The organism is Stenotrophomonas sp. 05N423 (genome assembly GCF_056397145.1).
In genome coordinates, this window is record NZ_JBFTMV010000009.1 from 112,665 (window position 1) to 157,773 (window position 45,109).

Sequence of the window (45,109 nt, forward strand, 5' to 3'; positions counted from 1 at the left end):
CCGATCGATGATTCCTGCGGCGGGCTGCCGGAGCCGGCAACTGATGCCGGCCCTGCGCTGCATTCAGGGAGTAGCGGGTGCGCGCAGCGCCAGGAACATGTCCACGCAGTCGTGCATCACCCGCTGCTGCGCGACGGTGTCCAGTGGTGCGGCGCCCATCGCGATCTGCGGCCAGAACGCGAAGGCCTTGACCATGCCCTGCAGCTGATGGGCGGCTTCGGCCGGGGCGATATCGTCGCGCAGGCGGCCATCGGCCTGTGCCGCGCGGATCCAGGTGGTCAGGCCCTCTTCCTTTTCGGCCAGTCTGTCCATCATCACCCGCGCACGCTCCGGGGCATGCACCAGTTCGGCCATGGCCACCCGCGACAAGTCGATGAAGCTGGCGTCGCTGAGCAGGCGCAGCTTCTGCGCGATGAAGCCCAGCAGCTGCTCACGCAGCGGCCGGGCCGGGTCGTAGCCGGGTGCGTCCAGTGATTGGCTGGCCTCCCATAGCTGCCAGAGGATGGCGGCGAACAGTTCGTCCTTGCTGCTGAAATGGTTGTAGACCGTGCGCTTGGAGACTTCGGCGGTGGCGGCGATGCGGTCCATGCTGGTGCCGGCGAAGCCGAACTCGCGGAACTCGGCGACCGCCGCGCGGAGGATGGCCTCGCGCTTGCGGTCGGTCAGTCGGGTGGGACGGCCGGATGCGTTCATGGAGTTATTTTACACCGTTCAGTTTACTTTTCTGGAAATGGAAGTAGACTCGCCGGTGTACTTTCCAGGGCAAGCCCCGATGAAGCGTCGCCTGCCCCGCATCCTTCTCCTCCTGACGGTATTGATCGCCATGTCCATCGGACTGCTGACCTGCGGGGCCCATCCGGCCGCCGCCTATGACCAGTCGCCGCAATACGGCGAGGGGCGTTTCCACAACCCCGATGCCGCGGCCCAGGTGTCGCTGGGCTTTTCGGGCACGGTCCGCGCGCTGTGGCGGTTCCTGTTCGACAAGCCGGCCGATGCCAGTCCGGTGGCGCCGATCCCGGTGCAGCGGCTGACCCGGCAGATGCTGCTGGAGGCGCCGGACGACAGCCTGTGGCGTCTCGGCCATTCGACCATGCTGCTCAAGCTGGACGGCCATTTCTGGCTGACCGACCCGGTGTTTTCCGAGCGCGCCTCGCCAATATCGTTCATGGGCCCCAGGCGTTTCCATGCGCCGCCGCTGTCCATCGATGAACTGCCGGAGATCACCGGCGTGATCATTTCCCATGACCATTACGATCATCTCGACCATGCCGCGGTGCTGGCGCTGGCGCCGAAGGTGCGGCACTTCGTGACCGCGCTGGGCGTGGGCGACCGCCTGGCCGCCTGGGGTGTGCCGGCGGCGAAGATCGAGCAGTTGGACTGGTGGCAGGAAACGCGGGTGGAAGGCCTGAGGATCGTCGCCACCCCGGCACAGCACTTCTCCGGGCGCGGCCTGTCCGATGGCAACCGCACGCTGTGGGCGTCATGGGTGCTCGATACCGGCCGCACGCGGATCTTTTTCAGCGGCGACAGTGGTTACTTCGATGGCTTTGCCCGCATCGGCGAACGCCATGGTCCCTTCGACCTGGCGATGGTCGAGACCGGCGCTTACGACGCCGGCTGGCCCGGCGTGCACATGCAGCCGGAACAGAGCCTGCAGGCCCACCTGGACGTGCGCGGCAAGGTGATGATGCCGATCCACAACGGCACCTTCGATCTGGCCCTGCATCCATGGACCGAACCGTTCGAGCGGATCGTCGCGCTGGCGCGGCAGCGCGACGTGGCGCTGACCACGCCGCGGATGGGCGAACGCCTGGACCTGCGCGCGCCGTCGCCAGCGACGCCGTGGTGGCGCGAAGGGCAACCCGCGGCACCGTGAAGAAGCGGGCGGCTGCGGGAATGACGGATCGCCACGCGGATGTTTAAAGTGGATGCCGTCGCGCGGCATCGCCGCGCCCCGTCCATGCGGAGTTGCCCGATGAAACCGTTGATCCTTGGCGCCTTGTGCGTCGTCGCCCTGGCCGCCTGCGGCAATCCGGAGGCCGAGCGCCAGCAGCGCGAGGCCGCCGCCGCGCAGGAGCGCGCCAGGCGCGAGGCCGATGCCGAGGGCATCGCCAGGCTCTACGACGCGGCGGTGACCGCCACCGAATGGGAGAAGGCGCGCGTCCATGGCGCCGCGCTGCTCGACCAGTTCCCCGAGTCGGACGCCGCCCGGCGCATCGAACCCGGCTTCGCCGAAGTGAAGGAAAAGGCCGAGGCCGCGCGCGAGCTGCGCCGCATGCAGGGCCTGTGGAGCTACAACCAGGTGACGGTCGGCAGCAAGGGCGTGCAGCGCTCGGCGATGATCCAGGGCAAGGAGCGGGTCGATGTCGACGGCAGCGGCCCGAAGGTGGTGCAGCTGGTGTTCCGCGACCATCCCGAATGGAAGCGACACGCCTACCTGGTGCTGCAGGCCGGCGATTTCGCCAAGGCCTGCTATGGCAGCTGCCAGGTCACGGTGACGGTGGACGACCAGGCGCCGCGGCGGATGGCCGCCTACCGCCCGGACACCGACGAGGCCATCGCCATGTTCATCACCGACAACCGCGGCCTGTGGCGGCTGGCGCGCAAGGCCAGGACGATCCGCATCGAGTTCCCGGTGAAGGCCGGCGGCACCCGCACCGCGGTGTTCGAGACCGGCGGCCTGGACGGCAGCCAGATGCCCGCGGGCTGGGATTGACCCTGGTGGCGATGGGCGGCGGCTCCGTGCAGCCGCGCCGCGGTACGTCCCGCGCGGCCTGGCTGTGTGCGCTGGTTGCCCTGTTTTCGTGGCCGCTGCCGCCAGCGGCCGCATGCGGCAGCCTGCCCGCGGACATGCACCGCCGGCGCGTGGCCGAGGACCTGCAACGGCAACAGGCCCTGACCGCCGCACTGGCCGCCAAGGCCGATGGCATCGTGATCGCCGACGTCCTGGCGGTGGCGCCGGATGGCGCGCGGGTGCGCGTGCGCGAGCAGATCAAGGGGGCAGGGGAGGCGGAACGGCAGGTCGCTCCGACGAACCGGCTCGACGCCCTCGGCTGCCTGCCCTCGGCGGATTTTGGAAACGTCGCGCTGCAGCCCGGAGAGCACTACCTGTTCTACCTGGCCGGCGGCACGGTATTGCGTGCCGGCAACCTGCGGCGCGGGCCGGAGGAACTCACCATGGAGCAGGAGCTGGTGCAGGTACGCGCGTCGATGGCGGCGCCGGTGACGACGGAGGTGCGGTGATGGACCTGGCGATCGTGCTCGTGGTCAGCCTGTTGGCCATCGCCCTGCACGTGGTGCTGTACCTGGTGTTCCGGCGCTGGATGGACCGCGACCTGGCGCTGTCCCTGGCCGGCGACGACGCGGACAAGCAGCGCTACATGCTCGACTGCCTGCAGCGGGCCAGGGCCGAAGGCGTCCGCAAACGAGAGCTGCAGGCCTGGCTGGAGCGCGAGGCGGTGCGTTACGGCCCGCAGGGATGACCCGTAGCTGCGGCGCTTGCCCCGTATGGAGCGCTTTACCGGTATGGCCCCGTGCCGGGCAAGCCCGGCGCCTACGGAGCTTTCAACGAAAAACGGCGCCTTCCGGCGCCGTTTCCGCAGGTGGCCGGGCCCGTGCGATCAGAGCGCGTAGCCGAACTGCTGCTTGAACTGCTCGTTGAACTCGTCGAAGTCGAAGCGCTGGTTCTGCGTGCCCGGGTGTTCCACCTTCAGCGCGCCCATCAGGTTGCCCATGCGGCCGATGGTCAGCCAGTCGTAGCCCTTCTGGATGCCGTAGATCAGGCCGGCGCGGAACGCGTCGCCGCAGCCGGTCGGATCGACCACGCGGCGCTCGTGCGCCGGCGGGATGTCATAGCTCTTTTCCGGCGTGTGGATCACCGCGCCCTTCGGGCCGCGGGTGGTGATGTAGGCCTTCACCCGGTTGACGATTTCCTTCTCGTTCCAGCCGGTGCGTTCCTGCAGCAGGTTGGACTCGTAGTCATTGACCACCACGTAGTCGGCCTGCTCGATGAAGGTACGCAGTTCCGGGCCGTTGAACAGCGGCATGGCCTGGCCCGGGTCGAAGATGAATGGAACGCCCATCTCCTTGAATTCGATGGCGTTCTGGATCATGCCCTCACGGCCGTCCGGGCCGACCAGGCCCAGGGTCACGCCCGGCACGTCCTTCACGTGGTTCTCGTAGGACCGCATCATCGCGCCCGGGTGGAAGGCGGTGATCTGGTTGTTGTCGTGGTCGGTAGTGATGAACGCCTGCGGGGTGAACAGCTCGTCGATCACGCGCACGCGGCTCAGGTCGATGCCCAGCGCGTCGAAGTGCTCGCGGTACGGGCCGAAGTCCGAGCCCACCGTGCCCATCGGGATCGGTGCGCCGCCCAGCAGGTGCAGGTTGTAGGCGATGTTGCCGGCGCAGCCGCCGAACTCGCGGCGCATGCGCGGCACCAGGAAGGACACGTTCAGGATGTGCACCTTGTCCGGCAGGATGTGGTTCTTGAACTGGTCCGGGAACACCATGATGGTGTCGAAGGCAAGGGAACCACAGATCAGAGCGGACATCGCGGACAGGCCTATACGGGTAAAGGGAAACCGCCACCATGCGGGCGCAGGCGGGGCGGCGCGGACGCGCGCCAAAGTGCATAAGGGTACCGGCTGCGGCGGCGCGCGACCAGAACGACGTATCGCCGCCGGTGCTCCGCCACGCCTCTCAAACCCGTTGCGGGCAAGGATTTTCCTTGCCCGTGCCGGGGTGGGTTGATAGGCTAGCCAACCCCCGATTTCTGCCCATTTTTTCGCCAACCGGCGTGGGCGGACGCCCTCAGGATCACTCCCCAGATGTTCAAGAAACTCCGCGGCATGTTCTCCAACGACCTGTCCATCGACCTGGGCACGGCCAACACTCTGATCTATGTGCGTGGGCAGGGGATCGTGCTGAACGAACCGTCGGTCGTGGCCGTGCGCCAGGACCGCGCCATCGGCGGTACCCGCTCGGTCGCCGCGGTCGGCGCCGAGGCCAAGCAGATGCTCGGCCGTACCCCGGGCCACATCACCACCATCCGCCCGATGAAGGACGGCGTCATCGCCGACTTCACCTACACCGAGGCGATGCTCAAGCACTTCATCAAGAAGGTGCACAAGTCGCGCGTGCTGCGCCCGAGCCCGCGCGTGCTGGTCTGCGTGCCGGCCGGCTCGACCCAGGTCGAGCGCCGCGCCATCAAGGAGTCGGCCGAGGAAGCCGGCGCCCGCGACGTGTTCCTGATCGAGGAGCCGATGGCCGCGGCGATCGGCGCCGGCATGCCGGTCACCGAGGCGCGCGGCTCGATGGTCATCGACATCGGCGGCGGCACCACCGAGGTGGCGGTGATCTCGCTCAACGGCATCGTCTACTCGGCCTCGGTGCGCATCGGCGGCGACCGTTTCGACGAGTCGATCACCAATTACGTGCGCCGCAACCACGGCATGCTGATCGGCGAAGCCACCGCCGAGCGCATCAAGGTCGAGCTGGGCTGCGCCTACCCGCAGGCGGAAGTGATCGAGATGGAAATCTCCGGCCGCAACCTCGCCGAGGGCGTGCCGAAGATGATCAAGATCAGTTCCAACGAGGTGCTCGAAGCCCTGCACGAGCCGCTGTCGGGGATTGTTTCGGCGGTGAAGCTGGCGCTGGAGCAGACCCCGCCGGAACTGTGCGCCGACGTCGCCGAGCGCGGCATCGTGCTGACCGGCGGCGGCGCCCTGCTGCGCGACCTGGACCGTCTGATCTCCGAGGAAACCGGCCTGCACGTGCAGGTGGCCGACGATCCGCTGACCTGCGTGGCCCGCGGTGGCGGCCGTGCGCTGGAGCTGGTGGACATGCACGGCAACGAGTTCTTTGCGCCGGAATAAGTCGCACCGGCTCCGTACCGCGCCCGCGCCTCTGCGGCGTGGTGCCCGTGGCGCGCAGGCGCCGGGCATCGCACCGCCGGGGCGTCGTCGCATCCTTCCTCCGTATTTCTCCTGCCGAAGTCCGTCGTGCCGCCCTATGCCGGTCCACCCGTAGCCTCCCGCCAGGGCGACGCCAGCAGCACGCTGCGGCTGTTGGCCTATCTGGCATTGGCGATCACCCTGATCGTGCTGGACGACCAGGGCGGCTGGCTGTCGCGCCTGCGTACGCAGGCCGGTCTGGCGGTGCAGCCGGTGTGGGCGCTGGCCGGCCTGCCCGGGCGCGTGGGCGCCTCGGTGCGCGACAACGCCGCCAGCCATAACCAGCTGGTCGCCGAGAACCGCGAACTGCGCAACCAGCTGCTGCTCGCCAACGCGCGCCTGACCCGCCTGCAGACCGCCGCACTGGACAACGCCCAGCTGCGCGAGCTGCTGAACGTGGCCGAGCGCAGCGGCCTGGACGTGCAGCTGGCGCCGATCCTGGACATCGACCTGGACCCGGTGAAGCAGCGCCTGGTGCTGGACGCCGGCAGCCGCGAAGGCGTGCACATCGGCCAGGCGGTGATCGACGCCGGTGGCCTGATGGGGCAGGTGATCGCGGTGACCCCGTTGCATTCGACCGTGCTGCTGCTGACCGACCCGGACCACGCGGTGCCGGTAACGGTGGCGCGCAACGGCGTGCGCCTGATCGCCTATGGCCGTGGCGACCGGCTGGAACTGCGCGACATCCCGCTCAGCGCCGGCGTGGAAGTGGGCGACGAGATCGTCACCTCCGGGCTGGGCGGGCGTTTCCCGGCCGGCTTCCCGGTGGGAAAGATCCTGGAACTGCGGCCGGACGACACCCACGCCTTCCTGGTCGGCGAGCTGGCGCCGGCGGCCAAGCTGGACCGCGGCCGCGACGTGCTGCTGCTGCGCTCGGTGCCCGCGATTCCGCGCATGCCGGTGACCAGCGGCCTGGAGCCACCGGCCGGCGGCGACACCGCACCCGGTCCGCGTCCGGCGCCGAACAACCCGGCGCCCAGGGCCGTCGCGCCCACCGCGCCGACGGATACCCCGGCGGCGCCCGCACCGGCCGCAAACCCGCCACCCGCCACCGATGCGCCGGCGCCTCCGGCAGGAGACCGCCGATGAGCCGCCTGCGCAGCCGTGGCTGGGTATTGCCGGCCAGCCTCGCGCTGGCCCTGCTGCTGGGCCTGGTGCCGTTGCCGGAACTGCTGCAGCCGATCCGCCCATACTGGCTGGCGCTGGTGCTGGGCTACTGGGTGATCGAGACCCCCGAGCGGGTCGGGCTGGGTTTTGCCTTCTGCATCGGCCTGCTGGCCGACCTGCTGTACGGCGGCATCCTCGGCGAGCAGGCGCTGCGGCTGGTGGTGTTCGCCTTCATCCTGCAGCGCTTCCGCGCCCGTATCCGCTTCTTCCCGCTGTCGCAGCAGGCGCTGGCGATCGGCGGCCTGCTGCTCAACGACCGCATCATCAGCGCCGCCGTGCACCTGTTCACCGCCGAGCCGCTGCTGCCGTGGAGCTACTGGTGGGCGCCGCTGCCGGGCATGCTGCTGTGGCTGCCGATCTATGTGCTGCTCGACGCCGCGCGGCTGGGCAAGCGCGGGCACTGAGCCATGTACGGGCGGCGCCAGCACAAGAACCCGCAGGCCGAGGTCGAGCAGTTCCGGCGTCGTGCGGCGATCGGTTTCCTCGGCGTGCTGCTCGGGCTTGGCGTGCTGGGCGGCTGGTACTTCAAGCTGCAGGTGCTGGACCACGATGTCTACGTCACCCGCTCGGAGGCCAACCGCATCAAGGCGCGGCCGGTGGTGCCCGGGCGCGGGCTGATCTACGACCGCAAGGGCCGCCTGCTGGCCGAGAACGTGCCGGCGTTCCGCCTGGACGTGACCCCCAACAAGGTCGAGGACATGGCCGCCACGCTGGACGGGCTGCGGGTGATCTTCTCGCTGGGCGACGAGGACATCGAGCGCTTCAACCAGTCGCGCAAGGCGCGGCGCAGCTTCATCCCGGTGACGCTGAAGCTGCGCGTCAGCGACGAGGAGATGGCGCGCTTCGCGGTGGACCGCTGGCGCTACCCGGGCGTTGAGCTGGAGCCCTATCTGACCCGTCGTTACCCATATGGCGATCTGCTCGCGCACGTCATCGGCTACGTCGGCCGGGTCGACGACAAGGACCTGCAGGAACTGGGCGAGGGCAATGCGGCGCTGACCCATATCGGCAAGTCCGGGCTGGAGCGGTATTACGAGAACCAGCTGCGCGGCAGGATTGGCTACGAGCGCGTCGAGACCAATGTGCAGGGGCGGGCGATCCGCACCCTTGGACGGGTGCCGGCGCAGTCGGGTACGGACCTGCGCCTGTCCATCGACGTCGACCTGCAGCAGGCGATGGTGACCGCGTTCGGCGAGCAGGAAGGTTCGGCGGTGGCGATCGACCCGCGCACCGGCGAGATCCTGGCCATGGTCAGCCTGCCGTCCTACGACCCGAACCTGTTCGTCAACGGCATTTCCCACGCCGACTTCAAGCGGCTCAACGAGAACCCCTCGCGGCCGCAGTTCAACCGGCTGGTGCTCGGTGGCGTCGCCCCGGGTTCCACGGTCAAGCCGTTCCTCGGCCTGGCCGGGCTGGACAGCGGCCTGCGCCGGCCCGAGGACAAGATCCTCTCGCGCGGCATGTTCTACCTGCCGGGCGTGAGCCGCGGCTGGGGCGACGCCAATCGCGGCGGCCATGGCTGGACCGACCTGCGCAAGTCGATCTCGCAGTCGGTGAACACCTACTACTACCAGCTCGGCACCGACATGGGCGTGGAGCGCTACGACCAGTACATGGGCGGCCGCTACGGCTTCGGCCAGCCCACCGGCATCGACCTGGCCGGCGAGATCGGCGGCATCCTGCCGTCGCCGGCGGCCAAGGCCCGGCTGCGCAAGGAGCGCTGGTATCCCGGCGACATGGTCAACGCCAGCATCGGCCAGGGCCTGTGGAAGGTGACCCCGCTGCAGCTGGTGCGCGGCGTCGGCGGCCTGGCGTCCGGGCAGCTTCGCACGCCGCACCTGGTGGTCGAGCAGAAGGTGGCCTTCGACCACGACTGGGCGCCGCTGCCGCAGCCCGCGTCCAGGCCGATCAGCCCCAACCCCTCGAATCTGCAGGCGGTGCGCGAAGGCATGATGGGCACCATGCAGCCGGGCGGCAGCGGTTGGCGCGTGGCCGCTGGCGCCGCGTACCGGATGGCCGGCAAGACCGGTACCGCGCAGGTGGTCAGCCGCAAGGGCACCGCCGCGATGGACCCCAGGAGCCTGCCGATGCACCTGCGCCACCGTGCGCTGTTCATCGGTTTCGCTCCGGCCGAGGACCCGCAGATCGCCATTGCGGTCGCGGTCGAAGGCGGCGGCTATGGCGGTTCGGCGGCGGCGCCGATCGCACGCAAGGTGTTCGATGCCTGGTTGCTGGGCGTGATGCCCGATGCCCAGGAGGGAGCGGGTGCGGCCGGCGCCGTTGAAGGTGCCGCCAGCACCGCCGCCCCGGCGGTCGGCACCGTGCCGGCGGCGACCGGTACGGGCGAAGCGCCGCCGACACCCGCGCCGTCCCCGGTGCCGCCGGCATCGGTGCCGGAACCGGCGCAGGAGGAGCGGCGATGAGTGATTTCCTGCGCTGGCTGCTGGAAATGGCGCAGCGGCTCACCCGCGGCCTGGACTGGCCGCTGCTGCTCGCGCTGTGCGCGCTGATGGGCATGGGGCTGGCGGTGCTGGACAGCGCCGGCGGCAGTGGCCTGGTGATGGCCCAGGGTGCGCGCTTCGCGGTGGGCCTGCTGGCGATGTGGGCGATCGCGCGGGTGCCGGTGCTGCGCATCCGCGCCTGGACGCCGCTGATCTACGCGTTGTCGATGCTGCCGTTGCTGGCGGTGTTCGTGCTCGGTACCGGCAAGTACGGGCGGCAGTGGCTGGACCTGAAGCTGTTCTACCTGCAGCCGGCCGAACTGCTCAAGGTGAGCATGCCTATGATGGTCGCCTGGTACCTGCACCGCATGCCGCTGCCGCCGCGGATACCGGTGGTGCTGGTGGCCGGTGTGATCATCGGCGTGCCGACCGCGCTGGTGATGCTGCAGCCGGATTTCGGCACCGCGATGCTGATCGCCGCCAGCGGCGCCTTCGTGCTGCTGCTGGCGGGTTTGCCGTGGTGGTGGGTGGGCCTGGGCGTGGGCGGTGTCGCGGCGGCCGCGCCCGTCGCCTGGTTCTGGTTCCTGATGCCCTACCAGAAAGACCGCATCATGATGTTCCTCGACCCCGAGAGCGACGCGCTGGGAGCGGGCTGGAACATCATCCAGTCCAAGATCGCCATCGGTTCGGGTGGCCTGGCCGGCAAGGGCTGGGGGCTGGGCTCGCAGTCGCACCTGAACTTCATTCCCGAGCAGACCACCGACTTCGCCTTCTCGGTACTGAGCGAGGAGTTCGGCTGGATCGGCGTGGCGACCGTGCTTGCGCTCTATCTGTTCGTGGTCGGGCGCTGCCTGTGGATCGCGGTGCAGTCGCGCGATGGGTATTCGCGGCTGGTCGCAGGCGCCACCGGCCTGTCGTTCTTCGTCTACGCGCTGGTCAACGGCGGCATGATCTCCGGCCTGCTGCCGGTGGTGGGCGTGCCGATGCCGCTGATCAGCTACGGCGGCACCGCCGCGGTATCGCTGCTGGCCGGATTCGGCCTGGTGATGGCGGCGCGCAGCTACAACCCAGTGCACGGCGGCCACGGCTGACGCAGCCGCGCGACAGATTCGCGAAAGTGGCCGGCGTCAGGATGTCCCGGCACCGTCGCGGACGGTGCGCGCGCATGTATCGCCGCCCCTGATGCCCGCGCGCGGTGCATCCGGGGCGCAGGAGCGTACATGCCGATCTTCCCGTGGATGGGGCGCAGTTGCCGCGAGGCCGTCCGTACCCTCGACCTTCCGTTGCTGTGTGTCCTGTTGGCGGTGATGGCGGCCGGGCTGGCCGTGCTGCACAGCGTGGGCGGGCCGGTGCGCAGCCAGGCGATGCACTTCGCCGCCGGGCTGGGCGCGATGTGGCTGCTGTCGCGGGTGAGCATGCCGCGGCTGCGCGCGTGGACGCCATGGTTGTACGCCGTATCGATGCTGCCGCTGCTGGCGGTCTACGTGATCGGTACCGGCAAATACGGCCGGCGCTGGCTCAACCTCGGCCTGTTCTACCTGCAGCCCTCGGAACTGCTCAAGCTGGGTGTGCCGTTGATGATCGCCTGGTATCTGCACCGGCAGCCGTTGCCGCCGTCGCCGCGCACGGTGGCGGTGTCGGCATTGCTGATTGGGGTGCCAGCCGTGTTGATCCTGCTGCAGCCCAACCTGGGGACCGCGACCCTGGTCACCGCCAGCGGCGTGTTCGCGCTGCTGCTGGCCGGACTGCACTGGGGCTGGGTCGGCGCCGGCCTGGGCGCCTTGGCGGTGGCCGCGCCGATGGCGTGGTTCGGGCTGCTGCGCCAGTACCAGAAGGACCGCGTGCTGACCTTCCTCGACCCGGCGGCGGATGCGCTGGGTACTGGCTGGAACATCCTGCAGTCGCGCATCGCCATCGGCTCGGGTGGCTGGCAGGGGCGTGGCTGGGGGCAGGGCACCCAGGCTTCGCTGGATTTCCTGCCCGAGTACACCACCGATTTCGCTTTTTCCGTACTGGCCGAGGAATTCGGCTGGTTGGGTGTGCTGGTCCTGCTGCTGGCCTACCTGTTCCTGGTCGGGCGCTGCCTGTGGATCGCCGCACAGGCGCGCGATGCCCATGCGCGATTGCTGGCGGGCAGCCTGGGGCTGGCGTTCTTCGTCTACGTGATGGTCAACGGCGGCATGATTTCCGGCCTGCTGCCGGTGGTGGGCGTGCCCATGCCGTTGATCAGCTATGGCGGCACCGCCGCGGTGTCGGTACTGGCGGGCTTCGGGCTGGTGATGGCGGTACGCGCCCATCGCCCGGTCCATGCCGGCTGAAAATGCGACCTTGGTCCGGGTCGGGTTGATCAGGATCAAACACGGCGTTTAACAAAAGCCTCACAATAGCGCCCGCCACAGGACGCATCGCGCCGTGGCGGCCGGCTTGCAATCATGCTGGACGGCAAGGCCGGGATCCGCTGGCCGGGCGTGGGGAGACGCCCGGCCAGCGCCGGAATCCGGTCCGGGCACCGGCCGCACCCACTGGGATGGGGGGTGTGGCCGGTGCCCAGATTTTTCATGGGGATCCTTCCCCGCTTGTGGTGCCACGGTGTGTGATGCCTGCCACTGTCGTCTGCCGGATCGTGCGCTGTGTCGCGGCCCCTGCTGCCTATGTCTTCGTGCAGGCGATGTCGGATTCTTCCGTCATGCCTACAGGCGTTGCCTGACATAGGGCGAGGGAGCTTTCCGACAATCTGCGCATTCAGTTTTTCAGGTGGCCGCAACGATGGGCGGGCTTGCCCTGCGGGACGAGCCCAGATACTTCAATCTCGTTGCGATTCATGGTGTTAGTGATGGAAATTCATCCATGACCTGTTAACCTCGCCCGATGATTCGACGCGTCCTGGTCTGCTGTCTCACCCTGGGCATGGTCGCCTGCGCGACCCAGCCACAGGCCCCTGCTCCCGCTCCGCAACCGGCGGAGAAACCGATCGGCACGGGCGGTGCGCCGGCCGAAGCCGCGCCGGAGCGCAAGTCCGACCTGCCGCCGGTGGACCTGACCCCGGTACCGTTCGAGACCGCGCGCGCCAACTTCGTGCGCGATACCGCCGCCCGCTACAAACTGGATCCGGCCTCCATCGAATCGGTGCTGGCGCAGGCGCAGATCCGCGAACCGATCATCGCCGCCATGTCGCGGCCGGCCGAGCGGGTCAAGCCGTGGAACGAATACCGGCCGATGTTCATCAGCCAGGCGCGCATCGACGGCGGCAGGAAGTTCCTGGCCGCGCACCGCGACGCGCTGCAGCGCGTGCAGGACCGTACCGGCGTGCCGGCCGAGGTGATCGTGGCGATCATCGGCGTGGAGACCAGCTACGGCGCCAACGCCGGCAACCACCGCGTGCTCGACGCGCTGTACACGCTGGCGTTCAAGTACCCGCGCAGCGGCGACCCGGAAAAACTCGAGCGCGAAGTGCGTCGCGAGCTGTTCTTCCGCGACGAACTGGCCAAGCTGTTCGAACTGGCCGCGCTGGAGAAGCTGGACATCACCGCGCTCAAGGGCAGCTATGCCGGTGCGATGGGCATGGGCCAGTTCATGCCGTCCAGCTATCTGGACTACGCCGTGGACGGAGACGGTGATGGCCGCCGTGATCTGTTCAACAGCTTTGATGACGTGTTCGCCTCCATCGCCAACTACTTCGTGAAGAAGGGCGGCTGGGTACGCGGCGGCACGGTCGCGGTGCCGGCCACGCTCGACGCCGGCCGCGAGGAACTCAATCCCGTCGACTGGACGCCGAATCTGGGCATCGACGCTCTGGCGGCGCGCGGTTACCACCCGGTCGTGCCGGTGCGCGCGGCCGGAGCCACCGCCACGCCGATCACGCTGGAAGGCAGCGACGGCAAGCAGTACTGGCTGGGCTTCCAGAACTACTACGCGATCACCCGCTACAACCTTTCCAAGATGTATGCGATGGCCGTGTTCCAGCTGTCCCAGGCCATCGCCGGACGGGAGCTGCCGCCGGCATGAACATCAAGTGGCTGGTCCCTGCGTTGATCGTGCTCGGGCTGGCCGCCTGCAGCAGCGCGCCATCGAGGTCGAAGTCCGCCGGCCATGGCCACGGCCACGGCCAGCCGGCCGGCAGCGTGGTGCAGGGCCGTGGCGGGCGCCCGCCGCATTGCCCGGAAGGGTCGCCCTACGCCAAGGCGCAGGAAGATCCCACCACGCGCGGCAACTACAGTGCCGGCGGCCTGTACCGGCCGGGGGTCAAGGACACCACGCCCGACCATGTGCCTGACGTGGCCTGCATTCCCGAGCCGGTGGTCAGCAACGAGCCGCGTTCGGCCATCGGCAACAAGTCGCCGTACGTGGTGCTGGGCAAGGAATACCGGGTGATGGACCGGGTCGACGAGTACGTCGAGCAGGGCACCGCGTCCTATTACGGCGCCAAGTTCCATGGCCGGCTGACCTCCAACCGCGAGGTCTACGACATGTACCAGTTCACTGCCGCGCACAAGACGCTGCCGCTGCCCAGCTTCGCCCGCGTCACCAACCTGGACAACGGCGAGTCGGTGATCGTGCGGGTCAACGACCGCGGTCCGTTCCACGATGGCCGCGTGATCGACCTGAGCTACGCCGCCGCGGTACGGCTGGGCATCACCCAGCGCGGTACCGGCCGGGTGGAAGTGCGCGGACTGGCGCCGGGCAGCGACAACCTGCTGGCCTCGAACGAAGCGCGCCGCCCGGCCCGCGGCCGCGCGCCGGCCCCGGCGGTGACCACCGCCATCGCCGCCGCGCCGCCGCCCAGCCGCATGGACCAGCTGGTCGAAACACTGCCGGCTACGCCCGCCGCCGCGCCGCGTCCGGTTGAAGTCGGCACCGCAGGCCCGGCGCCGCAGGCGGTGGCCGTGCAGGCCTTGCCCGCCTCCACCGGCACGGCACCATCGACGCTGGCCAGCGCCGTCGCATCGGTGGCGGCAACGCCGGCGCCCGACGCCGCGGCGCGCGCGCTGGGGGCGATCCTGCTGCAGGTCGCCAGTTTCTCCAGCCGCGACAATGCCGCCCGTGCGCTGGGCCAGCTGAGCGCGGCCGGGATCGCCGGCGCCACGCTCAGCGATGTCGTCAGCGGCGGACGCACGCTGTGGCGCCTGCGCGTGCCCGCTGACGACGTGGCCAAGGCGGCGGAACTTGCCGGCCGCATCGCCGGTCTGGGATTCGGCAGGCCGCAGATCGTCCGCGATTGAACGCGATGCCGGCGGGCGCGCGCCGGCGATGCCGGTGCGATGGCGCTTCCACGCCCTACAATGACCGCCAGTTTTCCATTCCTTGTCCCGACAGGAACCGCTTTCCGATGAAATTCCGTTTTGCCGCCGCCGCCATGGCCACCACCTTCGCCATCGGCCTGGCCTCCGCCCAGACGCCTATCCCGGCACCGGCCCCCGCTGCCGCACCCGCCCAGGTGGCGATCCCGCCAGCGCCGGCGCCGTCCACGTCCAGCGCGTGGGTACTGATGGACTACGCCTCCGGGCAGGTGCTGGCCGGCGAGAACATCCACATGCCGCTGCCGCCGGCCAGCATCACCAAGGTGATGACCTCCTACGTGCTGGCCGCCGAAACCAGGAACGGCAAGATCAAGCCCGACGACCAGGTGATGATGAGCGAGCGCGCCTGGCGCGAGGGCGGCGCCGGTACCGACGGCAGCTACAGCGGGTTCCCGGTCAACCAGACCGCGCGCCTGGAAGACATGGAAAAGGGCATGGCGATCCAGTCGGGCAACGACGCCGCCATCGCCCTGGCCGAGCACGCCGCCGGCAGCCAGGAAGTGTTCGCCGAGCTGATGAACAGCTATGCCGCCAAGCTCGGCATGAAGGACTCGCATTTCGTCAACGCGCACGGCCTGAACGCCGACGGCCACCAGTCCAGCGCCTACGACCTGGCGCTGCTGGGCCGCGCCTTCGTGCGCGATTACCCGGAAACCTATGCCTACAACAAGATCAAGGAATTCACCGTAGGCAACATCACCCAGCCCAACCGCAACCTGCTGCTGTGGCGCGACCCGAGCGTGGACGGCATCAAGACCGGCCACACCTCGGCGGCCGGCTACTGCCTGCTGAGCTCGGCCCAGCGCGGCGACCAGCGCCTGATCGCGGTGCTGATGGGCGGTGCCTCGGAGAAGCAGCGCGCCGACGACAGCCTGGCGCTGCTGAACTGGGGCTTCCGTTTCTTCGAGACGCACCGCCTTTACGAGACCGGCAAGGCCGTGACCACGCAGCATGTGTGGAAGGGTGCCGCCGACGAAGTGCAGCTGGGCGTGGCGCAGCCGCTGCTGGTCAGCGTGCCGCGCGGCCGTTATGCGGAGCTCAAGCCCAGCATGGACGTGCCCAAGCAGCTGATCGCACCGATCGCCGCGGGCCAGCAGGTCGGCACGGTCAAGGTGGCGCTGGACGGCAAGATCATTGCCGAGGCGCCGCTGGTGGCGGTGCAGGCAGTGGAGGAGGGCGGCTTCTTCAAGCGCCTGTGGGACGCCTTCATGATGTGGTGGAAGTCCTGACCGGACGCATGAAAAAGCCGGCGCAAGCCGGCTTTTTCGTATGCGCCGCGCTTACAGCGTGCGGCTGATGGTGAAGCTGCCGAACACCGGCCGCTCCTTCTGTCCCTCGAACTCGCGGCTGCGGTGGTAGCGGGCCAGCGCGAACTTCCACTTGCCGCGCATCAGCGCCACGCCATAGCCGATGTCGCCGACGAGCGCGCGCTCGTCCACATGGTGGCTGCCGCGGAAGGTGTTGCCGTCCAGGGTGATGTCGCGCAGTACCCAGCGCGCATCGGCGGTCGCGAACAGATGTCCGGACCAGCCGGACAGGCGGCCGCCGCGGGTCGGCGCGGTGTTCTCGCCGGCCGGGCGCATCGGTGAACTGCCGAAGTCGTCCGGCAGCTGCCAGCCGAAGCGGACTTCGCCGCCGCCGTTTCCGTAGGTCGCCAGATTGCCGATGGCGCCGCCCCAATGGCTGATGGCGTCCCAGCCCCAGCCCGCCGCGTTGTTCGCCGGCCAGCGCCGCATCCGTTCCTGCAGCAGGCGGAACACCGGCTCGTCGTGCAGTTGGTTCTTCCAGCCCATGAACTTTTCGTCGTGCAGCACGCCGTGCACGGCGTCCTGCACCTGTTTCCCCTGCGCGGACGGGCCGACCACGCCCACCGCCAGCTGGGTGGTGAGCAGGCGGTCGCCGGTGCGCGCGTTGTAGCCGAAGTTGACCAGCAGCACGCCGGCGTAGGGGCGGTCGTCCTCGATCAGGTCGGCCCGGGTGCTGTCGTTCGGCGTGAACAGCCCCTGGCCGATGCTGAAGATCATGTTCTGCTGGTCGAATCCGCCCGGGTGCAGCCGTTCCAGGTGGCGGTTGATCCAGCGCGCCGGCGCCGGCAGGCAGGGGTCGTCGGTGTAGTCGGCCAGATTGGGCGAGACGAAGGTCAGCAGCGCGCCGTTGGTATAGCCCTGGTCCTGGTGGGCGCCGCCGAACAGGTCGTTGTCCACGCGGAAATTGACCGCGGGCGGATGGTCGCGCAGGGCGCTTCCGCTGCAGGTGTCCGGCTGCCTGGTCGCGGCGTGCGTGGGGTTGCAGGCGAGCGCCAATGCCAGCGCCAGGGGCAGCCAGGGGCGGATGTCCATCCACTAGGGTCCGGGTCGTGGGGGTGCGCGCAGCTTACCGGCGGGGCCCGTGCGGGCGCAGCGCGGACCGGCGGATCACATCGTTGCAGCATCATGGGCGACGCCGGAAACCGTGACGGATGCAGGTTGGAAACGGTCATGACCCTGCGGTAGCATCGCCGCCGACCACTCCGCGCTTGCCAGACTGGCTGCCTGCAAGGACCAGAACCCTGTCGCCGGGTTTTCAGACCAAAGGAACGCGCCCCCGAGCGGCGCAGGTTAATGGGGAATACAAATCTATGCGTAATGTCTTTTCGCCGTTGATGGCGGCCGCGCTGACCGTCGGCGTCGCCGCGGTCGTTTCCAGCCAGCCGGCGCAGGCCGCGTTCAAGAACACCGGTACCCAGGCGCAGGAACAGCGCAAGCAGGCCGCCGCCCAGATCCCGGTGTGCCAGCGCCCGATCGGCACCATCTCGGTGATCGAGCCGGAAGACGCCACCAACTGGTGGACCGGCCAGCAGCTGCCGGCGCCGTCGCGGCTGATCAAGGTATTCGTCAACCGCTCGCGCTGCTTCACCCTGGTGGACCGCGGCGCCGGCATGGCGGCCGGCCAGTTCGAGCGTGAGCTGGCCGCCAGCGGCGACCTGCGCGGCCGTTCCAACGTCGGCAAGGGCCAGATCAAGGCGGCCGACTACGTGATGATCCCGGACCTGGTCTCGCAGAACAGCGATGCCGGCGGCAGCGCCATCGGTGGCCTGCTGGGTGGTCTGATCGGCGGCAAGGCCGGCGCGATCGTCGGTGGCCTGAACTTCCGCAGCAAGACTGCCGACGTGGTGCTGACCGTGACCGACGTGCGCTCCTCCGAGCAGGTCGCGATCTCCGAAGGCTCGGCGCGCAAGAGCGACGTCGGCTTCGGCGCCAGCGGCGGCCTGTTCGGCGGCAGCGGCTTCGGCGCCGCCGGCGTCGGCGGCTATGCCAATACCGAGATCGGCCAGGTCATCACCATGGCCTACCTGCAGGCCTATACCGACATCGTCGCCCAGCTCGGCGGCCTGCCGGAGAATGCTTCGGCGGCCAACGCCCAGCAGGCGGTGACGGTGACCCGCGCCGGTCGCCTGCTGGCCAACGCCAAGGGCACCGGCGCGCCGGTGCGTTCGCTGGATCCGGGCATGATGCTGTACCCGACCGGCAACAAGGAAGGCGTGATGTGGGAAGTCGAGGATGAACTGGGCAACAAGGGCTGGGTGTCCTCCACCCTGCTGGAACTGTCCAAGTAAGCGCCCTGTACCGGCCTCGGCCGGTACGCCCCGGCCGCTGGCCGGCACCGGGCGCGACAACGCAGCTTTCCACGGAAGGGCCGCCCGCAGCGGCCCTTCCGTCATTCCGGACCTTGGGTTTGCCGGCCCCCGCCCCGATAATGGCGGGCATGGAAATCAAGTCCGACAATCCCGAACACGGCTTCCAGTTTCCCGGCACCTTCGAGTTGAGCGCCATGGGCGCGGCTAACATCGGGCTGGAGAGCGAACTGCCGCGGCTGCTGCAGCAGGCTGGCGTGGATGTGCTCGACGAGCGCATCAGCTGGAAGCATTCGTCCAACGGCAAGTACGTATCCGTGCGTATCGCCTTCAAGGCCGACAACCGCGAACAGTACGACGCCGCGCACGAAGCCCTGCGCAACCATCCGGAAGTGAAGTGGACGCTGTAGGCGCCTGCCCGGCCGACGCCGTGCGCGGCAAGGCCCGCCCGGCGATGCTGCGCGACCTCGGCCGCCAGGCCTACGAGCCGGTCTGGCATGCGATGCAGCGCTTCACCGATGCCCGCGACGACGCCACCACCGACGAGGTGTGGGTGGTCGAGCACGATCCGGTGTTCACCCTGGGCCAGGCTGGCAAGGACGAACATGTGCTGGCGCCGGGCGACATCCCCGTGCTGCACGTGGACCGCGGCGGCCAGGTGACCTACCACGGCCCCGGCCAGATCGTGGTCTACCCGCTGCTGGAACTGCGCCGGCTCGGCATCGGCGTGCGCGACTACGTGTGCCGCATCGAGCAGGCCATCATCGACACGCTGGACGAGTGGAACATCGTCGCCGAGCGCCTGGAGGGCGCGCCGGGCGTCTATGTCGGCGGCGCCAAGATCGCCGCGCTCGGCATCCGCGTGCGCCGCGGCTGCACCTTCCATGGGCTGGCCTTCAACGTCGGCCTCGACCTTGAGCCGTTCCACCGCATCAATCCCTGCGGTTATGCCGGGATGCAGGTGACCTCGGTGCTAGACTTGGGCGGTCCTTCGGGCATCGAGGCGGTCAAGCCGGTGCTGCTGTCCCACCTGGCCCGGCAGTTCGGCCTGGACCTGCGCGACGATCCCGGATTGCCCGACCTGACCATGCGGCCCTGACGCCGCCGGAACGCCATGACTGAATCCACCAGCCGCTCCATTCCCCTGCAGGTACTGCAGGGCGACACCCCGTCCGCGCCGCTGCAGGCCGGCGCCAAACAGCTCGGTGGCGACAAGATCAACCGCTCGCCGGTGCAGTTCGCCGACGCGCCGGTGCTGCGCAAGCCGTCGTGGATCCGCGTGCGCATCCCCTCCGGCAATGCCGTGCAGCAGCTCAAGGCCAAGCTGCGCGAGAACCGCCTGGTGACGGTCTGCGAGGAAGCCAGCTGCCCGAACATCCACGAATGCTTCGGCCATGGCACCGCGACGTTCATGATCCTGGGCGAGGTCTGCACCCGCCGCTGCTCGTTCTGCGACGTCGCCCACGGCCGGCCCAGGCCGCCGGACGCCGCCGAACCGCTGCACCTGGCGCAGACGGTCAAGGACATGGGACTGAAGTACGTGGTGGTCACCAGCGTCGACCGCGACGACCTGCGCGACGGCGGTGCCGGCCATTTCGTCGACTGCATCAGCGCCATCCGCGAGTTCAGTCCCGGCACCAAGATCGAAATCCTGACCCCGGATTTCCGCGGCAAGGGCCGCATGGAACGCGCGCTGGAAATCCTCGCGGTCAGCCCGCCGGACGTGTTCAACCACAACATCGAGACCGTGCCGGACCTGTACCGCAACGTGCGTCCGGGCGCGGACTACCAGTGGTCGCTGACCCTGCTGAAGAACTTCAAAGCGCAGCACCCGACGATCCCGACCAAGAGCGGCATCATGCTCGGCCTCGGCGAAACCCTGGAGCAGGTGCAGGCCACCCTGCGCGACCTGCGCGCGCACGATGTGGAAATGGTCACCATCGGCCAGTACCTGCAGCCCACGCCGCACCACCACCCGGTGCTGCGCTACTGGACGCCCGAGGAATACAAGGCGCTGGAGGACTACGGCTACGAACTGGGCTTCCACCACGTGGCCTCGGGCCCGATGGTGCGCTCGTCCTATCACGCCGACCGGCAGGCCGCCGGCGCCGGTGTCGGCTGAGGCGACGCCGTAGCTGCGCGCAGCCACCCCGCGGTTTGCGTTGCCTGACGGGTGCCGCAGAGGAACGCGCCAGCAGTGGGCGCATGGCGGTGCGGCGACCACGGCCGGTACCCGGATGTCATGCGGCGCGGAGGGCTGTCTTGCGCTGCCCACATTCCGCGCCTCAAGGGCTTTCCTCCAGCCGTCGTTTCCACGAGTTCGGGGGTGAGGCAGTGCGTCCACGAGGCACCGGCCAGTCATCGGGCGCCACGGTTCCCGTGCCATGCGGCGAGCTGCACGTCGGCGCGGAATCCTGCTTTCCACGGGCCCCTGGGCGGTTCACGTCCCGCTACGGTTGGGCGGCTAGGCTGTGGGCCGCCCGGATGACAAGTACCGCAACTTCCGGCACTGTCCCGTTGTCCAAGCCATCCGCAGTCTCACTCCATCGCCTGGTGCCACGAGTACTTTGATGAACTACCGAGTTCCCGCTTTCCTGCTGGCTTTCGCGCTGACCGCGCCGGCCGCGCTGCTGGCGCGCGCCGACACCCCGGCGCTGCCGTCCACCGCGACGGTCGACCAGGCGACCACTTCCAAGCTCGTCTACGGGCTGCTGTCCGACAGCCGCTATGCCTACCGCCCGCGGCCGTTGGACGCGGCGACCTCGCAGGACGTGTTCAAGCGCTACCTGGAGTCGCTGGACAGCGGCAAGCAGTTCTTCACCCGCGAGGACGTGGACCGCTTCGCACCGCTGGCCGAGCAGACCGGTACCGCGATCCGCACTGGCGAACTGGACCCGGCGTTCCAGGTGTTCGCGGTCTACCGCCAGCGCGTGACCGAGCGCGTGGCCTACGCGCGGCGCCTGCTGAAGCAGGAACCGGATTTCACCGCCAGCGAGCGTTTCGACTACGACCGCAAGGACGTGCCATGGGCGACCAGCGCGGAGCTGGATGAGCTGTGGCGCAAGTCGGTGAAGAACGACTGGTTGCGGCTGCGGCTGGCCGGCAAGCCGGCAGCAGACATCCGCAAGACCCTGGACAAGCGTTATGCCACCCTGCTCAAGTCGGTGAGCGAAGTGAAGGGCGAGGATGTGTTCTCGTTCTTCATGAACGCCTATACCCGCGCGGTCGATCCGCACACCGATTACTTCACCCCGCGCACGGCCGAGAACTTCAACCAGGCCATGTCGCTGTCGCTGGAAGGCATCGGCGCGCAGCTGCAGCGCCAGGACGACGTGGTGGTGATCCGCGAGATCATCGCCGGCGGCCCGGCCTCGGTGGACGGCACGCTCAAGCCGGGCGACCGCATCGTCGGCGTCGGCCAGGGGCGCTCCGGCCAGGTCGAGGACGTGATCGGCTGGCGCATCGACGACGTGGTGGCCAAGATCCGCGGCGCCAAGGACACCCAGGTGCGGCTGGAATTCATCCCCGCCGCCGAAGGCCTGGACGGCAAGCACCGCATGGTGACGCTGACCCGGCAGAAGGTGCGCCTGGCCGAGCAGGCCGCCAAGGGCGAGACCATGACCATCCCGGGCGCCGCCGGCGAACCCCAGCGCCGCATCGGCATCGTCAAGCTGCCGACCTTCTACCAGGATTTCGAGGGCCGCCGCCGCAACGCTGCCGACTACGCCTCGGCTACCCGCGACGTGGCGCGCCTGCTGGCCGGCTTCAAGGCCGACAAGCTTGATGGCGTGGTGCTGGACCTGCGCAACAACGGCGGCGGCTCGCTGGACGAGGCCATCGAACTGACCGGTCTGTTCATCGAGCAGGGCCCGGTGGTGCAGGTGCGCGAATCCGGCGGCCGCGTCACCGTCAACAGCGACCGCAATCCGGCGGTGGCCTGGGACGGCCCGCTGGCGGTGCTGATCAACCGCGGTTCGGCCTCGGCCTCGGAGATCTTCGCCGGCGCCATCCAGGACTATGGCCGCGGCCTGGTGATCGGCGAGACCACCTTCGGCAAGGGCACCGTGCAGAACGTGGTGCCGCTGGACCGCTGGCCGGCCAGCGAGAAAGAGCGCTTCGGCCAGGTCAAGCTGACCATCGCCCAGTTCTTCCGCGTCAGCGGTTCTTCCACCCAGCACAAGGGCGTGGTGCCGGACCTGGCGTTCCCCGCCAGCGTCGATGCCAGCGAGTTCGGCGAAAGCACCTACGACAATGCGCTGCCGTGGACCCGCATCGCCGCGGTGCCGCACACCCAGTACGGAAATTTCGTGCCGATCCTGCCGAAGCTGGAATCGCGCCATGCCGCGCGCATCCAGGGCGACCGCGAATTCAAGTGGTGGGAAGAGGACGTGCAGCAGTTCCGCACCGAAGCGGCGAAGAAGTACATCTCGCTCAACGAGGCCGAGCGCCGCGCCGAGCGCGACAAGCAGGATGCGCAGCGCAAGCAGCGCCAGGAAATCCGCAAGGAGCTGGGCCTGCCGCTGGACCCGCTGGCCGACGACGGCAGCGACGACGGCCTGACCGGCAACGAGCGCGACATCGTCAAGGACGCCGCGCGCGAGAAGGCCGCCGAGAAGCGCCCCGACCCGCTGCTGAAGGAATCGGCTTCGATCCTGTCCGACGCGGTGAACCTGCTGGAGAAGGACCGCCCGCTGTCGGCGCAGGTGCTGCCACAGTCCACCGGCCCCGGTCGCTGGGCTGACTGAGAACCGGTGCTGAGCGCCGGGGAAACGGCGTTCCTGCACGACATGACGCCGTCAACGTGGCTCCACGTTGGCGGCGTTATGCTGTCGGCCTTCCCGATCGTGGAGGTGCCATGCACAGGCATGCTTACCGTGTATTGCTGGCCCTGGCCTGCGCCATCGTGGCCGGTTGCGCCAGCCACGCCGTCGACAATCCGCTGGTGCGCGAGTCGTTCGATTCCGGCGACACCTATACGCGCGATGTCGAGGCCACTCCGGCGCAGGCCTGCGAGGCCGCGCGCCGCGCGCTGCTGGGACAGGGCTATGCGATTGCCCGTGCCAGTGCGGACAGCGTCGAGGCCAACAAGAATTTCCAGCCGAAGGAAGAACTGCACGAGCAGCTGGTGCTGCGCATCTCCTGCGCGGCGCGCGACAACGGCGGCGCGCAGGTGTTCGCCAGCGCGGTGCAGGACCGCTATGCACTGAAGAAATCGCCGACCTCGGCCAGTGTCGGCGTCGGCGCGCTGGGTTCGGTATCGCTGCCGTTCGGCAGCAACGACGATTCACTGGTGCGCGTGGCCAGCAGCACGGTGCAGGACCCGGTGTTCTACCGGCACTTCTTCGAACGCCTGCAGCAGTACCTGGCCCCGGCGGCGGCCGCTCCCGGAGATGCCGCGCGGTGACGCGCGCGCGTCGTGTCCCGGCCTGGCTGAAGGGATGCGCGTTGGCGCTGCTGGGCGTTGCAGCGCCGGCACCCGCGGCGGACAACGCGTCATGCGTGCTGCCGCTGTTGCAGCGGCTGGGCTGGCAACTGCATGACGCCGGGATTGCCGCGCCGGTGATCCACGGTGGCGAGCCCTGCCGGCGTGCGTCGCTGGACGATGCGCGGCAGCAGGGCGATCTGCGTGCGCAGCTGCCGCGCAGCTACGACAACGCGCAGCGCGAACGCTTCTATCGCGACCTGCTCGACGACCCGGCGACGCTGTGCGCCTATGCGTTCGAGCTGGGCGATGCCGCCCGCCGCGCCGCCACGCGCCTGCAGGACAACCGCGGCTACCGTTTCTCCGCGTTGCAAATGGGTTGGGTCGGCTTCGGCCTGCGTGGCGCGCAGGCGCAGGGCTGGCAGCGCTTCCGCAGCTTCGGCCGCGGCTACGCGCCGGTCGCGTCCAACGCCGCCGCGCTGGAGGCGTTCTACAGTGGCCGCGTGCGTTCGGAATGCGGCGTTGGCCGCCAGGTCGCGCAGCTGGCCACGCAGCGCGAGCTGTACGGCGATGCCGGCTTCGACCGTGAGTTCGCCCCGGGCGAACTGTCGATCGGCACCTTCCTCACCCTGCACGACACGCCCAGCGTCCTGCTCGGCGCGAATGCGGGCGAGTTCTTCGCCGACGGCAAGGCGGTGCGCACTTCGCGCCTTGGCCGGCAGGCCTTCATGGGCGTGCCCGGCTTCATCGAGCATGTGTTCGACAAGCGGCATCTGGACGACATCAACAACCAGGCCGAGAACTTCGTCATCACCGACGTGAGCGCGGAGGCCGCCGGGGCGCTGGCGCGGCACGGCGGCTTCGCCTACTACGACGATCTCAACCGGCGCCTGTGGGAGCTGTCGCAGCAGATGCCCGGCAACGGCGGGCGCTATTTCGAGCGGCTGCTGCACGAACGCGACCCGGGGCTGCGTGACGCCATGCCCGAAGCGCAGCGGCCGGTGCTGGCGCAGATGGATGCGCTGCTCGCCGACCCCGTCTATCGCGGGCTGATGCTCTACGTGCATCCCAAGGGCATCCGCCCGCTGGGCTACCACATCGCGCGCCTGCTCGATCGCAATCCGCGCACGCCGTACAGCATCGACCTGGCCCTGCACAATCTGCACACCACGCTGTTCCGGCGCTGGCTGCAGGCGCAGCTGCGCGACTGTGCGGCGCGAACCGCTTACATCGACCAACGAGGTGGAACATGGAACTGGGCATGATCGGGCTGGGGCGCATGGGCGCCAACATGGCGCAGCGCCTGCATCGCGGCGGTATCGCCGTGACCGGCTTCGACCCCGGGCCGGAGGCGCGCGAGCGGCTGGCCGCCACCGGCGTGGCCACGGCCGCGACGCTGGAGGCGCTGGTGCAGGCGCTGCCGGCGCCGCGCGCAGTGTGGCTGATGGTGCCGGCCGGCGTGGTCGATCCGTTGCTGGAACAGCTGCTGCCGCTGCTGTCGCCCGGCGACCTGGTCGTGGATGGCGGCAATTCCTGGTACCGCGATTCGCTGCGGCGCGCGCAGCGCTGCCGGCAGGCGCGGGTGGCGTTCATCGACTGTGGCACCAGCGGCGGCGTGTGGGGCCTGCAGGAAGGCTATTGCCTGATGCTGGGCGGCGAGGACGAGGCGATGGCGCGGCTGCGGCCGGCGCTGGAGGCGCTGGCGCCGGCGGCCGATCGCGGTTGGGCGCACGTCGGACCGGTCGGCGCCGGGCATTTCTGCAAGATGGTCCACAACGGCATCGAGTACGGAATGATGCAGGCCTACGCGGAAGGCTTCGCGCTGATGCAGAAGAAGCAGGAGTTCGCGCTGGACCTGGCGCAGGTGGCCGAGGTGTGGCGCCACGGCAGCGTGGTGCGTTCGTGGCTGCTCGACCTCAGTGCCGATGCGTTGCAGCGCAACCCGCAGCTGGAAGGCATCGCGCCCTATGTGCAGGATTCCGGCGAGGGCCGCTGGACGGTCAGCGAGGCGATCGAGCTGGACGTGTCGGCGCCGGTGATCACGCTGTCGCTGCTGGAGCGCCTGCGTTCGCGCGAATCCAATTCCTTCGCCGACCGGATGCTGGCGCAGATGCGCAGCGGTTTCGGCGGACACGCGGTGAAGGCGGCCAACGATGGCCAATGACGGCGACGGGAGCGGGATGATGAAGATCGGGCGATCGTGGGTGCTGTGCGGCGGATGGCTGTGGGGCCTGTCGGCGGCGGCGTCGCCGCTGCAGGTACAGGAACCACATGCGCCGCCGCAGGCGGCGGTTCCGGGGCAGATGGACGATGCGTGGATCACCACCCGGATCCGTGCGGCGCTGGTGCCGTTGCAGCGCGACGGCAATGCCGATGTGCGCGTGAGCACCCTGGAAGGCATCGTCACCCTGGAAGGAGTCGTCGACAACCGGATCACGCACGACCAGGTGGTGGAGCTGGCGGGTCGGGTCAAGGGCGTGCGCGGCGTGGACGCGCAGGCCCTGCAGACCGGCGGGATCGCGCCGCATCCGTGATGGCGGCAGCCGTGCGCCTCGTTCACTCCGGCGGCGAATCATGCAATGCTTGCGGACCGGTTCGCATGCACTCGGCCGGCTCCAGTCCCAGGGGAGCCGAGCCCGCGGCAATGCGCGCGGACTGCCTCGTGTCCCTGGGAACCTGTTCACGTTCATCCCGGTCTTCGTACCGGTCCTAGGCAAGGAATGAGGATGGCCTATCGATTCACCGACGAGGGCTGGGACCGCTGGCGTTTCGCCGGCCTGGGACTGGCCGCCCTGCTGATCGTCGTGGTGCCTTCGCTGCTGCTGCTGCAGATTTCGCGCGACAGCGTCAATGCCGCCAACTGGGTGGCGCATACCCAGGCGGTGAGCGCGCGGCTGTACATCCTGCAGGCCGATATCCGCGACGTGGAGTCGGCCGCGCTGACCCTGTCCAAGGGCGTGGAATCGGATGCGCTGCGGCAGCGCCTGCGGCGCGCCGACCATGTCGGCCGCACGCTCGAAGAGCTGTCCAGCCTGGTCAGCGACAGCCCCGAACAACTGGTGCGGATCGGGCGCATGTCCTCCATGCTGGAGCGGCGCATGGCGCTGGCCAAGGAGATCGCCGCCAGCACCGAATCGCAGCGACAGCGCGAGCTGATCGAGGAGATGACGTTCAGCTATCCGGTGCGGGAAACCGCGGTCGAGCTGCAGAAGCACGAGAACGAACTGCTGACCCGGCGCATCGCCGCCGCGCACCAGCAGCAGCGCCTGTCGACGATCGTGACCTGGAGCACCCTGGCGGCGCAGCTGCTGCTGCTGGGCCTGGTGCTGTGGCTGCTGAAGCGGCAGATCGGCCGTCGCACGCGCGCGGAGCAGCGCATGCTGCAGGCCAGCGCCCGCGCCAGTTCGGTGCTGCAGACCGTGCGCGAGCCGATCGTGCTGCTCGACGGCGGGCAGCGCATCGTCCTGCACAACGCCGCCTTCGCCGAGCTCTATGGCGTCGAGAGCGGCGATGCCAACGGCCAGCCGCTGCAATCCATCGGCGACGGCGCCTGGGCCGATGCCATCATCCACCAGCGCCTGGCCGATGTGCTGCTGCGCGGCCGCGAACTGTGGGACTACGAGCACGAACAGCGCGGCGTCGACGGCCTGGTACGCATCATGCTGGTCAATGCCCGGCGCATGCCGCTGCCCGACAGCGACGACGAAGTGGTGCTGATGACGGTCAGCGATGTCACCCTGCAGCGCGCCGTGCAGCTGCGCGTGGAAGAACTGAACCGGCAGCTGGAGGGCAAGGTCGAACAGATGGCCGAGGTGAACCGCGAGCTGGAGGCGTTCAGCTATTCGGTCTCGCACGACCTGCGCGCGCCGCTGCGGCACGTGGCCGGGTTCTCCGACAAGTTGTCCCGGCATCTGGGCGAGGCTGCCGACGAGAAGTCGCGCCACTACCTGCAGGTGATCGGCGATTCGGCGCGGCGTATGGCCGCGCTGATCGACGACCTGCTGGTCTATTCCCGCCTGGGGCGCGGCGCGATGCGGCTGCAGGCGGTGGACATGCAATCGCTGGTGGCCGATACGCGTGCGTTGCTGGATTCCAACCTGCATGCCGAAGCGGGTGCGGATGGCGTGGTGCGCGATGTCCAGTGGAACATCGGGCCGCTGCCGATACTGGTGGCCGACGAAAACATGATGCGCCAGGTGTGGCTGAACCTGCTCGGCAACGCGGTGAAGTACACCGCCGGGCGCGGGCATGCCGTCATCGATGTGTCCGCGCAGCAGCTGCCCGACGGCAGCCAGCAGTTCACCGTGCGCGACAACGGTACCGGTTTCGACATGCAGTACGCCGGCAAGCTGTTCGGCGTGTTCCAGCGGCTGCACAAGGCCAGCGACTATCCCGGCACGGGCATCGGCCTGGCCAGCGTGCGCCGCGTGCTCACCCGCCATGGCGGCCGCATCTGGGCCGAGGCCCAGGTCGACCAGGGCGCAACCTTCCATTTCATCCTTCCACCCCCTGCGCCCGAGGCGCACAGCTGAGGTCCAACCGCATGAGTCCGCTCCGTACCATCCTCATCGCCGAAGACAGCCCCGCCGATGCCGAAATGGCGATCGACGCGCTGCGCGACGCGCGCCTGGCCAATCCCATCGTGCACGTGGAGGACGGCGTGGAAGCGCTGGATTTCCTGATGCGCCGCGGTGCGTACGCCAATCGCGAAGAGGGCCTGCCGGCGGTGCTGCTGCTGGACATCAAGATGCCGCGCATGGACGGGCTGGAAGTGCTGCAGCGCATCCGCGCCGTGGATGAGCTCAAGCGCCTGCCGGTGGTGATCCTGTCCTCCTCGCGCGAGGAAAGCGACCTGGCGCGCAGCTGGGACCTGGGCGTCAACGCCTACGTGGTCAAGCCGGTGGACGTCGACCAGTTCTTCAACGCGGTCAAGACGCTCGGCACCTTCTGGGCCGTCATCAACCAGGCCCCGGAGCTGGAGTAAGGCGCCATGCCCAACAAAGGGACACCGTTGGGGCCGCTGCGCATCCTGCTGGTCGAGGACTCGGCCGAAGATGCGGAACTGCTGTGCGACCAGATGCTCGAAGCCGGGCTGGAAGGCAGCTTCGAGCGGGTCGACAGCGAGGCGGAGATGCGCGCGCTGCTGGCGCGGTGGACGCCGGACATCGTGCTTTCCGACCTGAGCATGCCGGGCTTTTCCGGCTACCAGGCGCTGCGCATCCTGCGCGAACTTCACCCGCAGGTGCCTTTCATCTTCGTCTCCGGGACGATGGGCGAGGAGACCGCGGTGCAGGCGCTGCATGAGGGCGCCAACGACTACATCATCAAGCACCTGCCGGCGCGCCTGCCTTCGGCGGTGGCGCGCGCCATCCGCGAGGCGCGGCGCGAGATGGAACGGCTGCGGGTCGAGGACGAACTGATGCGCGCGCAGCGGCTGGAAAGCCTGGCCCTGCTGGCCGCCGGCCTCAGCCACGACCTGCGCAACATCCTGCAGCCGCTGCTGATCGTGCCGGACCTGATCCGCGACCGCAGCGACGATCCCAAGGTCGTGCGGCTGGCCGACGTGATCGCCGAATGCGGGCGGCGCGGCCATGAGATGGTCGAATCGATGCTGTCTTTCGTGCGCGGTTCGCGCCTGCCCAGCGAGCGCATCGTCCTGCAGCGCCTGTTCCAGGCAGTGGGGATGCTGCTCAAGAGCAGCCTGCCGGGCAACGTCGACCTGCACCTGGAGGTGCGCGACGACCGCATGGCGGTGGAAGGCAACTACACCGAGCTGCAGCAGGTCCTGCTCAACCTCGCGCTCAACGCGATCCAGGCCATGCCCGATGGCGGACGCCTGGGCCTGCTGGCCGAGCGCGTGGCCACCACCGACGACGAACGCCTGTGCATCCGCGTGCAGGACGAAGGCATCGGCATGGACAAGGCGACGCTGGCGCGGCTGTTCAGCCCGTTCTTCACCACCAAGGCCAGCGGTACCGGCCTGGGGCTGGTGTCGTGCAAGCGCATCGTGGAAAGCCTGGGCGGAACCATTTCGGTTTCCAGCCGTCCGGGCGAGGGCACCTGCTTCGACCTGCTGCTGCCGCTGCATGCCGCGGCGGTGGAGCACGGGGACGGCGCGGTACCGGCGGTGCCGGCGGGCCGCGGCCAGCGGATACTGGTGGTGGACGATGAAGCCACGCGCCTGTCGCTGCTGGGCAACGCGCTGGCCAGCCAGGGCTACCGGCTGAGGCTGGCGGCCGATGGCGCCGCGGCGATGCGCCACCTGCAGGAAGCGGGCATGCCGGACGTGGTGCTGGTGGACAGCGGCATTCCGCTGCTGTCCGCCGGCCAGCTGCTGACCGAGATGCGGGACATGGGCTATCGCGGCCCGGCGATCGTGCTGGAGGAGAACGGCAACGAGGCGTTCGCCGACGGCCTGGCCCCCCCCGGCATCAGCGTGCACGTGCTGCCGCGCCCGCTGGAGATGCAGCGCGTGTTCCGCGCCGTGGCCAGCGCGCTCGGCATGGGGTGAGAAGCGCAGGAACGAGCAGGGGAGCCAGGAGCGCAGGGAGAGCAGGGGGAGCAGGGGGAGCAGGGGGAGCAGGGGGAGCAGGAGCCCGGCGGGCGCTGCGTTTATCTGTTGCCGGCTCCTCATCGCTGGTTCCTCGCTCCATGCCGCAGGTCCTATCATGTGCATCCCGATTCCGCGGCACGCCGCGACCCATACAACCCGATGACGACCGTCCTACTGAGCCTGGGCAGCAACCTGCGCCCGCAACACCATCTGCAGGCGGCGGTACGGGTGCTGCGCGAGCGCTTCGGGCAGATTGCCGTGTCCCCCGCCTACCGCACGCCGGCGGTGGGCTTCGACGGTCCGGATTTCCTCAACAACGCGGTGATGCTGGATACCGACCTGCCGCTGTCGGAGCTGGACGACTGGCTGCACGCGGTCGAGGACGCACATGGCCGCGACCGCAGCGGGCCGCGCTTCAGCGACCGTACCCTGGATATCGACGTGGTGTACTACGGCGAGCTGGTGGTGGAAGGCCCGGGCCACCTGCGCATTCCGCGGCCTGAACTGAAGCACGCCTTCGTGCTCAAGCCGCTGGCCGACATTGCCCCGGATTTCATCGACCCGGTCCGCGGCCTCAGCCTGCGGCAGATGTGGCAGGCGCACCCGCAGCATGGCGACGTGTTCGATACCGTGGACCTGTAGATGCGAACTCGGTAGGAGCGCACTTCAGTGCGCGAAAGGGCTTGCAGGTAGATCCTTCTGCGGCAGCCCGCGAATGTGGGGTTCACGGGCAAGCTCCTTCGCGCACTGAAGTGCGCTCCTACGGTGGCTCCTACGTCAGCGTGCGCCCGCCATCCAGCCGCAGCGTCTGCCCGGTGATGTAACCGGCGTCGTCGAGCAGCCAGCGCACCGCCGCGGCGATCTCGTGCGGCGTGCCGGTGCGCGCCATCGGCGTGCGCTCCATCAGCGCCTGCTTGGCCGCCTCGCTCTTGCCCTGCTCCGGCCACAGGATCGCGCCGGGTGCCACCGCGTTCACGCGCACATGCGGCGCCAGTTCCAGGGCCAGCGAGCGGGTGGTCATCTCCAGCGCGGCCTTGGCCGCCGAATAGGCCGGGTGGTCGCGCAGCGGCTGGGTGGCGTGCAGGTCGGTCAGGTTGACGATGGCGCCGCGCTGCCGGCGCAGGTGCGGGGCGGCGGCCTGCGCCAGGAAGAACGGCGCGCGCGCGTTGACCGCGAACAGTTCGTCCCACTGCTCCACCTGCACCTGGCCGAATGGCGTTGGGAAGAAATTGGAGGCGTTGTTGACCAGCGCGTCGAGCCGGCCGAAATGCGCCACCACGTCCTCGACCAGCTCCGGCAGCGCCTGCGCATCGCGCAGGTCGGCCTGCACCGCCAGCACGCTGCCCGGGCGTTCGCTCTCCAGGTCGAAGGCCAGCGCCTGCAGTTCCTCGCCCGACTGGTGCGCATGCAGGGCCAGCCGGTAGCCATGGCCGTGCAGGTGGCGGGCGATGACCGCGCCGATGCGGCGCGCGCTGCCAGTCACCAGGGCCACCCGTTGCGGATCGGTCATCTGCGTTTTCCTCGCTCGGCTATCCTGTGCATTGTCCCCGCAAACCGCCGTCCCATGCATTCCGACCTGCCCCTGCCCGAATCCGACGCGCTGGCCCATAGCGGGCAGCTGGCCGCGCACCTGCGCGCGGAGATCCTCGCCCAGGGCGGCGCGATGCCGTTCTCGCGGTTCATGGAGCTGGTGCTGTACGCGCCGGGCTGGGGCTATTACAGCGCCGGCGCCAGCAAGTTCGGCGCGGCCGGCGACTTCGTCACCGCTCCGGAAATGGGCTCGCTGTTCGCCGCGGCCACCGCCAATGCGCTGGCGCCGGCATTGCGCGAACTCGGACCACAGGCGCGCATGCTGGAGCTGGGCGGCGGCAGCGGCGCGTTCGCCGAGGCCGCGCTCGGGCGCCTGGCCGTACTGGACGCGCTGCCGGCGCGTTACGCCATCCTCGAGCCCAGCGCCGACCTGCGCCAGCGCCAGCACCAGCGCCTGCAGGGCGCACTCGATCCGGAAGTGTTCGCCCGCGTGGAATGGCTGGACCGCCCGTTCGAGGACGAATGGGACGGCGTGCTGTTCGCCAACGAGGTGATCGACGCGCTGCCCACGCCGCGCTTCCTTGTCGGCGCGGGCGAGGTCTACGAGGAGACCGTCGAACTCGACGGCGAGGGCCGTTTCGTGCGCGGCGCGCAGCCGGCGGACATGCTGCTGTCAGCGGCCGTGCGGCACGTGGAGCGCTACCTGGAGCGTCCCTTCGCCGACGGCTACCGCTCCGAACTGCTGCCGCAGCTGCCCTACTGGATCCAGGCGGTGGCCGGCGGCCTGCGCCGCGGTGCCATGTTGTTCGTCGACTATGGCTACACGCGTGCCGAGTTCTACCAGGACGATCGCCGCGACGGCACCCTGCGCGCGTTCTACCGCCACCGCGTGCACAACGATGTCTACCTGTGGCCGGGCCTGCAGGACATCACCGCCTCGGTGGACTTCACGGCGCTGGCCGAGGCCGGCACCGGTGCCGGCTTCGACCTGGCAGGCTATTGCCACCAGGCCGGCTTCCTGTTCGGCAACGACATCGCCGGCCTGCTGGAAGCAGAGGATGCGGATGCCGATGAAGTCGGGCGCATGCGCCTGCGCGAGCAGTTCAAGCGCCTGACCCTGCCCACCGAAATGGGCGAGCGCTTCCAGGTGATGGGCTTCAGCCGCGACGTGGACCTGTCGGCGGCGTTCGCGATGGGCGACCTGACCTGGCGCCTGTGAGCCATCCCCTCTTCAAACCGCTGCGCCACCTGCCGTTCTGGATCGGCCTGTGGACGCTGGCGGTGCTGGGCGTGATCGGGGTGTGCCTGATCCCGCCACCCCCATTGCCGCCGCTGCCGGAGAACGGCGACAAGGCCGAGCACTTCATCGCCTATTTCCTGCTGTCGGCCAGCGCCGTGCAGCTGTTCCGCCGCGGCCGCTCGCTGCTGGCCGTCGGCCTGGCGCTGGTGGCGCTGGGCGTGTGCATCGAATTCGCGCAGGGCGCATTGACCGACACCCGCAGCGCCGACCCGTTCGATGCGCTGGCCAATACCATCGGCATACTCGTGGGGCTGGCGACGTCATTCCCCCCTCTGCGCGACCTGCTGCTGCGGCTGCAGCCCGCAAACCCGGTACGCGGCGCCCTGTAGCGTCGGGCGGAGCTTGGCGGGTAATGCCTCAGCGGGCAGTTGCCCCGCTCTACAAGGTGATGGGGGCTGTGGCCCTGCAGCCCCCGGGCGTTGCCCGGCGGGGCTTGGCCGGTGTGATGCCCCAGCGGGGCGTTGCCCCGCTCTACGGTTGCAGCGTCACCTGCTTCACCACCCACATGTCGGGACGGAAGTCGCCGCTGAAGCGGATGCACAGCGCTTCGGTGGCATCGGAGCGGCGCAGCAGCGGTGCGTGCAGGGTGACGAAGCCATCGGCATCGGGGTGGGCCGGCAGGGGCGCGGTGGCGATGATTTCGCCGTCGCAGGAGCCGGCGCGGATGTCGAGTTCGCCATGCGCGCTGCGTGCCGGCAGGAAGCGGCGGCGGGCGTTCTCGGCTTCGCTCTGGTCGATGATGTAGGGCAGGCGGCCGGCGCGCACCTCGATGCTGCCGGCGCCGGCCATCGGCGCCTGTTCCCAGCGCCAGCACGGTTGCATGAAGGCGACGTTGAACAGGGCGCGCTGGCCGTCGGCTTGCGTGGTGTCGTCCTGCATGCGCAGCACCGGGCCTTCGGCGATGCAGGGCTGCAGTTGCGCGTTGCCGCGGCTGCGCAGGCTGGCGGCGGTCACGTCGAAGCGGTCTGCCGGTTGCAGCGCGGTGTCGTTGGCGAATGCGGCGGTGCGCAGCTGCACTGGCAGTCCGGCTTCGATGGGGGCGGCATACAGCGGTGACCGGGCCGTCGGCTCGCTGCCGTCGAGCGTGTAGCGCACCGGGTAGCCGAGCGGATTGGACAGGCGCAGTGTCGCCTTGCCGGCACCGGCAGGCGCATCGGCCAGCAGCACGCTGAACGGCGTGTGTGCGTAGCCGACGCCCAGCGCGGCGTAGCGCCGGGTCCAGGCCGGCAGGCGCTGCAGGAAGCTGGCGTAGTCCTTGCCGGCCCTGGGCGTCCAGCCGGTCTCGGCCACCGCCAGCAGGCGCGGGAAGGTGTTGTGTTCGACCGCGGCGAAGCGCACGTCGTCGGTGGTCCACATGTTCGCCTGCAGGCCGAGGATGTGGTGGCGCTGGGCCGCGTCCAATGCTTCGGGCACGGGTTCGAAGCGGTAGAACCTCTCCATCGGGATCAGCTTCGGGCTGGGCCGGCCGCCGGGCTCATGCGGGGAATCGGTCTGCAGGTAGTCCAGGTACAGGTCGGCATTGGGCGACATCACCACGTCGTGGCCCAGCCGTGCGGCGGCGATGCCGCCGTCGATGCCGCGCCAGGACATCACCGTGGCGTCGGGCGCCAGGCCGCCATCGAGGATTTCGTCCCAGCCGATCAGGCGTTTGCCGTGCGCATGCACGCTGGTTTCCAGCCGATGGATGAACCAGCTCTGCAGCGCGGCCTCGTCCGTCAACCCGAGTCCGCGCATCTTCGCCTGCACGCGCGGCGATGCCTGCCACTGCGTCTTGATGGCCTCGTCGCCGCCCACGTGGATGTATGGGCCGGGGAACAGCTGCGCGACTTCGGTGAACACGCCATCGAGGAAATCGAATGTGGCGTCGTCGACGTTGAACAGGTTGGCGTGGATGCCGCGGTGCGCCGAGACCGGAATCTTCCGGCCCTCGGTGCCGAGCGCCGGATAGGCGGCGATGGCGGCGGTGGCGTGGCCGGGCATGTCGATTTCCGGCACCACGGTGATGTGCAGCGCGGCGGCATGGGCGACGATGTCGCGGATGTCGTCCTGCGAATACCAGCCGCAGTACGGCGCGGGCCTGCCGCTGGCCGGATCGATGCCGGCATCGCCGGCGGGAATGCGGCAGCCACCGATCTGCGTCAATCGCGGGTAACGCTTGATCTCGATGCGCCAACCCTGGTCGTCGGTCAGGTGCCAATGGAACGTGTTGAGCTTGTGCAGCGCCATGGTGTCGAGCAGCTGCTTCACCTGCGCCGGCGTCTGGAAATGCCGCGCCGAGTCGAGCATGTAGCCGCGCCACGGGAAGCGCGGCGCGTCCTCGATATGCATGGCTGGCAACGTCACGCGTGCGCGGTCGCCTTGGGTAAGCAGCTGCCACAGGGTCACCGTGCCATGGAACAGGCCGGCTTCGTCGCTGGCGCGGATCACGATGCCGTCCGCGTTGACGGTGAGCGCATAGCCTTCGGCGGGAATGCCGCTGTCCGCGTCGATATCGAGGTGGATGCCGTGCGCGCTTTTGCTGCGTGCGGCGATGGGCAACGGCGTGCGTCCGGCCTTGGCGAGAAAGGCATTGAACTGGCCTGCCACGCGCTTCGCCGCATCGCCGTCGGCATGCAGGAGGGTGCCGGTATCCACGGGGAAAGCAACCGCTCCCGCATCGATCTGCATCGAAGCCGGCTGCGGGATCAGCGAGGGAACGATGGCGTCGTCGCCGGCGCGCGCCTGGTTGCAGAGTGCCAGCAGGCAGAGGGACAGCCACGCGGATCGACGCATCATGGGTTCCGGTTGGGCGAAGGCCAGGCCGGATTATCCGATGATCGGCTATCGTTGCCCATCGCTTCCCCTATCCCGGATACGCGCATGCATGGATACATGAGAAACCTTTTCCTGTGCGGCCTGCTGCTGGCATGGATGGCGCCGGTGCAGGCCATCGCGGCGCGCGACACCGGCCCGGAACCCGGCATAGAAGTGCTGCTGCGCGAGCGGGCCGGCGAATTGAAGGGCAAGCGCATCGGTCTGGTCACCAACATGACCGGCGTGGACCGCGCGCTGCGCAGCGACATCGACCTGCTCGCCGCACGCAGGGATATCCAACTGGTGGCGCTGTTCGGCCCCGAGCACGGCGTGCGCGGCGACGTGCAGGCCGGAGGACACGTGGATTCGTCGCGCGATGCGGCCACCGGATTGCCGGTGCACAGCCTCTATGGCGAGCACCGCGAACCGACACCGGACATGCTGCGCGGCATCGACCTGCTGCTGTTCGACATCCAGGATGTCGGCGCGCGCTTCTACACCTACCCGTACACGCTGGCCAACCTGCTGCGCGCGGCCTGGCGTGACGGCATCCCGGTATGGGTGCTGGACCGCCCCAATCCGGTCGGCGGACTCAAAGTGGAAGGCCCGGTACTGGAGCCGGCGCAGGCCTCGTTCATCGGCATGTTCCCGATCCCGGTACGCCACGGCATGACCATCGGCGAGCTGGCGCGCCTGTTCAACGGCGAGTTCGGCATCGGCGCCGACCTGACCGTGGTGCCGATGCGTGGCTGGCAGCGGGGCGATGCCGAGCCGGGTGGGGCGATGCCGTGGGTGCCGCCGTCGCCGAACATGCCCACGCGCGATACCGCGCTGGCCTACCTGGGCACGGCGCTGCTGGAGGGCACCAACGTTTCCGAGGGGCGCGGCACCACGCGGCCGTTCGAGACCCTCGGCGCGCCTTTCGTCGATGCGCGGCAACTGGCCGATGCGCTCAACGCGCTCGACCTGCCGGGCGTGCGCTTCCGTCCGACATCGTTCACGCCCAGCTTCTCCAAGCATGAGGGCAAGGCCTGCGGCGGCGTGCAGGTCCACGTGACCGACCGCGAGGTGTTCCAGCCGTTCCGCACCGGCCTGGCGGTGGTCAAGACGCTGCACGACCTGTATCCGGACGCGTTCCGCTTCCAGTCCGATGCGCCGGGTGCGACGCCCGGCTTCTTCGACAAGCTGGCCGGCAACGCCTGGCTGCGCCAGGCGATCGAGCGCGGCGACACGCTCGATGCGATGCAGGCGCGCTGGCAGCCGGAGCTGCGGCGCTTCGAAGCGGTGCGCGCGCGCTATCTGTTGTATCCGTGAGCCTGCTTCCTTCTCCTTGCGGGAGAAGGTGCCCGAAGGGCGGATGAGGGGCGGACGGAGTCCTGATGGTCAACCATCATTGCCCCTGCTTTCCCTCTCCCCAACCCTCGATCCGTGCCCGGCCCACACCAGCGGCGTGGGTGCTCCAAGGCACGCGCGCCGCTGGCGCGCATGCCGTGCCTTCTCGCCCCGCAGGGAGAGGGGCTTTATTCCCTCGGGCGCTATCGAGCGTTATTTCCCTGTCCGCAGCGTCACCTGCTTCAGCACCCACATCGTCGGCCGCGTATCGCCGCTGAAGGTCATGCACAGGTTGGCGGTGGCACCGGCCCGCGAGCGCAGCGGCGCGTCCAATGCGATGAAGCCATCGGCATCCGGCGTTTCCGGCAACGGCACCGAGGCCAGCACCGGCCCTTCGCAGCCATCGCGGACTTCGAACTCGCCATGCGCCGCCACTGCCTTGCGGAAGCCGCGTCTGGCTTCCTCTTCGCGCAGCAGGCCGAAGTTGTAGGGAATGCGCCCGGCGCGTACCTGGATCGACGCCACGTCCTGCAACTGCGCGCCTTCCCACAACCAGCATGGATTGAAGATGGTCACGTCGAAATTCTCGCGCGGGCCGTCGGTGGGATTGTCGTCCTCCAGTCGCAGCAGCAGGCGGCCGCCCTGCGGGCACTGCGCCAGCGTCTTGTCGGTACGGGTGAGCAGCGAAGCGGCGTCCAGGGGCCACCGGCTCGCCTTGTCGGCCAGCGGCCTGCCGTCGAAGAAGGCGGCGGCCTTCAGGTCCGTGGGTACCTGCAGTGCCAATGGCGCGGTGTAGGCGGGCGACTGTGCCGTCGGTGTGCTGCCATCGGTGGTGTAGCGGATGTCGCCGTAGCCCAGCGGGTTGGACAGCGCGACATCGACGCGATTGCCGGCGCGGTCGTCGTGGCGCTGCATCGCCACCGACAGCGCGGTCTGGCCGTAGGCGATGTCCAGCGCCTTGTAGCGTTGAAGCTGCGCCGGCAGGCGCTTGAGGAAGTCGTCGTAGTCCTTGCGCTGCAGCGGCGTCCACGCGATCTCGGCCAGCGCCGCCATGCGCGGGAACAGATTGTGCTGCAGGCGCTCCCAGGTGCGGGTGTGTTCGGTCCACATGTTGGCCTGCACGCCGATCACATGCCGGCGCTGCTCGGGCTGCAGCTGCTCCGGTACCGGATCGAAGGCGTAGATCTTCTGCATCGAGGTGAATTTCGGCCGGCCCGGCGGCTCGTCCGGCAGGTTGGTCTGCAGGAAGTCCAGGTACAGCGTGTTGCCCGGCGCCATCACCACGTCATGGCCGTGCGTGGCGGCTTCGATGCCGCCCTCGATGCCGCGCCAGGACATCACCGTGGCCTGCGGCGGCAGCCCGCCCTCGATGATCTCGTCCCAGCCGATCAGCCTGCGATCGTGTTCCTCCAGGAATTTCTCCAGCCGCTTGAGCATGTGCGACTGCAGTGCCTCCTCGTCCTTCAGCCCGAGTTCGCGGATATGCGCCTGCACCGCGGGCGACGCCTGCCACTGGTACTTCACCGCTTCGTCGCCGCCGATATGGACGTAGGGACCGGGAAACAGATCGATCACCTCGGCCAGGACGCCTTCCAGGAACTGCAGCGTCTCCTCTCGCGGGTTGAACAGGTAGGGATTGACGCCCCAGTTGTGCGATGGCTCCGTGGGGCCATCGACCACGCCGTGTTCGGGGTAGGCGGCCACGGCCGCCTGCGCGTGGCCGGGTACGTCGATTTCCGGAACGATGGTGATGTGGCGGGCGGCGGCGTAGGCCACCACGTCGCGGATCTGGTCCTGCGTGTAATGGCCGCAGTACAGGTTGGGCGTGCCGTCGGTCCCGCGACCGGCATCGCCTTGCGGCACGCGGCAACCGCCGGTTTCGGTGAGCTTCGGATAGCGCTTGATCTCGATGCGCCAGCCCTGGTCGTCGGTCAGGTGCCAATGGAAAGTATTGAGCTTCTGCGTGGCCATCGCATCGAGCAGTACCTTGATCTGCTCCACGCTCCAGAAATGGCGTGCCGAATCGAGCATCAGGCCGCGCCAGGCGAAGCGCGGCGCATCCTCGATGCGCATCGCCGGCAGCGAGACCGCTGCGGCCTGCTGCCCGGCGAGCAGCTGCCACAGCGACATCGCGCCATTGAACAGGCCATGCTCGTCGCCGGCTTCGACGACGATGCCGGTGGGCGAGATATCCAGCGTGTACGCTTCGGGCGACGCATCCGCGCCGGCCGGGGTCAGGCGGAACACGATGCCATCTTTCGCCTTGCCCGCACCGGTGGCCAACGTCAGCGGCGTGGTATGGCCGAGCAGTCCGGTGAACTGCGCGGCGACGCGGGCGGCGGCTTCGCCCTGCGCATGTACGGGCGTACCGGCATCGACGAGGTAGGCGCCAGCGGCCGGCTGCACCGATTGCGGACGTGGGATGATCGTCGCGCCTTCCACCTGGACCGGCTGCACCTGCACTGCTGGAGCAGCTGCGTCGTTGGTTGCGACACAGGCGGTGGTACCGCCCAGGACGACGAGCAGGGCGCTTGCGAGAGCGGCGGTGGTGGTGCGGTATCGGTTCATCGCGTGTCCTCGTGGGTGAAGCCTGGACGCGGGTGCGGCCAGGGAGTTGCTGCGGTACGACGTGGAAGGATTCGGCTCAGCGGAGGGAGGGCTGGGAAGAAAGGTCGTTCGCGTCCGCCTGCGGTGTGGGCCCGTTGGGCAGGGCAAAGCCCATCAGCGTGCCGCCGACGGTCGCGGCGACCAGGGTGTCGCCGCCGCGCGCCAGATCGCCAGCCACGCCCCATATGAAGCCCTCGCCGGCGGGCAGGGCGGTGCGCGCGGCGATCCGCCCATCCGCGCGGTCCAGCATGGCCAGTTCCGCCTGCAGCGGCTGGAAATACGGCGCGCCGGCGGCGGTGGCGACGAACAGGTGGCGGCCGGCGACCAGCGGCGTTCCCCAGCTCCAGCCGGCCACTTCGCTCCGCCAGCGCACGTTGCCATTGCCCGCATCGATGGCGCTGATCCGCTTCAGGTCGGACGAACCGATGTAGAGCGTGTCATCCACGATCACCGGTGCCGATTCCACCCACGAGGTCCAGAACGGCAGCAGCCACAGGCGGTGGCCGTCGCGCGCGTCGAGCGCGTGCAGCAATGCGCCGCGGTCGCTGGCATAGACGCGGCCCTGGTGGACCACCGGCGCCGCGCCGGGCTGGCCGGACAGGGCATGGCGCCACTGTTCCTCGCCGGTGCGCGGGTCCAGGGCGTGCACGCTGCCCGGCTCACTGACCACGTAGATATGACTGGCGTCGGCCGCGGCGCCATGGCGGATGCGGCCCGGTGCGGCGAAACACCACAGCCGCCGGCCGCTTCCGGCATCGACCGCATGCAGGCCGCCGTCGGCGCTGCCGACGTAGAGAACGGCGCCCACCAGCAGCGGTCGCGGCGCCTGCCAGTCCCAGTGCGCGCTGTCCGGATGCGGCAGCACGCGCGCCGCCGGTGCCAGCGGATAACGCCAGACTTCGTGGCCTCCGGCCTTGTCCAGGCGATGCAGGAAACCATCGCTGACCACGTAGACCGCATTGCCCGCGACGGCGGCGCTGGCGAACACGGGAAAGCCCAGCGCCGCGCTCCAGGCGCGGTGGCCGTCGCGCACGTCCACCGCCTCGAAGGTGCCGCCGGTGGTGCCGACATAGGCGATACCGCCATCCACGACCGGCGAGGCGTATACCTGACCAGACAGGCGTACCGACCAGCGCGGCGCCGGCAATGCAGGCGTATCGGTGGCCGCGGTCGATGGCATGGCGGATGGGCGTGGTCCGGCGCGTCGCAGTTCCGCACGGCCGGCGGGGTCCAGCAGGGTGCCGGTCAGGCGCCCCGCCTTCCGTTCCAGCGCCAGGTGCAGGCCGGGAAGGCGCAGGATGCCGTCCTCGATACGCGCGCTGCCCATCGCCATGGACTGCAGGTGTGCGATGGGCAGGTCCAGACTGACCGACAGGCTGCCATCGCCATCTGGCTGCAGGTCCAGGCCGACGGCGACGCGCTCGCGGCCGCCGCCGGTATGACCGGACCAGTAGCCGGCCAGGCCGCTGGTGTCCTGCGCGGCGGCGGTGGAGCATGCGAGTACACAGGCGAACAGCCAGCATCGCCATCCTGCCTGCGGGCCGCGGGCATGCCGGTGTCGAGGTGGCGCGTGCATTGTCATGGTGTTCGTGGTCCTTCGTCCGGTGCTGACGGCATGGTGCAGCAGGCGTCAGGCAAACCGCATCGCGTTCCATGCGCCTTGCCTGATGTCTGCGGGGAAGAGCCGCAGAGGGGGGCGGATCGGTCCTGCAGGTCCGTCGGCTCCTACCGTATTGCCTGCGGCATCGGAAGGTGAAGCGCAGCGATGCCATGCAACGCTCGCCACTCCTGCGGGCGCCGCGAGCGGGTTATCCCATGCCGGCATGGTTGCCGCTCCGCGTTGACGGTACGAATGCCGGACAAAAAGCGGGCCTGGAATTCCAGGCCCGTTGGAGGAGAAAAACAACGTGGAACGTATTGCGGCTTCAGCGGAGCCGGATCAGAACTGGAAGCGCAGCGTGGCCATGTAGCGGCGGCCGGTGCGGTACAGGCCGCGCACCAGCTTTTCGGTGTTGGCCACACCCGGAACTTCCGCGTAGGAGCGGTATTCGCTGTCCAGCAGGTTCATGCCGTCCAGTCCCAGGGTCAGGTTGTCGGTGAGCTTGACGTTGACGCTCGCGTCCAGCGAATCGTAGTCATCGGTGACCAGGTAATTGCCGCGGTCGACGTTGGTGTAGTACTTCGAGCGCCATGAGTAGGTCACGCGGGCGCTGATGCGGTCGCTCTCGTAGAACGGGCTGAAGTTCAGCTGGTCCTTCGAGTTGTACGGCAGTTGGGCACCGTTGTCGGCCTCGGCCTTGGCATGGGTCCAGTTGGCCAGCAGGCCCAGGCCGGCGCCGAAGGTCTGCTGGTATGCCGCCGAGAAGCCCTTGATGGTGGCGCTGCCGGCGTTGTTCGGACGCGAGACGTCGAACTCGGTGATGCGCTGGTCGGCCTGGTTGAAGTGCTGCTCCTTCTGGGTGCTGACCAGGATGTAGTTGTCGACCTTCTTGTGGAACAGGGTGCCGGCCAGGATGGCGTTCTCGGAGAAGTACCATTCGGCCGAGAAGTCCAGGTTGGTGGATTCGTAGGGGTCCAGGTCCGGGTTGCCGCCGCCGCCGGTGCGGGTCTGGTCGCCCAGCCACAGGTAGGTGGACATGTCGCCGTAGTTCGGGCGGGCGATGACCTTGGCCGCCGAGCCACGCAGCACCACCGTGTCGCTCAGGTCGTAGACCACGTTCACGTTCGGCAGCACGTCGTTGTACTTCTTCGACGTGGTGGCCAGCTGGTAGCTGTGGACGTAGTTGTTGGCTTCGTTGGCGACGCAGCTGGGCTTGCCGATGCACTGCCAGCTGGTGCTGTCGGACTCGGTGCGCACCAGGCGTACGCCGAAGTTGCCGCGCAGCCGGTCGGTACTGAAGTCGGCCTGCAGGTAGGCCGCCGTCACGTCTTCGGTCACGTTCCACGTATTGGCTACGAACGAGGGATCGTAGAAGGTGCTCGGGGCGCGCATGGTCTGCCACGGGGCCAGCCATTCGCCGCTGAGGATGTAGTCGGCCAGCTTCCAGCCGTCGATCATGAAGCGGCTGTTGAGGTCGCCCACGTCACCGAAGCCGGAGAGATAGTTGTCCGGCAGCGACTTGGGGTCGAATTTTTCGGCGCTGACGTCGCCATACCCCTTGATCGAGGCCAGCGTCACGCCGGCCATCGACTGCGAGGTTTCATGTTCGCGGCGCTTGACGCCAAAACGCAGCTGGTAGATCGGCGATTCCAGTTGGACGCCGAAGTCGACCTGTGCGTACTTCTCCTCGTCGCGGGTCGGCTTGGTGACGATGTTGCCGCCCCAGCCCGATTTCCAGTTGTCCTTGGTTGCTGGATCAGCATGCCAGCCGCAGCCCCAGGAGAACTGGGTACAGGGTTCACCGCGGTCGAGCTTGTAGGCGTTCGGATCGTTGAACGGGCTGCCCGGGTTGGCGGGGGCGAAGTGCCTGGCCACGTCCTGGATGGCATCGGTCTGGTAGCCGTCGAAGTGCAGCTTCGGCACTTTCCCGGTCAGGTCGTAGCTGTAGTTGGCCTTGTTGAGGAACTCGCCGAACACCTGGCGGCCGGTGCCGCCGGTGGCCTTGGAATAGCCGGCATGGGCCGAGGCGAACCAGCGCTCGTCGGTCCACTTGAACTTCACGTCGTAGGAATCGGTATCGACCGTGGCCTGGCGGTTGATCAGGTCATACACGGTCAGCGCATTGCGGAACTTGGCCTTGGTGATGACGCCGCCATCGACGGTGAGGTCGGTCAGGTTTCCCAGTGAATTCCAGGTGTTGCCGTTGAAGGCGAACATGGCGTGGCTGATGTTGTCGTAGCCGGCCTTGACGTCGAGCAGGTTGAACTCGATGTCCAGCTTCTCGTGCGGCTTGAACTGCAGGGCCAGCGACAGGGTGTCGCGCTCGCGCTTCTGCTCGAAGTAGTGGGCGCTGATCGAATTCGGGGCAACCGCGTTCGGGTTGGCAAGCAGGGTGGTGGCGCAGCTGCCGACGCAGCTCGGCGGCATCTCGGTCGCCGGGTCGGTGGACCAGTCGGTGGTGGTGCTGGTGATCGAGTTCGGCGCGCCATCGCGGCTGTGGATGTAGTGGTCGCCGGTCACCGTGCCGTAGGACTCGATGCCTTCGCGGCGGATGCTCTCATCCGAGCGCTGGCCCGAGATGATCACGCCGAAGGTATTGGCATCGTTCTTCCAGCCGAACATGGCCGAAACCGAAGGGTCGCCGCTCTCGATGCGGTCGTTGTAGAGGTAGCCCACCGAGCCGGAGACGGTGGTGCCATCCAGGTCCAGCGGTTTGCGGGTGGAAATATTGACGGTGCCGCCCACCGAGCCTTCGTCCAGCCACGCTTCCGGCGACTTGTAGACCTCGACCTTGCTGACCAACTGCGGCGCCAGCAGCGAGTAGTTGAAGGTGCGGCCGGGCTGGTCGGTGATGAACCAGTCGGCCGAAGCCACGGTCTGGCCGTTGAGCACGGTGCGGTTCAATGCCGGGTCGGTGCCCAGGATGCTGACCTTCTCGCCCTGGCCGAAGGCCTTGTCGATGGTCACGCCGGGAATGATGGTGATGGCCTCGGCTACGTTGGTAGCGGGGAACTTGCCCACGTCCTCGGCGGTGATGACGTCGACGATGGCGTCGGCGTTGCGCTTGGTCTCCAGCGACTGCTGCAGGCTGGCGCGGATGCCGGTGACGACGACGCGATCCAGGTCGGTCGCCTGCTTGCCGGCTTCCTGCGCGTGGGCCGAGAAGCTCAGGCAGGTGACGATGGCGGCGGACAGTACGGACTTGCGGTACCTCATGATGTCTCTCCTCATCATTGGCGGATGGTTGGGTTGAACCGCGGTTGCTGGTGGTGGCCGGTGCAAGGGCCTTGGCCCGTGCGAGCGGTATTGCCTGCTGCGTGGGTGGGAGCGTGATCAGGTGCTGCGGTGCTGCAGATACCAACTGGCCGCGCCGATGACGCCCAGTTGCCCGTGCTCGACCAGCTTCACGGGGATGCGCTGCAGCGCCTTGGTCATGGGCCCCTTGTTGAGGAAGCGTTCGACGAAGGTGCTGCCGATGAGGAACTGGCCGAGCTTGGGCA

38 protein-coding genes are annotated in these 45,109 nt (G+C 68.8%); 29 read left to right on the plus strand and 9 right to left on the minus strand.

Translation table 11 applies throughout. From position 1 onward, the window contains the following. Positions 1-63 precede the first annotated feature (63 nt). Entirely contained in the window at positions 64-693 is a 630-nt protein-coding gene (locus AC1DGW_RS14100) for a TetR/AcrR family transcriptional regulator (RefSeq protein ID WP_478024058.1), read from the minus strand. Positions 694-823: 130 nt separating this feature from the next. Here AC1DGW_RS14100 and AC1DGW_RS14105 point away from each other — a divergent pair, with 130 nt between their 5' ends. From AC1DGW_RS14105 to AC1DGW_RS14120, 4 genes are all read left to right on the plus strand, one after another. Further along, the gene (locus tag AC1DGW_RS14105) at positions 824-1,876 is read left to right on the plus strand and encodes an MBL fold metallo-hydrolase (RefSeq protein ID WP_478024060.1); all 1,053 of its coding nucleotides are present in this window, start codon (positions 824-826) and stop codon (positions 1,874-1,876) included. 99 nt (positions 1,877-1,975) lie between these two features. Next, positions 1,976-2,716, plus strand: a complete 741-nt coding sequence (locus AC1DGW_RS14110; protein WP_478024062.1) for a hypothetical protein — start codon at positions 1,976-1,978, stop codon at positions 2,714-2,716. Further along, on the plus strand, positions 2,713-3,243 hold the full coding sequence (locus tag AC1DGW_RS14115; RefSeq protein ID WP_478024065.1) for a hypothetical protein: 531 nt from the start codon (positions 2,713-2,715) through the stop codon (positions 3,241-3,243). The genes AC1DGW_RS14110 and AC1DGW_RS14115 overlap by 4 nt, the downstream gene beginning before the upstream one ends. Further along, positions 3,243-3,482, plus strand: a complete 240-nt coding sequence (locus AC1DGW_RS14120; protein WP_478024068.1) for a hypothetical protein — start codon at positions 3,243-3,245, stop codon at positions 3,480-3,482. Before AC1DGW_RS14115 ends, AC1DGW_RS14120 begins: the two co-directional genes overlap by 1 nt. Positions 3,483-3,620: 138 nt before the next feature. Here the strand turns inward: AC1DGW_RS14120 and AC1DGW_RS14125 are convergent, their stop codons facing one another. Further along, positions 3,621-4,553, minus strand: coding sequence for a carbohydrate kinase family protein (locus AC1DGW_RS14125; RefSeq protein ID WP_478024070.1), 933 nt, complete (start codon positions 4,551-4,553; stop codon positions 3,621-3,623). A gap of 276 nt (positions 4,554-4,829) precedes the next feature. Between AC1DGW_RS14125 and AC1DGW_RS14130 the strand changes: the two genes are divergently transcribed. From AC1DGW_RS14130 to AC1DGW_RS14170, 9 genes are all read left to right on the plus strand, one after another. Continuing rightward, a complete protein-coding gene (locus AC1DGW_RS14130; RefSeq protein WP_005419402.1) occupies positions 4,830-5,876 on the plus strand; it encodes a rod shape-determining protein in 1,047 nt (348 codons plus the stop codon). Between the two features lie 126 nt (positions 5,877-6,002). Continuing rightward, complete coding sequence (mreC, locus tag AC1DGW_RS14135) at positions 6,003-7,043, plus strand: rod shape-determining protein MreC (protein WP_478024079.1); 1,041 nt, start codon at positions 6,003-6,005, stop codon at positions 7,041-7,043. Beyond that, a complete protein-coding gene (mreD, locus tag AC1DGW_RS14140; protein ID WP_478024081.1) occupies positions 7,040-7,525 on the plus strand; it encodes a rod shape-determining protein MreD in 486 nt (161 codons plus the stop codon). The genes mreC and mreD overlap by 4 nt, the downstream gene beginning before the upstream one ends. Positions 7,526-7,528: 3 nt before the next feature. Continuing rightward, the gene (gene mrdA / locus AC1DGW_RS14145) at positions 7,529-9,544 is read left to right on the plus strand and encodes a penicillin-binding protein 2 (RefSeq protein ID WP_478024084.1); all 2,016 of its coding nucleotides are present in this window, start codon (positions 7,529-7,531) and stop codon (positions 9,542-9,544) included. Beyond that, positions 9,541-10,653: a rod shape-determining protein RodA gene (gene rodA / locus AC1DGW_RS14150; protein ID WP_478024086.1), complete on the plus strand. Its 1,113-nt coding sequence runs from the start codon at positions 9,541-9,543 to the stop codon at positions 10,651-10,653. Before mrdA ends, rodA (AC1DGW_RS14150) begins: the two co-directional genes overlap by 4 nt. 129 nt (positions 10,654-10,782) lie before the next feature. Then, on the plus strand, positions 10,783-11,880 hold the full coding sequence (rodA, locus tag AC1DGW_RS14155) for a rod shape-determining protein RodA (RefSeq protein WP_478024088.1): 1,098 nt from the start codon (positions 10,783-10,785) through the stop codon (positions 11,878-11,880). A 550-nt stretch (positions 11,881-12,430) separates the two neighbouring features. Then, positions 12,431-13,567, plus strand: a complete 1,137-nt coding sequence (gene mltB / locus AC1DGW_RS14160; protein ID WP_478024091.1) for a lytic murein transglycosylase B — start codon at positions 12,431-12,433, stop codon at positions 13,565-13,567. Then, positions 13,564-14,781 (plus strand): septal ring lytic transglycosylase RlpA family protein, encoded by a 1,218-nt coding sequence (locus tag AC1DGW_RS14165; RefSeq protein ID WP_478024093.1) that lies wholly within the window; start codon positions 13,564-13,566, stop codon positions 14,779-14,781. Before mltB ends, AC1DGW_RS14165 begins: the two co-directional genes overlap by 4 nt. 107 nt (positions 14,782-14,888) lie before the next feature. Next, a complete protein-coding gene (locus tag AC1DGW_RS14170; RefSeq protein WP_478024095.1) occupies positions 14,889-16,088 on the plus strand; it encodes a D-alanyl-D-alanine carboxypeptidase family protein in 1,200 nt (399 codons plus the stop codon). Positions 16,089-16,139: 51 nt separating this feature from the next. Here the strand turns inward: AC1DGW_RS14170 and AC1DGW_RS14175 are convergent, their stop codons facing one another. Further along, a complete protein-coding gene (locus tag AC1DGW_RS14175) occupies positions 16,140-17,198 on the minus strand; it encodes a lipid A deacylase LpxR family protein (protein ID WP_478024099.1) in 1,059 nt (352 codons plus the stop codon). 302 nt (positions 17,199-17,500) lie between these two features. Between AC1DGW_RS14175 and AC1DGW_RS14180 the strand changes: the two genes are divergently transcribed. The 13 genes from AC1DGW_RS14180 to folK all read left to right on the plus strand — a co-directional run bounded on the left by AC1DGW_RS14180 (position 17,501) and on the right by folK (position 31,089). Next, complete coding sequence (locus tag AC1DGW_RS14180; RefSeq protein WP_478024153.1) at positions 17,501-18,454, plus strand: CsgG/HfaB family protein; 954 nt, start codon at positions 17,501-17,503, stop codon at positions 18,452-18,454. A gap of 149 nt (positions 18,455-18,603) precedes the next feature. Then, positions 18,604-18,882, plus strand: a complete 279-nt coding sequence (locus AC1DGW_RS14185; RefSeq protein ID WP_478024101.1) for a DUF493 family protein — start codon at positions 18,604-18,606, stop codon at positions 18,880-18,882. Then, positions 18,870-19,571, plus strand: a complete 702-nt coding sequence (gene lipB, locus AC1DGW_RS14190; protein ID WP_478024104.1) for a lipoyl(octanoyl) transferase LipB — start codon at positions 18,870-18,872, stop codon at positions 19,569-19,571. Before AC1DGW_RS14185 ends, lipB begins: the two co-directional genes overlap by 13 nt. Positions 19,572-19,586: 15 nt before the next feature. Continuing rightward, positions 19,587-20,594: a lipoyl synthase gene (lipA, locus tag AC1DGW_RS14195; RefSeq protein ID WP_478024108.1), complete on the plus strand. Its 1,008-nt coding sequence runs from the start codon at positions 19,587-19,589 to the stop codon at positions 20,592-20,594. A gap of 448 nt (positions 20,595-21,042) precedes the next feature. Next, positions 21,043-23,217, plus strand: coding sequence for a carboxy terminal-processing peptidase (locus tag AC1DGW_RS14200; protein ID WP_478024112.1), 2,175 nt, complete (start codon positions 21,043-21,045; stop codon positions 23,215-23,217). Between the two features lie 110 nt (positions 23,218-23,327). Next, the gene (locus AC1DGW_RS14205) at positions 23,328-23,876 is read left to right on the plus strand and encodes a DUF2242 domain-containing protein (RefSeq protein ID WP_478024114.1); all 549 of its coding nucleotides are present in this window, start codon (positions 23,328-23,330) and stop codon (positions 23,874-23,876) included. Then, on the plus strand, positions 23,873-25,159 hold the full coding sequence (locus AC1DGW_RS14210; RefSeq protein ID WP_478024117.1) for a hypothetical protein: 1,287 nt from the start codon (positions 23,873-23,875) through the stop codon (positions 25,157-25,159). The genes AC1DGW_RS14205 and AC1DGW_RS14210 overlap by 4 nt, the downstream gene beginning before the upstream one ends. Further along, entirely contained in the window at positions 25,144-26,058 is a 915-nt protein-coding gene (gene gnd / locus AC1DGW_RS14215) for a phosphogluconate dehydrogenase (NAD(+)-dependent, decarboxylating) (protein WP_478024119.1), read from the plus strand. Before AC1DGW_RS14210 ends, gnd begins: the two co-directional genes overlap by 16 nt. Positions 26,059-26,077: 19 nt before the next feature. Next, positions 26,078-26,428, plus strand: coding sequence for a BON domain-containing protein (locus AC1DGW_RS14220; protein ID WP_478024121.1), 351 nt, complete (start codon positions 26,078-26,080; stop codon positions 26,426-26,428). Between the two features lie 192 nt (positions 26,429-26,620). Continuing rightward, the gene (locus AC1DGW_RS14225) at positions 26,621-28,426 is read left to right on the plus strand and encodes a sensor histidine kinase (protein ID WP_478024123.1); all 1,806 of its coding nucleotides are present in this window, start codon (positions 26,621-26,623) and stop codon (positions 28,424-28,426) included. An 11-nt stretch (positions 28,427-28,437) separates the two neighbouring features. Beyond that, complete coding sequence (locus AC1DGW_RS14230) at positions 28,438-28,878, plus strand: response regulator (RefSeq protein WP_478024125.1); 441 nt, start codon at positions 28,438-28,440, stop codon at positions 28,876-28,878. Between the two features lie 6 nt (positions 28,879-28,884). Beyond that, a complete protein-coding gene (locus AC1DGW_RS14235; protein ID WP_478024127.1) occupies positions 28,885-30,405 on the plus strand; it encodes a response regulator in 1,521 nt (506 codons plus the stop codon). A gap of 201 nt (positions 30,406-30,606) precedes the next feature. Further along, positions 30,607-31,089: a 2-amino-4-hydroxy-6-hydroxymethyldihydropteridine diphosphokinase gene (gene folK, locus AC1DGW_RS14240; RefSeq protein WP_478024129.1), complete on the plus strand. Its 483-nt coding sequence runs from the start codon at positions 30,607-30,609 to the stop codon at positions 31,087-31,089. 130 nt (positions 31,090-31,219) lie between these two features. On the opposite strand, the gene AC1DGW_RS14245 is transcribed toward folK, so the two are convergent. Then, a complete protein-coding gene (locus AC1DGW_RS14245) occupies positions 31,220-31,957 on the minus strand; it encodes a pteridine reductase (RefSeq protein WP_478024132.1) in 738 nt (245 codons plus the stop codon). Between the two features lie 54 nt (positions 31,958-32,011). Between AC1DGW_RS14245 and AC1DGW_RS14250 the strand changes: the two genes are divergently transcribed. Beyond that, complete coding sequence (locus AC1DGW_RS14250) at positions 32,012-33,196, plus strand: class I SAM-dependent methyltransferase (RefSeq protein WP_478024136.1); 1,185 nt, start codon at positions 32,012-32,014, stop codon at positions 33,194-33,196. Then, positions 33,193-33,606 carry a VanZ family protein gene (locus AC1DGW_RS14255; RefSeq protein ID WP_478024138.1) on the plus strand — a complete coding sequence of 138 codons (414 nt, stop codon included), beginning with the start codon at positions 33,193-33,195 and terminating at the stop codon, positions 33,604-33,606. Before AC1DGW_RS14250 ends, AC1DGW_RS14255 begins: the two co-directional genes overlap by 4 nt. 142 nt (positions 33,607-33,748) lie before the next feature. On the opposite strand, the gene AC1DGW_RS14260 is transcribed toward AC1DGW_RS14255, so the two are convergent. After that, entirely contained in the window at positions 33,749-36,049 is a 2,301-nt protein-coding gene (locus AC1DGW_RS14260; protein ID WP_478024141.1) for a beta-N-acetylhexosaminidase, read from the minus strand. A gap of 99 nt (positions 36,050-36,148) precedes the next feature. On the opposite strand from AC1DGW_RS14260, the gene AC1DGW_RS14265 reads away from it, so the two are divergent. After that, positions 36,149-37,384: an exo-beta-N-acetylmuramidase NamZ family protein gene (locus tag AC1DGW_RS14265; protein ID WP_478024143.1), complete on the plus strand. Its 1,236-nt coding sequence runs from the start codon at positions 36,149-36,151 to the stop codon at positions 37,382-37,384. 231 nt (positions 37,385-37,615) lie between these two features. On the opposite strand, the gene AC1DGW_RS14270 is transcribed toward AC1DGW_RS14265, so the two are convergent. The 4 genes from AC1DGW_RS14270 to AC1DGW_RS14285 all read right to left on the minus strand — a co-directional run. Beyond that, on the minus strand, positions 37,616-39,970 hold the full coding sequence (locus AC1DGW_RS14270; RefSeq protein WP_478024146.1) for a beta-N-acetylhexosaminidase: 2,355 nt from the start codon (positions 39,968-39,970) through the stop codon (positions 37,616-37,618). A gap of 76 nt (positions 39,971-40,046) precedes the next feature. Beyond that, on the minus strand, positions 40,047-41,591 hold the full coding sequence (locus AC1DGW_RS14275) for an outer membrane protein assembly factor BamB family protein (RefSeq protein ID WP_478024148.1): 1,545 nt from the start codon (positions 41,589-41,591) through the stop codon (positions 40,047-40,049). Positions 41,592-41,948: 357 nt separating this feature from the next. Beyond that, entirely contained in the window at positions 41,949-44,825 is a 2,877-nt protein-coding gene (locus AC1DGW_RS14280) for a TonB-dependent receptor (protein ID WP_478024151.1), read from the minus strand. 117 nt (positions 44,826-44,942) lie between these two features. Further along, positions 44,943-45,109 (minus strand): glucokinase (locus AC1DGW_RS14285; protein WP_478024156.1); only part of this gene is annotated, 167 nt, incomplete at its 5' end.

Excerpts from the sequence above, each read along its gene's own strand:
- AC1DGW_RS14200 (WP_478024112.1), top strand. The coding sequence starts at position 21,043 with ATGAACTACCGAGTTCCCGCTTTCCTGCTGGCTTTCGCGCTGACCGCG.
- AC1DGW_RS14225 (WP_478024123.1), top strand. The coding sequence starts at position 26,621 with ATGGCCTATCGATTCACCGACGAGGGCTGGGACCGCTGGCGTTTCGCC.
- AC1DGW_RS14250 (WP_478024136.1), top strand. The coding sequence starts at position 32,012 with ATGCATTCCGACCTGCCCCTGCCCGAATCCGACGCGCTGGCCCATAGC.
- AC1DGW_RS14185 (WP_478024101.1), top strand. The coding sequence starts at position 18,604 with ATGGAAATCAAGTCCGACAATCCCGAACACGGCTTCCAGTTTCCCGGC.
- folK (WP_478024129.1), top strand. The coding sequence starts at position 30,607 with ATGACGACCGTCCTACTGAGCCTGGGCAGCAACCTGCGCCCGCAACAC.
- AC1DGW_RS14270 (WP_478024146.1), bottom strand. The coding sequence starts at position 39,970 with ATGAACCGATACCGCACCACCACCGCCGCTCTCGCAAGCGCCCTGCTC.
- AC1DGW_RS14260 (WP_478024141.1), bottom strand. The coding sequence starts at position 36,049 with ATGCGTCGATCCGCGTGGCTGTCCCTCTGCCTGCTGGCACTCTGCAAC.
- AC1DGW_RS14125 (WP_478024070.1), bottom strand. The coding sequence starts at position 4,553 with ATGTCCGCTCTGATCTGTGGTTCCCTTGCCTTCGACACCATCATGGTG.
- AC1DGW_RS14235 (WP_478024127.1), top strand. The coding sequence starts at position 28,885 with ATGCCCAACAAAGGGACACCGTTGGGGCCGCTGCGCATCCTGCTGGTC.
- rodA (WP_478024088.1), top strand. The coding sequence starts at position 10,783 with ATGCCGATCTTCCCGTGGATGGGGCGCAGTTGCCGCGAGGCCGTCCGT.
- AC1DGW_RS14165 (WP_478024093.1), top strand. The coding sequence starts at position 13,564 with ATGAACATCAAGTGGCTGGTCCCTGCGTTGATCGTGCTCGGGCTGGCC.
- AC1DGW_RS14205 (WP_478024114.1), top strand. The coding sequence starts at position 23,328 with ATGCACAGGCATGCTTACCGTGTATTGCTGGCCCTGGCCTGCGCCATC.
- AC1DGW_RS14110 (WP_478024062.1), top strand. The coding sequence starts at position 1,976 with ATGAAACCGTTGATCCTTGGCGCCTTGTGCGTCGTCGCCCTGGCCGCC.
- AC1DGW_RS14105 (WP_478024060.1), top strand. The coding sequence starts at position 824 with ATGTCCATCGGACTGCTGACCTGCGGGGCCCATCCGGCCGCCGCCTAT.
- AC1DGW_RS14180 (WP_478024153.1), top strand. The coding sequence starts at position 17,501 with ATGGCGGCCGCGCTGACCGTCGGCGTCGCCGCGGTCGTTTCCAGCCAG.
- AC1DGW_RS14100 (WP_478024058.1), bottom strand. The coding sequence starts at position 693 with ATGAACGCATCCGGCCGTCCCACCCGACTGACCGACCGCAAGCGCGAG.
- AC1DGW_RS14175 (WP_478024099.1), bottom strand. The coding sequence starts at position 17,198 with ATGGACATCCGCCCCTGGCTGCCCCTGGCGCTGGCATTGGCGCTCGCC.
- AC1DGW_RS14170 (WP_478024095.1), top strand. The coding sequence starts at position 14,889 with ATGAAATTCCGTTTTGCCGCCGCCGCCATGGCCACCACCTTCGCCATC.
- AC1DGW_RS14245 (WP_478024132.1), bottom strand. The coding sequence starts at position 31,957 with ATGACCGATCCGCAACGGGTGGCCCTGGTGACTGGCAGCGCGCGCCGC.
- AC1DGW_RS14265 (WP_478024143.1), top strand. The coding sequence starts at position 36,149 with ATGAGAAACCTTTTCCTGTGCGGCCTGCTGCTGGCATGGATGGCGCCG.
- AC1DGW_RS14275 (WP_478024148.1), bottom strand. The coding sequence starts at position 41,591 with ATGACAATGCACGCGCCACCTCGACACCGGCATGCCCGCGGCCCGCAG.
- mreD (WP_478024081.1), top strand. The coding sequence starts at position 7,040 with ATGAGCCGCCTGCGCAGCCGTGGCTGGGTATTGCCGGCCAGCCTCGCG.
- mrdA (WP_478024084.1), top strand. The coding sequence starts at position 7,529 with ATGTACGGGCGGCGCCAGCACAAGAACCCGCAGGCCGAGGTCGAGCAG.
- rodA (WP_478024086.1), top strand. The coding sequence starts at position 9,541 with ATGAGTGATTTCCTGCGCTGGCTGCTGGAAATGGCGCAGCGGCTCACC.
- lipA (WP_478024108.1), top strand. The coding sequence starts at position 19,587 with ATGACTGAATCCACCAGCCGCTCCATTCCCCTGCAGGTACTGCAGGGC.
- AC1DGW_RS14130 (WP_005419402.1), top strand. The coding sequence starts at position 4,830 with ATGTTCAAGAAACTCCGCGGCATGTTCTCCAACGACCTGTCCATCGAC.
- mltB (WP_478024091.1), top strand. The coding sequence starts at position 12,431 with ATGATTCGACGCGTCCTGGTCTGCTGTCTCACCCTGGGCATGGTCGCC.
- AC1DGW_RS14220 (WP_478024121.1), top strand. The coding sequence starts at position 26,078 with ATGAAGATCGGGCGATCGTGGGTGCTGTGCGGCGGATGGCTGTGGGGC.
- AC1DGW_RS14280 (WP_478024151.1), bottom strand. The coding sequence starts at position 44,825 with ATGAGGTACCGCAAGTCCGTACTGTCCGCCGCCATCGTCACCTGCCTG.
- AC1DGW_RS14120 (WP_478024068.1), top strand. The coding sequence starts at position 3,243 with ATGGACCTGGCGATCGTGCTCGTGGTCAGCCTGTTGGCCATCGCCCTG.
- gnd (WP_478024119.1), top strand. The coding sequence starts at position 25,144 with ATGGAACTGGGCATGATCGGGCTGGGGCGCATGGGCGCCAACATGGCG.
- AC1DGW_RS14230 (WP_478024125.1), top strand. The coding sequence starts at position 28,438 with ATGAGTCCGCTCCGTACCATCCTCATCGCCGAAGACAGCCCCGCCGAT.